Genomic DNA, 57,671 nt, shown 5'->3' with positions numbered 1-57,671 from the left:
GAATGGGCAAATGGATTGGTGGAGAGTATGCACCTCAGATCACTGAAGTAATAGCTGAACCTTTACGAACGGCCATAGTCTCTAGCGATCTTCCAACAAAAATGAAAGACTACATACTCATGAGGAAGACTGTGCAACCGGCCTATCACAGAACGGTATCCAGAACCCTGAATATCTTCTCCTCGCTCGTGCAGCTGGCTGTTGAAAAGCACGGGGGAGAGCTTGTATATTCCGGCGGAGACGATGTTCTTGCCTTCCTGCCAGCGGTATCTGTTCTCGAGTGTGCTGACGAAATAAGAAGGATGTACTCTGGAACCGGAGACGTTGAGCTTGATTCTCCCGCAGGCAAACTTCAGTTCAAAGATGAAATGCTCTGGATAAAAGGCAAACCCCACTCTCCTATGATGGGATGGAAAGCCACAATGAGCGCAGGAATAGCAGTCGTTAACAAGAAGTTCCCCTTGAGCCAGGCTCTAAGGATCGCCCGTGAATCTGAGCACATTGCAAAGGACGGGCTTGGACGAGACAGCTTTGTTGTGTCTATTGTAAGGCGTTCAGGTCAGATCAGTCGAAACGGAGCTAAGTGGTCAACCAAAGATGGAAGCTTTAACACAATTAAGAGCCTGCGAGAAATGATCAAGAAAATGGACTCGTCTGGTTTTGGCTCTAGAAGCCTAAGAAAGCTCTTCGGCGATGACCTGATTCTATCTAATGACGAATACGTGAACAAGTATATTCCGTATGTGCTAAAGAAAGCTGGATCGAGAAAAGAAGATGACGGGTCTTTTGAAAGAATGTTTAAAAACTACTTCCGTAAAATGATTGACCTGGAAAAAGGAATTGAAGCAATTACCGAGGAAAATAGTGATCTCTTTGAGGCGCGTAAAAGGGCGGTTGATCTGCTCCTTGTTCAAGACTTTCTTCTGAGAGGTGATGGCAGATGAAGCTAAATGCAGTTTATTTTACTCCGGAAGATTGGATTTGTTTCAGAGAAAGCACCGTCTTTCAATCTGGAGGCGATGCTAAGACAGGACTTCCAAAGATTGAGACCTTCCTTGGAGCTATCAAAACAGCTCTGATAAAGAAGGCCGGAGAGAATCCTTTGAATCTCTCTTCAGAACTCAAAGAGATTGTTGGGGATAGCGAAAACCCAGGCTCGTTAAGAATTTGGGGACCGTTTATATTCAATCAGGTGAACTCCGAAATTAGACATTACTTTCCTTCTCCAAATGGGATTTATCGAGTGGAAGAGGGTGGCGAATTCAAACTGATGATGCCACACTGCTCCGTTGAAACGGAGATCAATGGAAAAACCCTGAAGCTTACTTGGATCCCTTCTTCAGTCGAAGGTATTGAAACTTTCGACGGCAGCTTGATAGAAATGAACGAAGTTTCGAACTTGCAGAGAAAGCTTCCATTCTCGATTCTTCAAAGCAAAGAGATTTCTCAGAAGCTTTATCAGGTAGAAAGCAAAGTTGGCATTGCTCTGGAAAGAGAAAGAAAGAATGCCGAAGAGAGCATGCTCTATACTCTCTCTTACTACAGGTTCAAACCGGGTGCAGGCTTCTTTGTTTTTGCAGATGAATACACCGCAAAGACAATTTCCGGGTTATCAAATGTATTCATAGGAGGAAAGACCAGGGCAGCAGAAGTAGATGTGAACACCATCGAGACTGAAATCTTCAATGTTTCTCAGAGTTCAAAAACCGCAATATGTCTCGTTACCCCATCAGTCTTTTCAAACGGGTCTCTTCCTTCTGACATGAAAATTGCCGGCTGCGACATAAAGTCAGCGAACATTCAGAGAAAGATCGCTGTAAGCGGTTGGGATCTTGCAAAAAATCAACCTAAGCCAATAAAGCATTATGTCGCACCTGGAACAGTCTATTATCTTGAAGGAACACTTGATAACATCCAAAACATTAGCAGCGAATCGCAAGATTTTGGCTATGGTAAATACTTTACGGTAGATTGGGATTATATAGGGAGGGATTGAAGTTGAAAGCTTTCTGTTTGTACGCTGAATCTCAAATTCATGCGGGAACTGGTGCAGATGTTGGAATTGTAGATCTTCCAATACAAAGGGAGAGGACAACTGGTTTCCCTGTTATTCAAGGAATAAAAGGTGCATTAAGAGCTTCTGGACTGATCAAAGATGATACCGTCTTTGGAAGCAAGCCTTCAAAAGGTGGAGAAGAGAACACAGATGCAGGAAAGATCTCGTTTTCGGAGGCTAAGATCCTTCTCTTTCCTGTAAGATCTGCCGAAAAGATGTTCGTTTGGGTTACCTGCCCCATTGTTCTGAGGAGATTCGCAAGATCAACAGGCAAAAAGTTAGAGGTGCCCGACGTTCAAAATGGCAAAGTAATTCTAGCAGATCAGAATTTCAACGAAAAGTCTTTGATGCTGGAAGAGCTTGAGCTTCAATTCGAAAAGAATCCTGAAGTGGCTTCCATAGCCGCGTTTCTTTCTAGCTGTGCACCCGATAGTTATATGGCGACTAAATTGAAGAGGGATCTTGTATTAGTAAGTGACGATTTATTCGCCAAGATAGTAAAGACTATGACTGAAGTCCAACCTAGAATAAGAATTGATGAGAAAACGGGCATTGTTGTGAGCGGAGCACTTTGGTATGAGGAATATCTACCCCAAGATTCAGTTTTGTACTTCACCGCAAGAGAGACTGTCTATTCAAAGGGCAGTGAGTCGAAGCTCTCAGAACTCGACGAGAAGACCATGATAATTGGCGGAAAAGAGACCACGGGAAAGGGCTTTGTCTTCGTCAAGGAAGTGGTATGATGCCTTCCCTAAATGATTGGGCTAAGGAGCGAGTCTCCTCTATTCTCGGAAAATGCGAAAAGGTCCAGAAAAGCTACAAAAGCGAGATCAAAGGTCTGGGTAGTATGCTTCTTCAAAATGGTCTCTATGGAACGATTGCATATTACAAAGTCAGAGATAAAGATTCCAGTAAGGAAATACTGGCTGATTTAAGTAGTCTGCTTTCAGAAAGAATGGAAATCGCTGATGTCACAGAGATGAATCCGATTAATGATCTTGACTACATCAAGGCTCAGACGATTGTTCTTGAAGCCGTGAAATGGTTGAGACGATATGCTGACATTCTTATAGAAGGTGAGGACAATGGTTGATCCTAAGACCATTGCCAATAGAACTATTAAGAATTCATCACTAAATTACGATAAGCTTTTTCCGATAAGCAAACACAGTATGACTGATACCTCTCAACTGTCGAGTCTGCTTCAAATTCTCATGAATAGATTTTCATATTGTGATCGTGACTCGGTAAGAAGCCTTCTTGAGAGAAGGGACAGGATTGTTACATCGTTCCGGAAAGTACTTGATCGAGAACTCCAAACGAAGAAGTATCTGATGGTCGGATCCGGTTGTCCGTCGATATTTGACAACGGATTCACTTTGATGAGAAACTACGGGGTTCCGTACATTCCGGCAAGTGCATTTAAAGGAGCTTTCTCCCATTACGTAAGTCAAGAGCTTGAAGAGAATAGCCCTTTGAAGCAGAATTTCAAGTTTCTTTTTGGGACTGGTGAAGGTGATGACAATATCAAGGGAGCTCTGATTTTCATGGACGTAATCCCTAAGACCTACAGTCTGGGTATTGATATCATAAACAACCACTTCCAACCCTATTATAGTGACGATAAGAACGAAAAGGCACCCAACGACTACTATGACCCTGTCCCAGTACAGTACCTGGTAATTGCAAACGGGAGTATCTTCAGGTTTTCAGTGCTGGAAAAGGAGAAGATTGAAGATAATTTGAGAAAAGAGGTCTCTAGAGAACTGATCAATTTCCTGGGTGACTTTGGTCTTGGCGCTAAGACATCTTATGGGTATGGGCTTTTCAAAGAGGTCTAGCAAGATTGACAGCGGCATTCGCCGCTGTTTTTTCTTTGTACAGACGCTGCTGAATGATCCGTATGTTATTTTCGAATCACTTATGCTTGTTTCCACTTCTTCTGCTTGAGATAATACTCGGAAAACGAAGTAAGTAGCAAATGTCGATTCTCTTCTGAATGGGAAATCATATGATGCCAGAATTATCCTGTGGCAATCAACTCTGAGAAGAAACAATCATTCAACCTCCCAAAAAAAGTGTGATTATACACTTTGGGGTAGTCCACTGCTAATTCGTATTTCTATTTCGCTGTAAATTCTTTTGGAACGCTTTCTATATGCTTTTTATTCGATTTTATTTCCTGCTTAAAAAGAATTGCTCACGAAACCCTGCTTGAAAAAACTGGAGGTGATTATTTGAATGAACTCGAACCATTGAAAACGCTGTTGAGTTCAAGAGTGAAACACGCTACAACTCTCGGGGCGAAGACCATCGTCCTGAAAAATGCAAAGAAAGAAACGCTTAAGTGCATTTCTGAAGGTGAGTTCAAAACCATCTCAAATGACGTGAATCTAGATTTCAAATGGTATCAGACAATCAAATCTCTCAAAGGGCTTCTTTCAGTTGCAGATCATTTCAGCGACTCTCCGGTTGTAATCACTGAATGGCTATACGTCGTAATAAAAAAGTACGCTCCACTGTTTGAAAGCTACTTCGGAAAAGTGGTCGCCGTTGATTGTGGAGAGAGAGCTTCAATCGACACAGGGGAGAATATCTCAGATGAACTGATGCCTCTCTTCGATATCGACGGACAGTTCATTTCTGTCAAAGATTTCCCAGAGACCGAGACCATTCCGCTTTTCGAAAGAATCACTCCTATTGAAGTGAACACTCTCGATCAGCTTCTCAATCACACAGCGGGTAAAAAATGCACGGGCATCCACCTCGATAAGAATCTAGAATCATTCTTGATCGAAGCTGGCGTATCGCTTGTAAGCAGTAGCTCTAACCACGAAGTAATTATTGTGAGTTCTCCAGCCGAAAGTGTGCAGAGTGAAGTGGATAGAGAGGTCTCTATGCTTCGGGCTATCGGCAGAGAAGTTGAAGTAATAGACTTCACAGGATACTGCCCCGGCGAAGAAGCGAGAAGCATAGACCTCAAGAATGAATTGAAGGAGCATTTCGGATTCGATTCATTCAAAGAGTATGAAGTCTATGGAAAAACGGGCAATTATCTTGTCAGCCAGGAAGAGTTGATCAGATATCTGATCGATCAGAACTACAGGCAAGATCCCTCCGATCTATTCTTTGTTGCTTCGACCGGGTCTGGAAAGTCCCTTATCTATCAGCTTACTGCGAAGATTCTGAAGAGAGATCTGGATAGACTCACGGTAGTCATTACTCCTCTGAAGGCTCTAATGGAAGATCAGGTCAATGGGCTTATCGAGAGATACTTTGAGAACGGGGCTGCCTTTTTGAATTCAGACCTGAGTTTTGACGAGAAAAGTGAACTCACTCAAAGAGTAAGAAAGGGAGAGATCACCATTCTGTATGTTTCTCCTGAAACCTTCGTGGGAAACTCTCTATCTTCAATTATCGGCGAAAGGTCTATCGGTCTTCTTGTAGTAGATGAGGCTCATCTAGTTACAACTTGGGGCAAGACCTTCAGAGTGGACTATGGATATCTGGGAGAAGATCTTCGATTCCTTAGATCTAGGCTCAGCTTTCCGGTGATGGCCACTACCGCCACGGCCATCTCCGGAGGCGAACTGAATACAATATCTGAAATAAGCAAGCTTCTCTGTCTGAAAAATCCAAAGACTGTCATGACAAATGTTCGAAGGGACAATATCAAGTTTAAGATCGACAGTTTCGAATTGAATCAACATTCTAAAGACTGCAGAACTGCACAAAAGTTGTCAGACAGTATTGATTATGCAATCGACCTTGTCGAGTCGGGAAAGAAGAGCATTATCTACTGTCCCTTTGTCGGTCAGGCTCACAACATATACAATGCCATAGCCGATCTCGAAGAGTGCCGCAACAAAGTCGGCAGATATACGGGACCGACCGAGACCCAGGAACGTCGCCTCACCCAGGAGCTCTTCAGGAAGGGTATCTACAGAACGGTAATCGCGACCAAAGCTTTTGGGATGGGAGTAGATATTCCAGATATAGATGAAGTCTTTCACCACAGTGTTCCCTCTATCATGGCGGATTACGTCCAGGAAATCGGCAGAGCAGGAAGAGATGGAAGGCCTTCAGTGGCTTCAACTCACTTCCATACGAAAGACCTTTCAGATAGCCTGAAGCTCTCCAAAATATCCGTTCCGGAACAGTGGAAGATGAGACACATAATGGAGCACATCGGTACACTGATAAGGCAGAGCAAGAATGGAGAGATTGTTCTCTCCCTGGACGACATCAGATATCTCCTCATTACCGGAAAAGACAAGTACAATGAGGAAACAATAAGGGATAAGGCTAGAGTCGCCATCTTCCTCATTCAGAAAGACCTTGAAAACAAGACGGGGAAACAGATTCTAATTAGAAAGGGAGAAACCTATCAGTATCTTTACTTCACCGCCAGCAACGATGACGCCGAAGAGCTCATGAAATCCTTCCCGGAAATATCCAGAGAATCTGCCGGCTATTCGAGAAAAGGCTTTTTCCATAACGAGGAGATCAGATCCGTTGGAGCCGTTTACAAGATAGACATCTCTGCCCTCTGGGCTAGGCTATATAGGGACAGAAATCTTAGAAAGCTCGTCTGGCAGTTCATGAGATTTCCGTCGAAGATTCTAGGAAAACCGGTAATCCCGAAAATTGCTGTCGAGATGTCAGTTATCAAGGATATGGACAGTATAAAACAGCAACTCACAAGATTCATTGAGATTCTGGGCGAGTTCGCCCTAGATTCTGCAAGAAAACAGATGGATGAGAAGAGCCTCTTCGACGGGATCATTTCGAAGGTGAAGTCGGCATCTCTTCTCACAGGTGTGCAGGATCTGGATATAAAAATTAGAAATATCGTGAAGAACAACTTCGTTTCATATAATGGTGATAGATTTCAGACAGGCCTGTTCAAATGTCGGGGAGAAATTGGGAATTACATCTATACGGTCCAGAACATCCCCAACATAACAAAGGACAGATGGTTGAACAAGCTCGAAGAGTTACTCGAGCCCTGTGAAGAAGGAATTTGCAGACTCTATCTAAACGGTCAGGATGAACACACAGAAGTAATTACCAGTCTACTAAACATTTTGGACATCTTGGGAATGGCAAACGTCAAGTTCAGCGGTGGCGAAAGCTGTGCTGTTCACTTGAAATGCACAGACAGAAATTACATTCTGAATAACTTCAAGAACTACTACTGTGAAATAACGAGAGATATCCGAAGAAGAATCGATAGGGAAGAGCAGATTATGCGCGATTTCTTCACCATGAAGCTCGATGACAGCCAGAGATGGGATTTCATTGAGAATTACTTTCTTGGTAGAATTTATTAACGGGGCGGAAATCCCGCCCCGTTTCTTTCAGAAAATGGAGGCCGCTTGATGTCAGAAAAACTAGAAAAAGAAGAGAAGTTTCTGCTAGACAGAACTTCACACGAAAAGGCAATTGCTGCTTTTAAGGAAGAGGCAGAAAGAAAAACAGGCATTATTCAGTGGTATATCATGCGTGAAGAAAATGAAGAGGAACGGGTCCGTCTAGAGATTGTTCCGGAAAAGACCGGAATGCGCCATGTGTGGACTCAGACTTATAAGAAGCGTTCCTCGGATTCGAAAGACAGAATCGAAAGAGAGTATTCGCTCGACCCAACAGAAGTAGATCTCAAGAACCTGGAAACACTTCCCTTCGTGGTAAAGATAAGGCATTATCTCGAACCTAAGAACAAAGGGATCAAAGAAGTGATTCTGGATGAATTTCTCGAGAAATGGAAGTGCGATTGCCAGTATCTAGTTGAGATCGAAATGAACGATGGGAAAGAAGACAGGAGCATCATCTCTGAAGAGGCCTCCTCATGGAAATTTCTGAAAGATCTTACTGGTCTGACAGAGGAAGAATCAAAGAAATATGAGAACAAGACACTTGCCAAACATCACGAAGAGAGCAGCGCATTCAAAATCATTCAGTATGTCGAAAACAGGCTCAAACCAGAGCAAGTCGTTGTGGCGTTGCAGGGTAATTCTTTCTTCAACAAGCTTGGCAACCTTAGAAACGAATACGAACGCGAAGGATTCCGGAAAGAAAAAGAGTACAGCGTACTTAGGTACAAGAAAAAGTACAACGACGATGAAGAACTCAGTTGTGATCTGAACGAAGTACTGAAGAATCCGTGCTCTTACAACGACATTCGTTTCCTAGCCGCAGAGACCGATAGTATCCAGCACATATTGAATACAGGATATTCAATATCAGATGTAGAGTACATTGTATTTCCGGATAGGCCAGAAGGTTTTTCGAGAGAAGACGAACCGGCAATCTATGGCTTTCTTAAGGCGCTTACAGAAAATGCTTTCAGCAAGTATGGTATTGATGTCCACAAAAGGCCAATGTATTACACAGGTGATAACATAGAGAGTCTTTCAAGAGCCTTCACTGAGATCTGGAAAATCCTTGACAGAATCCGAGAAGAATACCCAAACAAGGAAATTCTGATTGACGTTACGGGTGGTCAAAAGTATCCGGGTATTATGGCTTCACTATACTGTATTTTTAACAATCTACCCTTCTTCTACATCTTCGAAGGAGAAGTCAGTCTTGCGAAATTCCCACCCGTTCCAGCAAGCTGGGATTTTGGAGCAATTGACGAAGCGCTGGCTGCATTCAATTCTATTCTTATTAGGAACACAACACATAGTTTCGAAAGAAATCATCTGAAATACTCAGAGTATTGCTCGCTCCCGGAGACTTTCAGAAATCTGTATACCGCAAGCAGCAATGAAGACTATCTTACGAGTTCTCTACCGCTAAACGTCATTGAAAGCAAATATAGAAAAGCTAGAGGCCTTCCCTTCGGGTACGGCGAAGACTTCTTGAAGCTTCTAGATAATGATTACAGTTGTACGGAAAACTACAAGAACTACCTCCGGAAAATGATTCGAGAAGTCTGGTCCCTGCAATGGATAGGCGATCAGATACCCGAGACCGTTGAACATTCTCAGCGCCATAGTAAAAGGCTTATGGAATTTACTGTCAATCTCATAAATACTATCGGCGAAGAAAACTTTCTCAACGGTATCCCAAAGCAACTGCGAAACGAGTTCTATTTCGTGTTGGCAATTGCGATGAATGTTCATGATCTGGGTCACACAAAACTAACCTACGAACTTGGAGACGGTCGCATATTGCCTCTAGATAGTCTTCCATGCGTAGTAAGAGATCTTCATCATGAGCTCTCATATCAGATGCTGGAAGATGATGATAGATTTAGGCTATTCGATGATAAGCAAAACTCATTTGACACAGACTCATGTAATAAAAACACTTGGGACAACATAAAGACTGCCGTGAAACTGGTGACAAGATACCACAGAGAGTACATGCCCATTACCGGAAAACCCGGAAAGCTGAAGGATATTGTGAGGATGCTTTCGATGGAACCAGAACCTCTCGATAAGGTGGTTGCGGCTAGTTTCGCCGACGAAAACTGGCAGAAATTAACGATAATGGCTGCGAGATGGCTAAAGTTTATTGACGGCACGGATGTTCAGTCAGACAGAACCGTAGAACCAAACTATTTCAAGACACGCGTCTTGAGAACAATAACCGAGATCGAAGCGCTTGCTGTGGAACTCGAAAGCAACACGGAGATTTCACCGTTCATTAGGAATGAAGTATCCGATCTCGTGAGTGAAGTGGGCAAGCTGCGAGCGTCCTTCGAAGCCTCTGAATACAAGTCAATGAACAGAGATCTCGCAATCTCAATCAGTAACAAAGCAAGTGAGCTAGAAAAGAATACACTCTACCCAATGATTCGGAAGAGAATCGATGAATGCAAGGGTACGATCACGATGCCAAACTGGCTGAAGCTCCTGTCAAAGATCTCTTTCAAGGCTGTCCAGTTTCCACACTTCGAAAAACACAATATGGTGAACTACGTTTACCCAAGGTTCTTCATGGAAAAGAGCCTATTTGGAAACACCGATGGCACTCTCCGCCTGAGTATCAATATAGAGAGAGAAAGCAAAAATGACATGAATTCATTGATCAGAATCATAGATAGCGTTAAGAAGGACATAGTCAAGGAGTTCGTCCGTGCCGGCCTGAATCAATTCGCAATAAAAACCATAAAAATGGAGGTCACACCATTGACAGAGAAAATACTGCTTACTCCTCTCGGCACATCCCCGGGAGTACTGTACACGCTCATTAAAAGGCTGAATCCTGACAGAGTAATAGTCATAACTTCGCAAGCAGGTAAAGATAACATTCCAGAGATATGCATGAAGGCCGGATTCGATATTGAGAAGATCAGCACTTATCTCTTCAATGATCCATTCACAGGATTTGAAGAGGTTCAAGACATCATGAGAAGAATGAGCTCGGACTTCCCGGTGGACATCAGATCCAGAATAACCGTAAATCTCGCCGGTGGAACATCCTTCCTGCAATACGTAACGGGTGAATTTGCAGAGGTTCTAGAATCTAAGATGCTCGATGTCACTAGAGTATTCGCGGTCGACAGAAGAGGAATTGACGCTCAGAAGAAAGAACCTTATGTCGTAGGTGACGTTGTCGAGCTTCCGGAGAGCAAATCATGGGCAGACAAAGAAGAGTAATAACAAACGTCGGTGGAACGATATGGTTCAACCTTAAGAAAATGTATGCTTCCCCAGACAGTGAACTCAGCAGTTCAGCAATCGTAAGCTATCTCAGAAAGATGAGCGAGGACGAGCTTAAGAAGATCTCTCCAGAAATCAACGGGCTCGGAACCTTCGGCGTAAACAAAGACGATTTGCTAATCTTCATAGCGACCAACACTGATGTATCTAAAGCATGCATGGAAGCTCTCACTGAGTTATACAGATCCAGGGGAATCAACGTCATCACAAGAGTTGTCGAAGGCTTGACCGACGATTCGAATACGGCCTTCAAAAAGGGAATCGCAGATTACGTGGATCTAATTATTGGCCTATTTGATAACGGCGAACAATGGTCATATGACAACTACTTCAATGCCACCTCAGGATACAGATCACTGATTCCGTACACCACAATCGTTGCGGCAGTTTTCGATTCCAGGGTGTTCTACCTTTACGAGAACTCCCCTCACTTGCTGGAGCTTCCTCCCTTCCCGATAAACTTTGACTTCGAGATAATGGAGAAACATTCTTCTTTCTTCGAAAAAGTCGATAACGACTGCGTTCCTGTCGAGGAAGCAAGGAAGGAATTTGGAAATGAGCTTTTCACCAAAATTGTCCCACAAATACTTCTTGAAGAAGATGGGCTTGTCTATCTCTCGAACTTTGGAAAAATTCTCTGGGGGAGATACACTGTCTCGAACCCTGAAATCTACTTAAGCGACTCAGCACAGAAAGTAATCGACAAAGATCCAGTCTATCTGGAATATATCAAAAAGATGCTCAGGAATGAGGCAGAAGCAGAGCATCAGCTTCATGAGTATGTTGGTGATGCCCAGTGCTACAAGTTTCCGGCCAAGGGTGTGAGAGTATTCTATATAAGACACGGGGAAGAGCCCCTCAAAATAGCCACGATACTTAGAAATCACGACGAATACGAAAGGTACATCAGAACAGAGCAACACGAAGCAGGTTTAAACTATACAAAAACAAGAATAAGTATCTGAACAATTCGTACATTGGCTTTTCCTTGAAGACTTTTTCTGGGCACACCTTGGGCAACAAAGCCGGTGTGCCTTTTTGCTTTTGAGGGTATTGAAGATCCGCTGTTCAGCGGCAGTCACCTTCTCGATCTTGGTTCATATCTTCGCAATATTATCATTTCAAATAACCACTTTCAAACACACGACCAACTATTTTATCAAACGGCTACAAGTCTTTTGAATTCGAAGATATATAACTTAGTTTGTTATCCTTATTGTCGGATCGCATTACGTAAAGTCGATTTCGATGAACCCCAAATTAAGGAGTGTATTTATCCGATTTTGTTGATCGCATTGAGTTGTCCTTGCATAGAGCTTTTTCCGAGTTAATAATTCCGTTACCAATCCTCGTCGGATCGATCGTATACCATCTTCCTATGAAATCATTTCCTAATAACACTTCTAGGCCTATTTAGAATGATTATTATGCAGTTTACACAGATTCGACTGAGGATAGGTCATTTGATTGAAAGCGAAATCGGGAGCGCTTTTCTTCTGTAAGCTTCTGCTGGGGAGTGTCGCGTTGGTATTCTTCACGGTCGTTCTTCCTTAGAGAATACCGGCGCCTTCTCCCTCCACATCACACTGCGTCCATCAAGAATCAAATCCAAGCGAATCGCCGAAATGTAAATTCGATGTCGCTTACGAGATCTTCCCAGTTGGTTGATTCTGCCTCCCCAAAACCTGTATAATATCTTTGTAATAAAAGCGGTTGCGTAAGAACCATAGTGGTATGGAAACAGTTGGGAAAATGGAGTTGTCCGGGTGGTAGGTGAGTTGCGTAAGAACCATAGTGGTATGGAAACAGCTGTGACCTGATTCTACTACTCCTATACACTTCATAGTTGCGTAAGAACCATAGTGGTATGGAAACTACCAACCTCCTTTTAGGTTTGTCAATCATTTGTTTTTGTTGCGTAAGAACCATAGTGGTATGGAAACAACCAATACTTTCTGTTTTCCACTTTCCGCTATATTCCGTTGCGTAAGAACCATAGTGGTATGGAAACTTGAGAATACCTATCACCGTGTTGGCCGTGTCTGCATGTTGCGTAAGAACCATAGTGGTATGGAAACGATCGAGAGAGCGTCGAGAATCCCGTCTTTGACCTTGTTGCGTAAGAACCATAGTGGTATGGAAACGAATCGAGAAGGCCACTACCGGGGACGCGTACTCTTCGTTGCGTAAGAACCATAGTGGTATGGAAACGTTCTTGAAGTTGGGTACGGATGAGCTCTCGAAGTGAGTTGCGTAAGAACCATAGTGGTATGGAAACTTTGAGCATATGAACCCTTGTTCTCTGTGAACATTGGGTTGCGTAAGAACCATAGTGGTATGGAAACAACAGTCCTTCGAGTTTGAGGCCGTACTCCCGGGCGAGTTGCGTAAGAACCATAGTGGTATGGAAACTTTCACGCCGACGATGTGACCATTCTCGTCTCTCAGTTGCGTAAGAACCATAGTGGTATGGAAACTTGCTCCACATTCTTGGCAAGTGTGTTCTTTTCTTGCCGTTGCGTAAGAACCATAGTGGTATGGAAACGGGGAGTGTCATTTCTTCGTCTGAACCATTGATTAGGTTGCGTAAGAACCATAGTGGTATGGAAACCCGAGACCTCGCCACGAATCGTATTGCTTCTCGATCATGTTGCGTAAGAACCATAGTGGTATGGAAACGACTCATTCCCTTCCCGATCTCTTTCGCGATAGTCTGGTTGCGTAAGAACCATAGTGGTATGGAAACCCGTTTGATCTTACATTATCCATTAGCCATTCATAGACGTTGCGTAAGAACCATAGTGGTATGGAAACTCACGCACCCCCTATTGTTACGAAATTCTAAACCGCGTTGCGTAAGAACCATAGTGGTATGGAAACAATTCAATCCACTAAGATATATCCGACAAATAAAGTGTTGCGTAAGAACCATAGTGGTATGGAAACAAACTTAAGGAATTCCTTTCTCCCATCATTGGACGACCGTTGCGTAAGAACCATAGTGGTATGGAAACACAGAATACAGCTGATAGCTTTCGAAAAGTATCGCTGTGTTGCGTAAGAACCATAGTGGTATGGAAACGCGGGTTCATAGCGAGCGTTTATACTCTCCCCGCAGTTAGTTGCGTAAGAACCATAGTGGTATGGAAACATTAACTTGGCCCTTACTACCTTAGCAGAGCAATTGGTTGCGTAAGAACCATAGTGGTATGGAAACTGTAAAAGCAGGGCAAAGTAGTGCCTTTGAGTGTACTTTGTTGCGTAAGAACCATAGTGGTATGGAAACTTTCTATTCTTAGCCACGATTATCTCGAAGTCCTTCTCGTTGCGTAAGAACCATAGTGGTATGGAAACTTCGTTTCGCCAATTCCAGCCGTGAGACTTCCTTTTTGTTGCGTGAGAACCATAGTGGTATGGAAACGTTTTACGTGTTGGCGCACAAATTTTTGTGATGCATGGTTGCGTAAGAACCATAGTGGTATGGAAACATTTTCCATTCATCGTTTTTTATACTTATGATTTATGTTGCGTAAGAACCATAGTGGTATGGAAACGTGTATCAATGGCTTCTGCGATGGCCAACAGGTATGTAGTTGCGTAAGAACCATAGTGGTATGGAAACATCCCGCGGCGTATGATACCGCAAACGCCAACATGAATGGTTGCGTAAGAACCATAGTGGTATGGAAACGTTTTACGTGTTGGCGCACAAATTTTTGTGATGCATGGTTGCGTAAGAACCATAGTGGTATGGAAACATTTTCCATTCATCGTTTTTTATACTTATGATTTATGTTGCGTAAGAACCATAGTGGTATGGAAACATCCCGCGGCGTATGATACCGCAAACGCCAACATGAATGGTTGCGTAAGAACCATAGTGGTATGGAAACGTTTTACGTGTTGGCGCACAAATTTTTGTGATGCATGGTTGCGTAAGAACCATAGTGGTATGGAAACGCGTGCATACTGTACATATACGCTAGAGCCAACCTTCCTTGTTGCGTAAGAACCATAGTGGTATGGAAACTTCTTTTTCCCAATTGAATTTCAGGGAAGCAGGGCGTTGCGTAAGAACCATAGTGGTATGGAAACACTTTAAGACTTCACGGCATCGAAAAATTCATTACGTTGCGTAAGAACCATAGTGGTATGGAAACATTTCTGTAACCTTTCCATCAGAAGTCGATACTTAGGATACGTTGCGTAAGAACCATAGTGGTATGGAAACTGTATATGCATATATATGAATAAGAAAGCGCCCTGCAGGTTGCGTAAGAACCATAGTGGTATGGAAACTGCTTGATCTGTTGTGACTTTACAATTACGTTCCAGTTGCGTAAGAACCATAGTGGTATGGAAACAAACTGGCTCTGTTTTTCCACTTATCGAAACGAAAACTCGTTGCGTAAGAACCATAGTGGTATGGAAACTTGCAATGCTCTTGCTATAATGGCACTAAACAAGTTTTGTTGCGTAAGAACCATAGTGGTATGGAAACTGCAATTTTTTAATAGTCATAGTTGTCTCTTCCATCTGGTTGCGTAAGAACCATAGTGGTATGGAAACTTCTTCAGGCCCAAATAATTCAGATGGAGCAACGCCAGTTGCGTAAGAACCATAGTGGTATGGAAACCCACAATTTAAGATTTGCCGTCTCGATCAGTAAATCCTGTTGCGTGAGAACCATAGTGGTATGGAAACACAAGGCCATAAGTTGCGCCTTGAACTCTTCAACGGGTTGCGTGAGAACCATAGTGGTATGAATTGCTGCCTTCGGCAGGACGCTGTGCCGGGAAGATCATCCCGGGAAGTGATGCGCCGAGGATCATCGGCGGACGCAATGCCCGGAGAACCATCCGGGGACGCAAGGCTGGCTTCGCCAGGAGGGAGAACCCTTCAAGGGGCATCATGTTAGGCTGTGAGAACCAACTATTTTGTCATCCTGAAAAGCTCCTGTTCAGGATCTGGGCTTTTGGAGACCGTGGTTGGGGTTAGCAGGCAGCGGGTTCGTAAGAGCAAGAGAAACAGGTTTACCTCTGGCGGCTCCGTTCGTCGAGGAGCGCCGTGAAGCAATAACATCAAGATTCCGACCAGGAGCTTTGTCGGAATGACGACATTTGACGCCTTTTCCTCAGGACTTCAGCTTGCAACTTGGAACATTCAACTCGTAACTGCTCTTTCGAAGGACGGGTCCGTGATCTCGGGACGGTCAACGGAAGACTTTTCTCAAAGACGTTCAGAGTTCAGCGGATCCTTGACTTTAAGCCTACAGCGGTTATTTGATGCGAGATCCCGTGCAGACCCATCACGGGATGACAGTTTTTTCTTGTTCTAGTTATCTGACAATCCTCTGGTCAGAATGTTGTTTTTTAGCACGTGCAAGTTTCTCGCCTTCTCGTGAGTGCAGCGAACGTCTCTAAATGATCTTTCTCGATTGATCTTTTTGAAAGGGTTTTGCGGCCTCGGCGGGGGACGGAGGACTGTTGACGGACAACGTGGTTTCATTAGCTTCAGCGTGCAACGTTTTCTGGCCAAGCGGATCTTCTTTTTTGCCCGACGAAGTCGGAACTGGCCTTTACGAAGCAAAGACTGGCCACCGAAGGTGAATGAACCATAGTGGTATGAATTGCTGCCTTCGGCAGGACGCTGTGCCGGGAAGATCATCCCGGGAAGTGATGCGCCGAAGAACATCGGCGGATGCAATGCCCGGAGAACCATCCGGGGACGCATGGCTGGCTTCGCCAGGAGGAAAGATCCTTCAAGGGGCACCATGTTAGGCTGTGAGAACCAACTATTTTGTCATCCTGAAAAGCTCCTGTTCAGGATCTGGTCTTTGATCTTAACGAAGGACGGGTCCATGCTCTTGGACGGTCAACGGAGGACGGCTCTTGTATGAACCATAGTGGTATGGAAACTTGTAAACGACTGCGGAATGGTGACAGAACTTGCATGCGTGTTGCGTAAGAACCATAGTGGTATGGAAACACGGGCCTATCAATGTGGTACCGCACACATGGGTATCGTTGCGTAAGAACCATAGTGGTATGGAAACGCTAAGTGGCAGCAATCCGTCTATCATTTCATCTTGTTGCGTAAGAACCATAGTGGTATGGAAACATGTAATTAGCATGATGTCAAGGTATGAGGGGGGGTTGTTGCGTAAGAACCATAGTGGTATGGAAACATTTCAAAGACGAATCGATAGAAATGGAGAACAACATGGTTGCGTAATAACCATAGTGGTATGAATTGCTGCCTTCGGCAGGACGCTGTGCCGGGAAGATCATCCCGGGAAGTGATGCGCCGAAGAACATCGGCGGATGCAATGCCCGGAGAACCATCCGGGGACGCATGGCTGGCTTCGCCAGGAGGAAAGATCCTTCAAGGGGCACCATGTTAGGCTGTGAGAACCAACTATTTTGTCATCCTGAAAAGCTCCTGTTCAGGATCTGGTCTTTGATCTTAACGAAGGACGGGTTCATGTTCTTGGACGGTCAACAGAGGACGGCTCTTCCCAGCGTTCAGCGGGTCCTTGGTTTTAAGCGTAGAGCGTTTTCTAATGCGAGATCCCGTACAGAAGCACTACGGGATGACGCTCGGGGATATTACGGAATGATACAACATGTTTTCGGGGCGTGATACTCTCTTCTTAGGTCATCCTGAAAAGCTCCTGTTCAGGATTCGGGCTATTGAAACACCGGGGTTGAGGGTTGCAGTGTGCCAAGAAGGCGAAGAAGGAAACTTCAAGCCATGCTTAATTGAAGATGAGGGAGGGCCCCTCGAAGCCGCCATGCAGGTGGAGGCTTCAAACCACCGTAAGCTGCTGTGGTAAAGAGCCATGGTAGTGAACGTTACGGGAAAAGGCGGGACAGTGATCCCGTCAGGTGAGTACCAGAGGAGACGAATACAAGTGAACCACCGTGAACGTGTCGTAACAACTACTAGTGTCATCTAAACCGGGAGGTGCAACTATCCCGGGATAAGTCTGGAGGAAACCTGCTTACTGTCCAGATGGTGACCGGCATATAGGTGGCGTGACCCTGGTACAGGCTTTGATTAGGAACTTGGGAACCTGGATCTGGATGTTAAGGGAAAAGCCGCAAGTGGAAGAACCCACGAGGGTGAAAGTACCGATGCCAGATTCAGGGGCGGAACAGTCCGTAGTAGTGATGAAGCTCCTGTAATGGGAGTGGAGCGAAGGGACTGTGTTATCCAGTTTTGTTGGTTAGTCAACCAACTCTGTGCAGACAACCGAAAGGGAGGAACTGTGAACAGAGACAAGGAAGGAGCCAGCAGACAAGATGAGGTCGTATGAAATCCCCAAGAAAGTAGTACTGGAAGCATTCAAGAAAGTGAAAGAGAACAGAGGGGCAGAAGGAATAGACGAGGTAAGCCTGGAAGAGTTCGAAGCCGATCTTGACAACAATCTCTACAAGATTTGGAATCGAATGACCTCGGGCAGTTACTTTCCACCTCCAGTAAAAGCTATAGAGATAGAAAAGAAGAGTGGAGGAAAGAGAGTACTGGGAATCCCCACAGTGGGGGACAGAGTAGCCCAGATGGTAGCCAAAATCTATCTAAATCCCCTGGTAGATCCATACTTCCATAAGGACTCCTACGGATACAGGGAGGGAAAGTCAGCGATAGATGCCCTTGAAGTAACGAGGCAGAGATGCTGGCGGTATGACTGGGTACTGGAATTCGACATTAAAGGACTGTTCGACAACATAGACCATGAACTACTAATGAGGGCAGTCAAGAAACATGTGAAGATTCCATGGCTAATACTCTACATAGAGAGATGGCTGAAAGCACCCTTTATACAAGCGAATGGAAGAGTCGAAGAGAGGAGCAAGGGAACGCCACAGGGAGGAGTAATAAGCCCTGTACTGGCTAACCTCTTCATGCATTACGCCTTCGACAAGTGGATGGAGAGAACTCATCCGGATAAGCCCTTTGCCAGATACGCAGATGATGGAGTGATACACTGTAGAACTCTGGAGGAAGCCCGGCTTCTTCTTGAAAGTCTCAAAGAAAGAATGGAAGAATGCAAACTAAAGCTTCATCCAGAGAAGACCCGTATTGTCTACTGCAAAGACGATAAAAGGAAGGGCGAGTATCCAAATACAAGCTTTGACTTTCTAGGATACACCTTCAGAGTCCGTAGCTGCAAAGCCAGAAACGGGAGGATCTTCTACAGCTTCACCCCTGCAGTGAGTGAACAGGCAAAGAAGGCGATGAGACAGAAGATCCGGAGAATGAGACTTCAAACCAAGTCATACCTGAGTATTGAAGAACTCTCAGAAAGAATCAACCCGGTAATAAGAGGTTGGATAAACTACTATGGACACTTTCGCAGATTTGAGATGTATACAGTACTGAGTCAACTTAACAAAGCCTTAGTTCAGTGGGTAAGAAACAAGTACAAGAAAAGGAGAGGTCGTACAAAAGCGGGTAAATGGCTAGAAACTCTTGCTCGCAGGGAGCCTCGTCTATTTGTACACTGGACAATGGGGATATTCTATACGGCTGGATAATGGGAGCCGGATGAATCGAGAGGTTCAAGTCCGGTTCTGAGAGAGCCTGGGGGTGAAATCCCCCTGGGCTACTCACCGGTCCGTGGTTTGAAAGAGCAAAAGAAAGTGGTCCTCAGTTAAACGGTTTTCTGTCCATCGGGGAGAACCATGAAGCAATAGCATCGAGACTCCGACCAGGAGCTTTGCCGGAATGACGGAATTGGGTGTTTTCGGAATAACCGTTCTTGCCAAACCATTATTCAGAGAGTAGAGAGAAGGGAAAAGCGAAGAGAGCAAGTAAAGTTCTGGGATCTTGAAAAACCTTGAAGAGCTCTACAATCCATCTCGAGAACTCATCATTACACATGAGTCAGGGAGTTAAATTCCACTAATACGATGGTTCTTGCGCGAATTTGTATTTGGCTCCTAATGATCCTGATATTAAGTCCTCCCTTGAGGGAGGAGGACCACGTAGTGGCGGAGGGTGTTGGTCTTTGTATGCGAAAAAACCGATGCTCTGAAATAGTCCGATGTGAGTGGTTGCTCGATGTTAGTTCTTGGTTTCTGGTAGGAGCATACATATGGATCACAGACCAAATAACGTTAAGAGCGAATTTGTCGTTCAATTGCGAACAGGCCAATCTATTCTAAACGTTATTCAAAGAGCACACACCCGATCGCAAGCGGTTCCCCCCGCTCAAACGGGGATTTAAGATCAAGAACGGCCCTCATTTTCATGACGGAATTCTTTACCAAGAACGAACAACCTGGACGCGTAGCGTCGGAAAGAAGAACCGGTATTCTTGGCGGGGTACGCAGGACCGCTGACGGGCAACGTTGTCTCATAGGCTAGTCTCACTATTTGACCGGATACTGAAGGCAGGGTTCGGCCGTGACAAATCCGTATTCTTCTGCACATCTATTATTTATCCTCTGATTATAGTTATGACAGACGACTGAGATAAACTTTTGGAATTTCCGAAAGTATGATTGTTCTTCTCTGTCACTCTTTCCTTAAGATACGAGCCGTTTGCGTTACATTTATGCAAGAGGAAGGAATAAGCCGGTAAGACACGGAGAACTCTTGCGAACAGTGGCACAATATTATTAAGAGACTTCGATGAGGTATCAATCATTTTGCTTTTCAGCCGTTTGACTCAAAATGCAGGATTTTCATGTTGTTAGATTGCTCTCCGATCAAGTCCATCTGGCGCATTGTTTGGGGAAGCCAGAATAGTATATTGGTATAGAATTTCTCGTTCAGACGCATTTTCTCACGTCAATAGAAGTTGCTAATCTCTAAGAAAACTAGGAGGCCACAAATGAAAAGATTCATGTATGTTGTGTCCATTGTTCTTACGATCATTATCTCTCTATCTAGTTGTGTGAAACCAGTGCCACCCGTCGACACCACAGATCTGAAAGGTGTTGTAATGACAGACGGTGAGCATGATGGCTTTGTCAGGCTGTTATCCACCTCTGATACTCTCATCGGCGAAGAAAGTGTTTATAGACTTGGAGGCTTCTTCTACAAATCAGATGTTCTCCTTCCTAAAAGCTTCCTAATTGAAGCCAGCATTACCTTTGGCGAGATGGAACTAGATTATTACTACGAAGTATCGGATCTCGGGCCGGACGAGATAATCTACATAGGGCCAATTTCGACCTTGATTCACAAATACCATCTAAAGCATCCCGAAAAGTCCTTGAACGACGTAAGAGGAGAGGTGTTGATCTTCCTGTCGATCGATCCTGGCCATTCTGATTACACTATCGCAATGAACCGCGGAAAGTTTTCGATTACCAACTTCATGAACAGCGCGCTTGCTCACGGAGGCTTTGACTCTTTCATCGATTTTCTGGTCGATGATCTTTCAGTTGGAGGCGGGCCACACGATTTTGGAGACTATGAAGAGGACCCTGAAGCCTCCATCTTCGAAAGCCTTATTGGAGAGCTGAACGAAAACCTTGAAAGCTCAGCGATCGACTACGCCACGGGCTGGGTCTTTGACATGATAGGGGGAGGAAACGGAGACAATCCAGAAGCGGATATCGAGAAGCTGCTTGAGTTGCAGCTTGAGATGCTTAAGGACATAAAGACGGAACTGGACCAGATCGAAGAAGAACTCAAAGAAGCGGTGAACGAAATAATAAGTGCTGTCGACAAATCAACATATAACACTGCAGTGACCGTGATAGCGGATGAAGTGGGAACTATAGAGGCCAAGTATCAGAATATCGTTTATTATGCGGCTCTCGACCCCGATAAAAAGTATGAATCAGACATAGAGCTGCTTAGCCGTCAAATTAAAGACGAAATACCGAACTCTTTCATGACTATCCGGGATGTGCTTGAAGGAAGGGCCGGGGCTGAGAGCCTCTTCTCCCTGTGGTCGAGAATCGCCTTCAAGGACGCTTCAGACATTTCCGAATACGTAGCCATGATTTCCAGTCAGTTTTCTTATTACTTCGCTCTGCAGTTGAAGGCAATTAATCTAATGGTAGAGGTCTATCATGCCGAAGATCCGGCAAACGTAGGGATGGCAGCCAGCTGCTTCAACGATTGGTTGAATAATCTCAGAGATGAGCTCGATTTATTCAATACCTTCAATCCCATAAGCGAACTTGCAACATCTACGACTTTCCCGACAATCAATACGGTGGATGACTGGTTCGCATGGCCTGATATATCTAGCATGTTTCTCGTTGGAGACCGAATAGTTGTAACCGATGGCGGTTGGGTGCAAGCGCCGACTGAGGATCCAAACATAGAAATCTACTCAGTTGATTCAATGACGCTTCAAGACAGACACAAGTACTCTCAGATAAGTCTTTCATACCGAGCGACTGCGGTTGACGACACAAATCTGTACCTTCTCTATCATCTGCAGAACAACAATTACAGGCTGTATAAATCGGAAGTGGATGCCAGCGAAGAGGACTGGACATACAGCGATTTCACCCTGGAACACGGTTGTCTTCAGATGGCGGCCAACAGTCAATGGATATTCATTCTGGGAGGAGACAGGGACGGTTTCTATTTGAATATCAGAGACAAGGCAACACTAGCTCATCACAAGACAGTGCAGCTTACGGGATCATCGGGATACAGTTCCCAATCAGTAGCCATGACTTCAGATGGAGATTACGCCTACTTTCTTTTCAGCAATGGAAACAAGTTGTTGAGTGTTGACCTGAAGACCCTGGAGATACTTGACACAATCAACTTCGGCAGCACTATTAGCGATTTTCCAAACATGATTGTACGGGATGATATCCTCTGCGTTTCTACCGCCTATCATGATGTTTTCTTTGTCGACACGAGTGACAAGGCCGATCTGAATCTATTTAAGACCATTGAATTCGATCCAAATCAAGCCGATCAATGTTCTCCATTAAATGTGAACTTTGCCGGCAATTTCACCTATGCGGCGGGCGCCATGCCCTGGGTAATCTATGTCGTTTACGATAACCCTAGGAACTTAACCGGACCTATGTTCAAGGAAAACATGTCGGCCCAGTCACTGCTGAACTGGCAGCCGTTGCTCATGAACGGCGAAGACGAGCTCTATATTCTGGGGAATTCTAATACATTGCAGCTATGGAAAAAGTACGTTGTTGTAGATATACCTTTGTACTGATTCCCCAGAAGCGCAAATAAACAATTCTGGGTCGTCAAAGAAGTTCATTCATCGCACGTCTTGAAGGGCTCATTGCTCACATCTCGAAAATGTGAGCAATGATCTTTTTTTCCGCGAAACTGTCATTCTGGATTCTCTTTGTGATTTCGTTTGAGAAGATCTGAATCAGCGTACTTTGCCCATAAATCCATGTTGTTCAGGAGAAAATTGGGACGCTAATTTTTTCTTAGCTACATTGATCATGTATGGAAGAGCAATAATGTAGGACAAGATCCCGTTCAGAAGCACTACGGGATGACTGAAGAAAAGCATCAAACAGGAGACCTGAACAAGAGACCCCAAACAGAATCACTTTGGGGCAGGCTCTATGATATGACGGAACAAGGGTTTTCTGAAAAGCGGGAGAGCTCATTTATTTTCGCGAGTTCGACATCATATAGATAGTCAAACCGCATGAGCTCATTTTCCTGAAAGGGTAATGGAGTTTGTAGAGATTGTGAGCGCGCCACTAGTTTTTTTGGCCAACTGTCGAAAAAGGGCGGAGTCGCTTCAGCCTTGAGTGCGAGCTCATCTGCAGAATAACATTATGTGTCCACGTCGATCTTCTTTTTACTGCCATGAAACGCTGGAGGGTTTGTCTGAGAGATGAATAGAAGTCTCCTAATGGAGACTATTCCCAATCAAATGCCATTTGTCTTCACTGCATAAAAGTTGTGAATAATCACGCTGATGAGCGACGCCCCTGAATTGCACTTTTGGGTACCGGATTTCTTGGACCTTCTTAATCCGAATTCAGCTTACAGGATTACACTAGAATCCGTTTCAAAGATTGCAGGTTAGTTTGCCATTCCAGACTTCATTACCGGAGGCGGGCAGTATAAAGGATTCAGCGCTACCTCTGATGGAAGGTAGATTCTCATGCTGATCGAAAAGATTCCATCTGGTGCGGGTAGCCAATTTGATTCTTTATCGGCGCCTGGCGATTCGTGCTGAATGTAGATCACAAGCGAGCCGTCTTCTCCATATTTCATGTTGGTTCGATCGCCTATCGAATAGCGATTTATCTCATTGGCTACAAGGAACTGATCTTCGCCGTACATAGTGATAGACCAGAATCCCTTTGGCTCAACAGGAGGAAGCTCATCACTATCGAACGAGAGAACGTATTTGAATTTCGATCCATCGTACACATCCCCGTCTCCATCCACTAGTCCGTTCGGGCAATATGCCTCTTCAAGGCTGTTCCCGTACAAGCCAAGATAAGCCGCGGCGGCTCGCACTTCATACTTTCCCTGCATTTCTTCGCGACTCCCAAAGATCCGCTTTGTCAGATTCCAGCCATTCTTCGAGATTCCAACCATTTCTCCCGGGTTCCTGATTGTCTCCAGAGCTCCCTTGATTCCTTCCTCCACAGCCTCTCTTATGCCCAGCGGCATTGAATTGAAATCAAATGGGAGGTTTGGACCGATGCCTATCTTTCCGAACTGTTCTATCAGCTCCTTCTCGCTCGGATGTACTTCAAGCTGACCCAGAAGGAAATTGAAATACGAGATGAATTCCACGGATTCTGCCTTCGTCGTGTCATAGGTCGGGAAGATAGTGGGATCTGCGGCCGGCGGAGCCTCTTCTCCAAGATATGAACTGAGGGGTTGAATCTCATGTCCCTTCTGGATTTCGAGAACCTTATCAAGATCGCCTTCGACTTCCATGTCAACCGCGATCCGAACTAGACAGAGGACAAAGTTACCCTCGCTGCGAAAGACGTCATCTACCCCGGTAGGAACGCTACCCTGCCAAAAAGCACCGGATATCACGAAGGTTCGCGCGCCAGTTCCGGTGGCTCTCGTGCCAACATAAGCGAAGTTATGAGTATACATGTCGATCATCTGGAAGGAGTAATAACGGTCCTCGACTGCCGGTACGCTCACCACAACAGGCTCCGATCTCAGATCAAGCCAGAGCGCAGAATAGATGTTGTCGTTATTTGGCCGGACGACTTCTTTGTAATCGGGGCCGCGAAGTTTCCTGCTGTTATAGAACTTGTTGAAAAGCCCGGGTCCGATCGCCTGGATGGTCATCGTCTTGAAATCCTCAAGCATCGGATAAGCAAAGATGTAAGCTTGCTTAGCGATTTCCCTTGCTTCGTCGCAATCGGTTGTGAACTCATTTTCACTGGAGAGCAAAAGCGAAAGAAACGAGAGAGTAATAATTAGAAGCGCAATATGTTTCCTGCAAAGCACGGTGGGTTCCTCCCTTGTGCCGGCTTTTGAACAGAAGATCGGTGGGAGATTGAGTGGTAACCTTCTGCTTCTTAGAAGCACACGTCCGATTATACTTCAGAGAAGTCTTACGAAAGAAGCTGAGGCGGGACTGCCCAGCAAATAGACTTATTGAGGATTAAAAAGAGTTTTGCGAAATCAGAAAGGGTACTTCGTCTTTTGGCGGAAAGAGCGAAAGATCAGTTCCAAGTTGCAAGCTGTGGTGTGCCAAGAAGGCGAAGAAGGAAACTTCAAGCCATGCTTAATTGAAGATGAGGGAGGGCCCCTCGAAGCCGCCATGCAGGTGGAGGCTTCAAACCACCGTAAGCTGCTGTGGTAAAGAGCCATGGTAGTGAACGTTACGGGAAAAGGCGGGACAGTGATCCCGTCAGGTGAGTACCAGAGGAGACGAATACAAGTGAACCACCGTGAACGTGTCGTAACAACTACTAGTGTCATCTAAACCGGGGGGGACAACTATCCCGGGGTAAGTCTGGAGGATACCTGCTTACTGTCCAGATGGTGACCGGCATATAGGTGGCGTGACCCTGGTACAGGCTTCGATTAGGAACTTGGGAACCTGGATCTGGATGTTAAGGGAAAAGCCGCAAGTGGAAGAACCCACGAGGGTGAAAGTACCGATGCCAGATTCAGGGGCGGAACAGTCCGTAGTAGTGATGAAGCTCCTGTAATGGGAGTGGAGCGAAGGGACTGTGTTATCCAGTTTTGTAGGTTAGTCAACCAACTCTGTGCAGACAACCGAAAGGGAGGAACTGTGAACAGAGGGAAGGGAAGTGCTAACAGACAAAATGAGGTCGTATGAAATCCCCAAGAAAGTAGTACTGGAAGCATTCAAGAAAGTGAAAGAGAACAGAGGGGCAGAAGGAATAGACGAGGTAAGCCTGAAAGAGTTCGAAGCCGATCTTGACAACAATCTCTACAAGATTTGGAATCGAATGTCCTCGGGCAGTTACTTTCCACCTCCAGTAAAAGCGATAGAGATAGAAAAGAAGAGTGGAGGCAAGAGAGTACTGGGAATCCCCACAGTGGGGGACAGAGTAGCCCAGATGGTAGCCAAAATCTATCTAAATCCCCTGGTAGATCCATACTTCCATAAGGACTCCTACGGATACAGGGAGGGAAAGTCAGCGATAGATGCCCTTGAAGTAACGAGGCAGAGATGCTGGCAGTATGACTGGGTACTGGAATTCGACATTAAAGGACTGTTCGACAACATAGACCATGAACTACTAATGAGGGCAGTCAAGAAACATGTGAAGATTCCATGGCTAATACTCTACATAGAGAGATGGCTGAAAGCACCCTTTATGCAAGCGAATGGAAGAGTCGAAGAGAGGAGCAAGGGAACGCCACAGGGAGGAGTAATAAGCCCTGTACTGGCTAACCTCTTCATGCATTACGCCTTCGACAAGTGGATGGAGAGAACTCATCCGGATAAGCCCTTTGCCAGATACGCAGATGATGGAGTGATACACTGTAGAACTCTGGAGGAAGCCAGGCTTCTTCTTGAAAGTCTCAAAGAAAGACTGGAAGAATGCAAACTAGAGCTTCATCCAGAGAAGACCCGTATTGTCTACTGCAAAGACGATAAAAGGAAGGACGAGTATCCAAATACAAGCTTTGACTTTCTAGGATACACCTTCAGAGTCCGTAGCTGCAAAGCCAGAAACGGGAGGATCTTCTACAGCTTCACCCCTGCAGTGAGTGAACAGGCAAAGAAGGCGATGAGACAGAAGATCCGGAGAATGAGACTTCAAACCAAGTCATACCTGAGTATTGAAGAACTCTCAGAAAGAATCAACCCGGTAATAAGAGGTTGGATAAACTACTATGGACACTTTCGCAGATTTGAGATGTATACAGTACTGAGTCGGCTAAACAAAGCCTTAGTTCAGTGGGTAAGAAACAAGTACAAGAAAAGGAGAGGTCGTACAAAAGCGGGTAAATGGCTAGAAACTCTTGCTCGCAGGGAGCCTCGTCTATTTGTACACTGGACAATGGGGATATTCTATACGGCTGGATAATGGGAGCCGGATGAATCGAGAGATTCAAGTCCGGTTCTGAGAGAGCCTGGGGGTGAAATCCCCCTGGGCTACTCACCAGTTGTAAGACCGTGGTTGGGGGTAGCAGGTAGCAGGTTCGTAAGAGCAAGAGAACCTGGTTAACCGTTGAGCGGTTCTCCGTTCGCCGAGGAGAGCCATGAAGCAATACTATAGAGATTCCGACCAGTAGCTTTGTCGGAATGACGGAATTAGGCGTTTTCGGAATAACGGTCAGTTGTCATCCCACTGAGCCTGCCCTGAAATGCCTCTGTTCAGGGTCATCCCGGACTTGATCCGGGATCTGTTCCAAGAACGAACAACCTGGACGCGCAGCGTCGGAACGAAGAACCAGTCTTTCCGAAGGACGGGTTCATGCTCTTGGACGGTCAGCGAAGGACGGCTCTTCCCGGCGTTCAGCGGGCTCTTGATTTTAGCGTGCAGCAGCTCTTTGATCATCGAGATTCTGAATCAAGTTCAGATGACGTGATGTGATGTTTTCGTGATCGCCTAACATTGTCATCCCGAACTTGTTTTGCAGTCTCGGCGGGGAACGGAGGACTGTTCACTGATAACGTGGTTTCATCAGCTTCAGCGTGCAACGTTTTCTGGCCAAGCGGAGCCTGACTGGCCTGCGCCAGCAGACTGGCTTTTCTATTTCTCGCCTTCTCGTGAGCACAGCGAACGTCTCTACATTGCTCTTTCTCGCCTCGTCTTGAAAAAGGCCTCTCTGCGCATGAACGAGAAGCCGTTCCTATTGAACAAAATTGCTTTTAAAAAAACTTCGTAGATCTTATAACTGATCGCTTCAGCAGTATAGTTGATGAAAAAACATCATTCATAAGAAATATGAATTCATGATATCATATTACTTGCTGGAGGTGATGGTATGTCGACCAGATTACTCAGACCAACTGAGAGAGGACAGATAACAATACCAAAGGAAGCGAGAGATAAACTTAAGATCACTCCCGACAGCAGGTTTAAGGTCTCTGTGGAAGGAGATAAGATAATCTATCAGCTGGTGTCGCCTTTCGACATGATAGTAAAGGAGTTTCAGAAAGAGGCGGAGGCGAGAGGCTATACAAAGGAAGAATTAGAAAACGAGCTCGAAAAGGTCAGAAAGAAACTCTTTAAAGAGATTTACGATGAGAGTGATGATTGATTCGAACACATTCCTCTCGGGCATTGTTTTCGACGGAATGGAAACAAAGACTCTTGTTGCGTACCCTCATCCATTCTGATCATGTGCTTCTGCTTGCGAAGTTCAGTGCTTCAGAGGTCGAGAGAGTATTGAGAAGGAAGTTCCCAAGTATGATCCAAGATTACGAGGATGTTCTCCAATCACTTGATGCAGAAATACTGCCCTTTCCAGACAAAAGCTAAGTGGAGCGATGTATTGATCTAATCAGAGATGATCATGATGCTCCGATTCTTGCTTCCGCCATTAAGGCTAGACCAGATGTGTTTGTCACAGGCGACAAAGACTTCTTTAAAGAGCGAGTTAGAGTATTAATCAGAGTCGCAACTACAAGAGAGACTCTCGAGCTCATACTCAACTTTGACAGCAAGAAATCTGAAAACAGCTAAACAAGGGGACAAATGAAAAGGAAAACAGACGTACCACCACAGTGGTCTATTATGCAATCTCTTTGAGTAGATCCGGCGGTCTTATCTTGAGTGCTTTGAAAGCGTCGTAAGCATTGCCCATCATTTCAGTCCTTGCAAGAAAGCGTTTGTTTTCTACCGTTATCTCAACTGCTCTTATCTCTGTCAAGTCTTCAAGTATTTCTGCGTAAGAGAAAGTACTTCCAATCTCTTTCAGCTTTCTGCATAAGGCAGTCTCCATTACAAGCGCAAGGAAACAGATCATTATGTGTCCCTTTACCCTCGTGTCTGTGTAATGGTATATGGGGCGAAGATCGAGTCTGCTCTTCAGTTCCCGGAATGTGAGATTTTGAGTTTTCTTCAGCCGACTTTGCGTAACTTCTTTCTCTCAGTCGATTAGTGTCGTTTAAGGAAGCAGTAGGTCAAATAAATGCCCAGGTTGGTTGTAATTCGTCTAATCTGTGAATAGTCGGCTGTAATCGGAGTTCGTAGAATCAGTGGCTTTCTGTTATAATAATTTCGTAAACGTTTACGTACTATCTAGAAAGCATTAGCGACTATTTATTGGCACTAAATCCCCAAACGTTTACTAAGAATATTTCCGAACCGAAAAGGAGGGGTAAAAGTGAAAAAGCTCTTGTTACTGTTTCTTGTTTCTGCCTTTCTTGTTGTTACAGCGTTGTCTGCCGAGATCACGTTCTGGAAGTTCACCGACACATACGCAGATCCGACAATTCAGAGGTTCGTTGATCTTTGGAATGAAGAAAATCCGGACAAGAAAGTGGTATTTGAGACTTTCCCCTGGGGAGACTATACTGGGACTAAACTTACAACTGCCTTTGCGACTGGCGAAGGGCCTGATGTTTTCTTCATAAGTCCCGGTGATTTCCTGAGATACGTTAATACTGGGATTGCTCTGCCGCTCAGTAAATACTTGACCGAAGATATTATTGCAGACTTCTTACCCGAGACGATTGAAGCTGTAACTGTTGGAGGAGAAATATACGCTCTTCCGCTTGAAATGGAACCAGTAGCAATATTCTACAACAAGGCTGCTTTCGAAGAAAAGGGAATCAGTCAGCCTCAAGACTGGGCCGAGTTGAAGGAAGCGGCAGCAAAATTGAAAACTGCCGACCGATACGGAATAATCGTTGAAGTTGCGCCTGGTTACTACCAAAACTTCACATGGTATCCGTTCCTGTGGACCGCGGGTGGAGACGTCGTAGACGAAAACTGGGAGAAATCTGCTTTCGAATCAGAGGGAGCGATAGCTGCTCTTGATCTTTGGGGATCGTTTGTCAAAGAAGGTTTAGCTCCTTCATCGCTTCCAGCAGGAGCGAATGATATTGGTATGTTCGGAAACGGTCTTGCAGACATGATTGTTTGTGGATTCTGGGGCGTCAAGCAGTTACAAACTCAGTTTCCTGAATTCGATTTTGGAGTATTTCCAATCCCCCCTTATGAAAAGGGAGGAGAAAGCATCAGTGTTTATGGCGGTTGGAAGATGATGCTGAATGCCAAAGGAAAGAACACAGACATAGCTGCCGAGTTTGCCAGATGGCTCGTAGCAGAGCAGATAGATTTCCCGCTTGATTGGTGCACAGTGACCAATAGTAAGTTCTCACCCAGATACTCCGTTCTCGAAGCAGGAAATGAGTTCTACAATACTCCGCCAAATGATGTATTCCTTGAGATTCTAAAGACGTCTAAGTCGGAGCCCACATTCACTCCGGAAATGGTTAAGGCTGTGTCTGATGCTATACAAGCAGTCATGTTCGCAGGTATGGATCCCAAGGCTGCTGCAAAAGGGGCTTCTGCAGCTATCAATGCTTATCTTAGTAGATACACAGGTGGAGTTCCCGGAAAGTAAGTGAATTTCCTTAGCCCGGGATTCAGTCCCGGGCTGGTTTTTCGGGAGGATTGCCGTGAATAGAAAAACTCGGGAAAGACTGGTTGGATACTCTTTTATTGCTCCAGACATAACTGGACTGATTATTTTCGCAATGGTCCCCGCAATTGTGGCTCTTGTAATAAGTTTCTTTTCCTGGAATGGCTTAAGTGATATGCTCTTTGTCGGCCTAGACAATTACAGGACAATGTTTCAAGACCCACAGTGGCGAAACAGTATCTTTGTTACTCTTAAGTACTCGGTCTTCTTTGTTCCGATGAACTTCTTATTTGCACTTCTCCTGGCAATGCTTGTTCAAAAGCCAGGACCTGGAATAGGGCTTTTCAGGGCTATTTTCTTTGCGCCTACCGCTATGTCTATGGTTGCGGTTTCCTTCGTTTGGAAATACATGTTTCAACCGTACGGTTTCGTCAATTACTTTCTGTCGTTCTTTGGAATAACTAGGCAACCACTCCTTGGCTCTATGTCTCAAGCTCTTTACTGCATTACTGTGGTTAGTCTATACATGAGTGTTGGATACTATATGGTGATCTTTCTCGCAGGTCTCAACGAGATTTCGAATGAATACTATGAAGCTGCTGAAATAGATGGTGCGTCCGGTTTTCAGAAATTCCTATACATCACTCTTCCACTCCTGAAACCCACTACCGCATTTGTTCTTGTAATGACCTTTCTGCAGAGCTTCCAGGTTTTTGACCAGATATACATACTAACAGGAGGAGGACCTTTTTATAGTACATCAACCGCAGCGTTTTACATCTATTACAATGCTTTTCAAATGTACCAGTTCGGTTACTCATCGGCTCAAGCTTTCACACTATTTGCGATTCTTCTTGTAGTATCTTATTTCATGCTAAGAGCACTAAGAGGCGGTAACGTCTCCACCGGATCGTGAGGGGGGTAAATATGAAGACCAGAATAGTGAAGGGAATACTGAGGTACGTTTTGCTAGTGGCTCTTGCGATGTTCTTTCTCTTTCCAATCTATTGGATGTTCGTGAGTTCTCTGAAGTCACCTAGCGAGATCTTCGCATTCCCGCCGAAGCTAATCCCCGAAAACCCAGTATGGTCAAATTACTCAAAAGTATTCTCGCAAGTGCCTTTCGCCAGATATATGTTGAACACCTTCTTTGTTGCCTCCGTTGTTACTATTGTCGCTCTTCTTCTTCACTCTATGGCCGCTTATTCGCTGGCAAGACTCAGATATCCTGGCAGAAATGTACTGTTCATTCTCGTCATTAGCACTCTAATGATTCCGTTTTCTGCAATCCTGATCCCGCTGTTTCTAATTGTAAAAAACTTTGGCTGGATTGACTCTTATAGAGGGCTTATAATACCGGCTATTCCCCACGCTTTTGGGATTTTCTTTTTGAGGCAGTTCTATCTCGGATTCCCTAGAGAATTGGAAGAAGCGGCAATAATTGACGGAAGCGGATTGGTGAGGGTTTTTTTCAAGATCGTGCTGCCACTTTCAAAGCCCGTACTCTCAGCACTCGCCGTCTTCTTTTTCTTGGCGAACTGGAATTCATTTATGTGGCCGCTGGTGATAATTAATTCGCCGGAGATGCGGACAGTACAGCTGGGAATAGCCCAGTATGGTGGAGAGTATAATAATCCATGGGCTATTCAGCTAGCTGCCTGCACGGTAGCTCTCATTCCAACTTTGATTGTATTTGTGATATTGCAGAAACAGTTAATGCAGAGCATAAAAATGACCGGTATGAAACTCTGACTGGAGGAGGAATCGTTGGCGCAAAGGGTTACCATAAAATCAATTGCCGAAGAACTCGGGGTCTCGGTTGCTTCTGTTTCCAGAGCTCTTAACGGGAAGGGTGAAGTTGGTCCTGCTCTGGAGAAGAGAATATTGCAGAAGGCAGATGAACTTGGTTATATAGCCAACTATTCTGCCAGGAGCCTCAAGCATCAGAAGACAAATCTTATAGGCGTGCTGGTTCCGGACACATTCAACCCATTCTTTGCCCATTTTGTGACAAAGATAGAAGAGCTTCTGTACGATTCCGGATATGAGATACTGCTTTCTACAACAAGGGAGTCTCTTGAGAAGGAACGTGAGTATCTTGAGATAATGGTTTCCAAGAATGTTACAGGTATCCTTGCAGCGCCCGTGGATAGAACTGGTAATATTTCGATCTACAAGAGGGTTAAAGCGATGGATATCCCTATAGTCTTCTTTGATCGAAACGTTGAAGGCCTTGATCTTAGTCGGGTGAATGTGGACAACAGAAGCGCGGTCTACAAGATAGTTAGATACCTGTACCGTAAAGGCCACAGAAGAATAGCTTTTGTAGAGAGTGTTCCCAATACGTCTATGGGAGAAGAGAGATTAGCTGGCTACAGAGAGGCGATTAAGGATTTCGGTCTCAGTGAAGAGTTCAGCCTTGAAAGATTTGGATTATTCATAGAAAATGATGTTAAGTCCCAAGCTGCTGAAATCCTCTCTCACAGACCAACGGCACTCATAACCGGAAACCTTGTCATAACAAAGGCTTTTCTTCAGGCACTGAAGACTCTTCGGATAAAGATTCCACAAGAACTTTCGCTTGTTTCCTTTGACGATATTGAATGGCTTGAAGTGACATCTCCACCCATTACTGCATTCCGGCAGCCGATCGAGTCTTTGGCGATGAATGCCGTGGCACTTCTGAAAAGAGAGATGAAGAACAACGAATCAAACTCTCAAATAGTGGTCGTCGAAGGTGAACTGATAATTCGTGATTCAGTTTATGATCTCTCTTCCGAAAAACAAGGAGGTTGATTTCATGATAAGAGTAGCTTTACTCCTATTAAGCGTGGTATTGATTTCTTCGTTTCTCCTTGCCACATCTCTTAAGGATGTTACAGAACTGGAAATGGTAGCAAAGCTTACAGGCCCCAACGCAATCAACAACACTCTTAAGTATGACGTCTTCGGAACCGATCTTGGTCACAGTTTCAATGATGGTGAAATCACATACTTTGTTTTTGGTGACACTTTTGGAATCAACAAAACAAATTGGCGCAAGAATGTTATGGCATTCACCACCGACCAAGATCCGAGTGACGGCATCATTTTTGAAGGGTTCATAACAGGGGATGGAGCTTCTACATACGCGTTTTCTGATAATACAGTCAGGCTCAATGTGGTAAAAGGAGCTGATTTGTGGTCAAGTGTTGATCTCGCGCCGAAACTTCTAAAATCTCAGCTACCTGGAGAATGGTCAATAGAGACAAGAATCGAAAGCAACTCTGCTCCTGTTGGAGCAACGAATTTGTGTGGATTACTTTTCTTCAGCGGAGTGCAGAACTGGATTATGTGGGGCCATCTTGGCAACAGGACAATGGAAGCTAGCGGAATTATCGGAGGCAAATTCGTTAAAATTGCTGAAGTGGCATCTCTTTATCCATATCTGAGAATTGAAAACAGGTTATTCTCTAATACATATGTATTCAGTTACAGCCAGGATGGAGAGAACTGGATTGAAGCCGGCACTTTTGATGACAAAGAGGGCTTTCTAAACTCAGCAAGGTACGGCATTGGCGCAAAAGAGTGGGGCACCTCTGACTATGAAGTTATCTTTACCGATATTGCTGAAAACTCAGTGAACTTTTCAGCTCGGGAGCTTCGAGAAGCCTTCTACTGGGGAGGACCTGGAGAGTCTTCCGGAGCTGCGAAAGAACTGATTCATTCAACTCCTGGAGATATTACGGCTATTCCAACCAACGGAGTAGCTGTCAACTCAAGACTTTACTTGCACTACATGATGGTCAACTACTGGGGAGAACCGGGGAGGTGGAACACGAGCTATTCTGGCTTGGCGGTTTCAAAGAACGGCGGAAGGACCTGGGATGTACTTGACTCTGTAAAATGGGGTTCGGAGAGTAACTTTGCCCAGGTAGGTATTGCGAAGGCTTCCCAGTGGCCAAAGATTCCTGATGGTTGTGACGTGAACAGCGATACCCTCTTCTTCTTCGGAATCCCCAGCGGAAGGTTCGGTGGAGTCAAATTAATGAAAGTGGATGGCGAAGAAATAGAGAAAATTGATGCATACAGATACTTCTCAGGCCTAGATAATTCCGGAATTCCTCAGTGGTCGAGCAAAGAAGAAGACGCAGAGATAATTATTGAGGCTCCTGTTGGCGAATGTTCTGCAATGTACAATCACTTCCTCGGAAAGTGGATAATAACTTATTTGAACGAGCAAAGTCACGATCTTGAGATAAGAGAATCTCCCAATCCATGGGGCCCATGGAGTAAACCACATCAGCTTGTTTCTTCAAGGGAGTATTCAGGCTTGTACGGGGCTTTTTTGAATCCTCTGTTCGTTGAAAATGACGGAGAGTACATTTATTTCACTATGTCATTATGGACGCCATACAATGTTTATCTAATGAAAGTCAGATTAATCAAACAGGAGGTTTAGAATGGACTTTTCCAGTGGAACTCTTAGAAACCTGATGACACTAAAAAATGCTAGAAGAGGAAGAATATCATCTTACGATGAAAGCGGTGGTAATAAAGACTGGAAAGCAATAGCAGCAGGAGAGACATTAGTTCTGGGTGAAATTGAAGGACCGGGAGTTGTTAGCCATATATGGATGACATTCAGATCTACCGAGAAGCACTTTTTGCGCAAGGGTATATTGCGGATCTTCTGGGATGACGAAAGTGCACCAAGTGTTGAGAGTCCAATAGGGGATTTCTTTGGTGCCGGACATGGGAAAACAGTCAACTTCTCTTCTCTGCCCATACAAATGTCACCTGAAGATGGTCGAGGCTTTAACTGCTTCTTTCCTATGCCATTTAGAAAAAAGGCACGAATAGAAATCGCTAACGAGAATTCTTCCCAAGATCTTGTTGCCTACTACTATATTGATTACGAGCTCTGGCCAGAATTACCGGAGAACATAGCTTACTTCCATGCGCAATGGCGAAGAGAGCAGGGCGTTTCGAGAGATGAAAGTAATCTAGTGAAGTCACTTGCTCCCAATAATCTTAAAGACTTTGCTCTGGAGCCGTTCGTAGCGAACAACATTTTCGAGTTTCAAGGCCAGAACAAGACCGGCAGGGACAACTACGTCATTCTTGATGCTCAAGGCAAAGGTCATTATGTTGGTTGCTTCTTCTATGTCCATAACATGCGTGAGACAGATCAGTGGGATTGGTACGGAGAAGGCGACGACATGATTTTCATCGATGGCGATTCATGGCCGCCTTCTCTCCACGGTACGGGCACCGAGGATTACTTCAGTATGGCCTGGTGTCCTTCTCAAAGTTATGCCTCGGAGTACTTTGGGCTGATACTTCCCGGAAACAACAACTGGAAAGGATACATGAGTATGTACAGATTCCATATAGAGGATCCGATCTATTTCAGTAAGTCGTTGAAAGTAACCATAGAAAAGGGTCACAACAACAACCGTTTTGACGATTATTCGTCTGTTGCTTTCTGGTACCAGGCAGAACCCCACAAAAGGTTCGAATCACTTCTGCCATCTGAAGATAGGCTGCCTTATGCTGACTAGCAGGGAAATCATTCAAAGAACAATAGTTCTTTGAATGATTTTTGGTAAGGCTCTGAAAAAGATTCATTGACTAAACTCCCTAAAGCCTGCAGAAGAATCACGTTACTACTTCTGCCTTTTTTCTACTGGAAATTCAATAATCTTGTTCTTTTGTAATGACTACTGCTAGAACTGATAGCTGAAAACAGTCTTTCTTGAACTCATTAAGATTGCTTCTTGGAGTCATGACTTTTTCGTGACTCCTTTTTTCCATTAAGTGCACAAACTCAACTTTGACAGCAAGAAATCTGAAAACAGCTAAACAAGGGAAAAAATGAAAAGAAAAACAGACGTACCACCACAGTGGTCTATTATGCAATCTCTTTGAGCAGATCCGGCGGTCTTATCTTGAGTGCTTTGAAAGCGTCGTAAGCATTGCCCATCATTTCAGTCCTTGCAAGAAAGCGTTTGTTTTCTATCGTTAGCTCAACTGCCCTTATCTCTTTCAAGTCTTCAAGTATTTCTGCGTAAGAGAAAGTACTCCCAATCTCTTTCAGCTTTCTGCATAAGGCAGTCTCCATTACTAGTGCAAGGAAACAGATCATTATGTGTCCCTTCACCCTCGTGTCTGTGTAATGGTATATGGGGCGAAGATCGAGTCCGCTCTTCAGTTCCCTGAAGGCCCTCTCTACTTTCCACAGTAACTTGTATGATTGAGCAACCTCTCTATTGGTTAGTTTTGCGTTCGTTCTTAGAACGTATTTGCCATCGTATTTGATTTCCGAGAGTATGTAAAGAAGATTGTGTAAACCCTCTAGAATGGAAGAGAAGATTGGAGGGAAAAGAAGATGAAATTTGACAGAGAAAAGATCAAGTCGTTAATCGAGAAGAATGGATTTGAAGATGTCGGAGATGTTCAAGAGGCAATGAAGGAATTGTTTGGTGACGTAATCAAAGAAATGCTTGAAGGAGAACTGGAAGATGAGCTTGGATATTCGAAGCATGACTACAAGAACAAAGAGACTGACAATTCCAGGAATGGACATAGCAAGAAGACAGTTAGGAGCGATTACGGAGAAATAGAACTTGAGATACCAAGAGACAGAAAAGGTGAATTTGAACCGGTTGTTGTGAAGAAACACCAGAGGGACATTTCTGGTATAGAGGATCAGATAATCTCCATGTATGCAAGGGGAATGACAGTAAGAGATATTCAGAGTCATATAGAGGATATCTACGGTTCCAGATTGTCTGCAGAGAGCGTAAGCAGGATAACGGACAAGATACTGCCACTGGTCTCCGAATGGAGAAACAGACCATTAGAATCTGCGTATGCGATAGTCTACATGGATGCCGTATTCTTCAGGGTCGTTGAAAGCAACCAGGTAAGGAAGAAAGCACTCTATATAGCCTTAGGAGTATCCCTAAATGGCCACAAAGACATTCTAGGCATGTGGATAAGTGAAACAGAAGGAGCAAGCTACTGGCTAAGCATTCTCAACGAATTGAAGAATCGCGGGGTTGAAGACGTGGCAATCTTCTCAATAGATGCATTAAGCGGAATGGAAGAAGCCATAGAGGCTGTATATCCATTCTCAGAGGTTCAGAAGTGCATAGTTCACCAGATAAGAAACACCATGAGATATGTTACCTGGAGGGATCGTAGACCTCTAGCACGCGATCTCAAGACAATTTATCAGGCACCTACAAGAGAGGCAGGATGGAATGCATTGCTTGCACTAGAAGAGAAGTGGGGCGACAAATACCACTTGTCAATAAAAAGCTGGAAAGATAACTGGGAAACTCTCTCAACCTTCTTTCAATATCCAGAGGAACTGAGAAGATTGGTTTATACAACTAATCCCATTGAATCAGTTAATAGACAACTCAGGAAGGTGACGAAGAACAAAGGAGTCTTTCCAACAGACAATTCTCTCTTAAAGATGGCTTATCTAGCAATAATGAACATAACAAAGAAATGGACAGTAAGAACTCTTGATTGGTCCAGGATCCTTACTCAACTTGTGATAAAGTATGAAAGATTAGCTAAGTACATAAGCTGATTCTTAAACCCATTACAAAAAAGGGGTTTACACAAAAAAGAGACAGAACCATTTCCGAGGCCATCTTTTCCTGGTCTATCTTCACATCTGTTTTCTGCATACTCAGATATCTTCTGTATCCTCTGTTTCCAACAAGACTCTTTGGCCCCTGTTTAAGTTTCTTCGTAAGGTTCTTCACTATCTCTTCTCTCTTGATTCTGTCTCTTTCTGCCTGAAATGGATTGAAACAGATTACGTATCTCTCCCCCTCATGCAGAACTTCCTTTACCTTCAGATTCTCTTCCACTTCTTCGTAATCACCGGGCTGATTCAATACCGCTTCAACTCTCTTGCTTCTTCTCATCTTCACTCCGAATATGTATGAAAGCCCGGTCTTATCTATCTCCTCAATGAGTCCGTTGCTTATCATTCCTCTATCGGCTACCACTATAACCCTGTCTATGTTGAATCTCCTTCGTATATCCTCAAGAGCTATCCTGAAAGTATCTATGTCTGCTGTGTTTCCGGGAAAGATTTGGTGAGCAACGGGGAAACCATCCTTCGTCATTAGTACCCCTATCATCACTTGCTTGCAATCAGACCTGTGATCCTTAGAACGACCATACATTGAAAGTTCGGGTCCTTCTCCCTGGAAGTACGTACTCGTTGTGTCCCAGAAGACTAGATCGAGATTCAAGTTGAAGAGAGTCTTCACATTACTGAATAGCTCTTCCTCCACTTCTTCCTTGAACTTCTCGAGATAATCCAGTCCACGGTAGTAATGCTGAAGACTCAACTGTTCGAACTCAGGTCTGTAAACCTTGCTTACCCACCTGTCTACTCCCCTCTTCGATCTCGGTTCGACAAGTCTGTTAAGTACCATAGCGAATATAGCCTCAACGTAATCGCTAACTGCATCCGTATCTCCCAGAAGTCTCTTCAATACTCTTTCGATACCCAGTTCCTTCCATAACTGCTCGAAGATAATTACAGGTCCCCACAGATAGGTTTGATTCACATTAAGGGCTTCTTTCCTAATCCATTCTTTCGTCGAGAAGTTCCTCAGGCTTTCAATAAGCCTATCTATCTGGCCACTGTTCTGAAGATCATCTACTCTCCCCAGATTAACCAGAACTTTCTGTCTAGTCTTATTCCCCACTCGTATATTCTCTACGAGCTGCAGGTAACTCCTGGTGGAACCGTCCTTGTTTTTGAAGTGCTTCAGTCTAAGAAACATGGCACCTATATTATATCACTATAACTAAATACAAGTCAAGTACTAACAAAATGACAAGCAAATACACATGGCACCGCATTTCAAAAACGATTCAAATATCTACTACGAACTTATGCACCTTTCAGAACTTATTCCCACCATTTATTCTCTTTTGCTGTCAAAGTTGAGACATAGCCATAGAAGGTAAATCCGGTCCTCGATTTCTTGTGTACGGAGATAGAAGAACTGATCCTCTGGATCAGGGAATACCCGATCCAGAAATCTTCAAGCATGCACAATCCGATTTCACTCTTGAAGATGGAGCAGAGGCGAGAAATCTGAACAGGCAGTATCCGGGAGTAGCAGATGGCAATCCCACGCAGCAGCTTGCTTACGCAATTATCCAGCTGATAGACACTGAGAATGTAGACTTCAATCTAGATATGCATGAAAGCGGGACACCTGACAGTTATATAGACAGCGAGGGGAATGAACGATCCGGTAGCAGTTTGGCCTATACGCTGGTCTGTCATCCCGATGCTCTGGAAATAGGTGCAGTGGCGATCATGGAAATCGAGGCTTATTATGGAGTATCTATGAAACTCGAAGAATCGAACAGAGCCTTTAGAGGCCTAAGTCACCTTGAGATCCGTGACGCAACAGGTTCGCTTTCATTCCTTTCAGAGACTCCAAATCCCGGGCAGGATAACTGGAGAGACAAGTACGATGTTATTGATGATCCCGATTACCCATTGACTCACAGGGCCGGTCTTCAGCTTCAGATAATCAGATCCTTGTTCAGTGCATATGAAATGATGATTGGCGAGACGGTTGAGGTCGAAAACTTACCTACCTATGAAGAAGTAATGCAGAACGGAATATTCTCATTTTTGAACTGAATGACCGGGGGTGACAGCCATTTATACACCTGAAGTCTGGTATTTTTTGGTAATGCTTGCAACTTTCGTAGGTCTGGCAATAATAAAAATCCCAATATCAGTTTCATTGATGTTTTCAGCCCTTGCGGGTTCAATTGCTTTCGGCGAGTTCTTCCCTCTGAGGCATCTCGTTGAAGGAGGATTCGGTTACATCGACACGATACTTGTGATTGGTTCAGCAATGATTTTTATGGAATCAATCAAGGTATCGGGTCTTCTGGACACGATTGCAGGCAACATGACGATTGCCTTTCACAAGAAACCGACTTTTCTTCTCGTGCTAATGACTTTCTTCATAATGATAGCCGGTATGATTACTGGATCATCAACGGCTACGGTTCTTACAACGGGTGCTATCGCCTTCCCGGTTCTGAAGACCCTGGGGCTTAGCAAAAGGAGAGCGGGATCGATAATCGCAATGAGCGGTATATATGGAATGATCGCCCCGCCAATAAATCTACCCGCAATGATAATCGGTCAGGGTGTCGACATGCCATATATCGGTTTCACTAACCCTCTTCTGCTGATGACATTTCCGCTGGCAATTGTCACTTCTCTGATTATTGGAGTTAGACAGGTTAAACCGGTCGATCTCCAGGAGTTCGTGAGAACAAGAGAAAGGGAGCCAATAAAGGGCTTTGCGGTGTATCTTCCGTTAATAATAATGGTGATACTCATGGTGCTTGAAAACGTGAGTTGGGGCTTTTCGCTTGGTCTTCCCTTGATCTTCATGATATCGGCAATTGTTGCATCATTGACTGGAGCAAGGGGAAATCTTTTCAAGATCTCACTTTCAGCGGTTCAGAACTCTCTTGGTATACTCTCGATTCTCATTGGAGTCGGGATGTTTATTCAGATTATGACTCTGAACGGCGTGAGGGGTTTAATTGTGGGATTTCTCAACGGTCTTCCTCAAGGCGCGCTCTTGGTTGGTATTGCACTTGGCATCCCTGCTTTCGGTGCAGTGTCTTCCTATGGTTCTGCCTCAGTGCTGGGAGTTCCGTTCTTGCTTGCATTTCTCGGGAATAACGACATCGTTGTCTGTTCGGCGCTCTCCCTCCTCGCGGGGCTCGGTGACATGGTACCCCCAACTGCGCTTGCCGGGATATTTGCGGCCCATGTCGTCGGAGAGAAGAATTACTTCAAAATCTGGCTCAGTTCAATGCCTGCCTTTTTCATTACAATGATTTTCGCCACATTAACCATAATATTCTCAAACGAAATAGGTAGGTTCGCCAACAGCTGGCTCTTCTATCCCCTCTTCATTGCTGGACTTGTAGTCGTTTCTGTTGCTCTTCTCTTAGTAGACAAGAGAAAGGAGATGTCAGTAACTTGACCTACTTGTATATTGCGATAGCAGTCTATTTATCTTCTGTGCTTATTTATAACGCGTACAAGAGTGCAAAGAAGTGGGAGTGGGTCATGAGCGCAATGATACTGATCCCTCAAATCTTAAGAATTTTCCTGATAAAGTGAAATCACCGGACCCGGAGAGTTTTCTTAGAGTATAATTTCTCTATTGAACTCTTCGGGAGGGGTTTCAAATGGAAATAAAACGGGACGGGCAGTTCTATAGATTCGCAGCTTACGGGTTCCTTAAGAATCTTCGCTTTTTCGACCCTTTTCTTATCTTGTTCTTCAGAGAAATGGGACTTTCCTTCCTTCAGATCGGTACTCTTGTCTCCGTGCGAGAAGTAGCGACTAACTTCCTGGAACTCCCGACCGGCATATTCGCTGACCTGTTTGGAAGAAGATTGTCCATGGTTTTTTCGATGATCTCCTATCTTTCTTCTTTTTTAGTCTTTTACTTCTTTCCGAACTTCTACATATATATGGTTGCAATGATAGCTTTCGCCTTTGGGGAAGCCTTCCGTACCGGAACTCACAAAGCAATGATACTTGAGTACCTGAGAATTAATGATATGACCGATATTAAGGTTCACTACTATGGCGCAACGCGAGCCGCATCACAACTAGGTTCAGCAATAAACGCCTTGATAGCTGCCTTCCTTGTATTTTACACGGGTAGCTACAAGATAGTCTTTCTCGCCTCAGTATTGCCTTATGCCGTAAACCTCGTGAATTTGATGATGTACCCCAAGGAACTTGATGGTGAACTGAAATCCGGGGAGAAAAGAGAAACATTGAAAGCCTTCCTGGGGATTTTCAGAAGTGCCAATGCACTCAAAGGTGTTCTCAACTCGTCACTGTATGATGCTTTCTTCAAAGTCATCAAGGAGTATCTGCAGCCAATTCTAAAGGCTCTCGCCCTTGGTCTTCCGATAATGCTTGCCTTCAGCCCGGAGCAGAGAACCTCCGTAATCGTAGGAGTCGTATATTTCGTGATCTTCATCGCCACAAGCTATGCTTCTAAGAATGCCGGAAGGTTGAGCAAAAAACTGGGAAACGAGGCGAGATCGCTGAATTACTCTTATATATTCGGGGCGATATTAGTCATACTGAGCGGGTTATTTCAAATAGTATCTCTTCAAGTAATCGCAGTGATAGTATTCTTCCTGCTCTACATTCTGGAGAATTTCAGAAGACCAATCAATATAAGCTACATAAGCGATAACATAGACCACAAAACTATGGCATCAGGTCTATCTGTCGAATCTCAGTTGAAGACTCTGCTGGTGGCAATAATAGCGCCCATAGTTGGATTCCTTGCGGACAAGTTGGGAGTAGGTATGGCATTGACTGTTGCTGGAATGACGATGCTCGTACTCTTTTTTATCGTCAAACTGAATCCCCCAGAAAATACCAAAAACATCGAAGAGAAGAATTCACGGACGGCTGATTGACTACTACAGATGTAATATTCATGGACTCCTCGCATTTGCACTATGTCTAGCAATACGTTCTTTTTCTCTGATTCGCGAGGGGAGAATCTAGAAGTGACAGAAGTGTTAAGAGTTGGCCGCATTGATCAGGGAAAGAAATCGGTATCTAAACACCTTCCTTAAGAGTTGATCTAGTATTCTAGGATGACTTATAACGAAAGACAATTGCTTCACTAAACAGAGATCTGTAAAAAGGAACTCTGATGAACGAGATCAAAGCAGTCTTTCGTTGATAATGATTAGGAACCTGTAAATCCCATACTCTTAATTGGAAGGATACCCAAGAAATCAAGTGATTGCGTACTATGAAAAAGCCAGAGTTGCGGGGGAGAGCGTCGTCTATATTCCATCTCTAGCGGCTATTTCAACCGCGGCGATTTTTGGATCTCGAAACCTCTTCCTACAGAGGTCAGTCGAGAGGTCTCTTCTTCCATTTGAGGCCTTTGGGGATTAAAAGAGGAGTTTGTTTTTCTGACGAACTTTGCCTTAATGACTTGTTCTACTTCGCCTTCGATGACAGTTTATTTGAGATTTGATTCAAAGAGGCTAAAAGATCTGCGCGCACTCTCAAAATCAACTATCTTTACAACGAAAGAATTCGTGGATTTCCTCCGGGCTTCGTGGGTGCCTAGGTTTACGTGTTTCTATAGAAATCCTCAGCGATTTTCCACAACACTCAGCGGATGATAGAATCGAATTTGTGGGAGGAGTAAGATGAAGATTACGCTATTCATAGGTCCTTTAGCCTCAGCAAAGACTGAGCGGTTGCTTCGAGAACTCGAGACCGTCCATTGGAGAGATCCGTTCTCCTACTTCTTCGTGGGACCTTCCGGCGACCACGTAAGATACTTTAGAGAGAATTTCATATCGCGAGTGGGTACTATCCCGGCTTCGAGATTCCTCGCAATGGACCAATTTGCCGTAGAGGTTTTCCGTAGACTGAATCCGAATTCTATTCACGTTGGGAATCATTTGATGAGGTTGGAGATCGGTGACATTCTGGATCAAATGGGAAAGGGCGAACTCGCCGACTCGCCCGTATTCGTCGAATACCTTCTTGAAATGATTCATGATGTAAAAGAGAATAGAGGGTTCGACCGGATATTCTCTACGGAAGACGAGGCAGTCTCCGTTCTAGAGTCAATTTACAACGAGCTTGACAGTAGATTCTCCAGAAGAAACATCTTTGACACATTCGACGCATATACGAGGATTGAAGAGCACAAGGATGAGTTGATTAACGAGGAATTCGGGGACACTCTTTTCCTCGACGGGTTTCATGATTTCAGTCCGGCCCTGAAGATCTTTTTCAAGACCATCATTCCAACATACAGGGAAGTTTTCATTACCATTACTCAAGAACCTGACAAGGAAAGTCTCTTTTCAAACATAGATTCGATACTTGAGACGATCGATGAGATAGCCGAAAACAGCACAGATCTCGAAATCAAAAGGATATTCTTCGAGAAAAGTCCTTCTTCAAGCGGTCTGAACGGGTTCAAAGAAGCCCTGTTCTCTCCAGGTAAAGTAGAGCAGAACTGTGATTCGGTGAGTGTTGTGGTCTATCCTGACATCTTCGCCGAGGTCGAAGGCGTATCGAGATTTGTGAAGGAATCTATTATTTCCGCCTGCGAACCAGGTGACATTTCGATTGTCTCATCCGACTTCAATCTTTACAGCAAATTGCTTTCCGATAAGCTGAATGAATACGGTGTTCCACACAGAATAGAAGGCGACGAAGAGCTTCACTCATCTCTCTCGATAAGACGGTTAATCTTGCCACTTGAAACCGCGGTTCTGGGATTCCCACCGGAGAAGATAATCGCTATGGCTGACAGCGGCTATGGGGGAGAAGTTGATTCAAGTTTTATTGAATCCGCCGCTGCTATGTCAAGAATTATCTACGAGAGACCAAATATGTGGCTCTCCTTGGAAAAGAGACGGAGTTCCTGGGATGAGAGGCTTTCAAGACTCGTTGACCTCATGAAAGAAAGAAGAAATGCAATAATTTCCCTTGCCGACGATGAGCTCGAAATGAGCGCGGCTGAGGAGCTTGATGAGGCGATCGAAAGAATTGACAGCGAAGTAGTTCCGGCTGTTCAAAGAATCTTCAGACTCCTCGACTCTTTTCGAAGTCTGCGCAAGCGAGATGTCGGTAATTATCGGAAAATGTTCATTACTTGGGAAAAAGAACTTTCTCTGATCCAAAGTCTAACCGGGTATGAGAGTGAAGTTAAAGACAGAGAGATGGATGCAATAGTGAGGTTTTTCGAATATACCCTACCTTACCTGGAGAGACTTCTGTATTTCATGGGGAAGTCCTCTGTTTCCCCAAAAGAATACTACAGATATCTAATGCTTCTACTTAAGCATGACAAGTTTCCTCTTTCGAGGAACAAGGCAAACAGGGTTGAGATACAGTCACTCATCAATTCGCGCTTCTCGAAGAAAAGAATGAAGGTCTTCGTTGGGTTTGTTGACGGTGCTTATCCGCACGTAGAAATGAATCCTTTGTACAGTTTCACGCAGTTTGGAGATTCAAGACCCAGAGACCTTCTTCTTGATGAGGAAACACACGAAAGGCTCAACCTGTATCTGTCGATTTCTACTGCTGAAGAATCAGTGAGGTTCTCTCTGCCTGAATCGACGATCGACGGTGAACCAATTCTACCTTCTCCATACCTGAAGAATGTGGCGGAGAGTTCGGGATGTGAGACCACTAGAGAAGGAAGAAAGGTGGGAAGAAGATCTGGATACATTCCGGAACTCCGGGCATCTATGAGCCAATCCGAGTTGAAGATCTCCGCTGCGAAGTTCTTCTTGAATGAAAAATGGGATCTTCTGAAGAGCTTTCCCCCTCTGAGCAATTTAGATACCGTCCTCTCGAACTTCAGAAGAGATTTCAGTTGGTCAGTCCAGAACAGAAGGCGTTTAGAGGAAGTTGTCGGTAACGTCTTCTCCTTCTCAAGACTGAAGTCTTACCATGACTGTCCGTTTTCCTTCTTTCTTTCTTATGTTGTTGGTCTGGATGTTTCCCCTGAACACGTCTTTGAATTAACGCCTCTTGATGAGGGCAACATCTTTCATTCAGTGTTGAAGGACTTCTTTTCGGGCAAGAATAGAGACTGGCAGGATTCGCTTGCCGAGAACATCAAGAGACACCTGATGCATGATAGCAATATCGTGTTCAGATTCGAATTTGAACGCCTGAGCGAAGTACTTCACGAGTACATAACAGTCAGGGAAGGAAAGAGACCGAATTTCATGGGAGACAATTTCATTCCATACGCCTTCGAGAAGGCCTTCGGAATAGGTGAAACTGAGCCAGTGAAGCTACTCGAAAACCTTTACTTGAGGGGAAAGATCGACAGAGTCGATATCGACAGATCCAGTTCCTCTGTCTATCTAATAGACTACAAGCGCGGTGATAGCGGCGATGAAAGACAGCTGCTCCTCTATTCGCTTGTTGCAGAAAAACTTCTCGAAGATGAAAGCCTTGATGTTGCGGGAGGAGTATTCAAGACTTTGACCGGAAAAACCGTGAACAAAGCTGCCTTCAGAACCATTTCTTCAGAAGGAGGCAAGGTCTGGGAATTCGCGGGTAAGAAAAAGGACAACAGGATTGTGAAGGAGTCTGATCTTCTCAAATGGTTAAAGGAAGTACACGAGGGAATCTATTCTGGCGAGTTCACTCCCTCATTCACAGTGTCTGCAAGTAAGTGCTACAGCTGCAGATTCTCCGAGATAAAGAGGTCCATAACCTGGAGAGAAGGCAGAAAAGAATATGAATAAAGACATTTTTGTCACCGCTTCTGCCGGCACTGGAAAGACGTTTTCACTGGTTAAGGAGTACGTCGGGGTCTTCGACAGGTCATTCAGAATCGGAGAACGGCTTGATGTTCATAATGTTGTAGCGATTACTTTTACTAATAAGGCGGCACGGGAAATGAAGGATCGAGTAATAACGGAAATCGATCATAGAATAGCCTCCGGGCATCCCGGAAGCTGGAAACCCTTAAGAAACAAAATGTCGTACGCGTGGATTTCCACCATCCATTCCTTCTGCGAAAGGATATTGAGGGAGTCTGCCCTTTTTGCTGGAATAGATCCGGGCTTCCAGATTCTAAGCGGAATGAGGAGAGCGACGCTTGAAGAAAAGGTTGTACGAACATATTTCGAAGATAACCTCGAAAGCCTGGAACCTTTGATTCAGCTTACGGGCTTAGACAAGGCTTTTAGAATTGTGAAAGAAGCCATATCAAGTAAACGACATTCTTTGGCACTGAATCCATCTCCTGTCGGAAGTCTCTTAGGTGACTCAATCATAAGTGACGATGAAATCATCGAGGGTTCGAAGTCCTTTGCGGCAGCCTATAGCGAAATCCTTTCCGATTACAGAGACAGGACTGTAAGATCGGGGTTCCTTGATTTCGATCAGTTGCTCACAGAAACGAGGGATCTGCTTCTCAAGATGCCCGAAGTCCAGGAGAAATATAGAGACCGCTTCAAATTTATATTCGTAGATGAATTCCAGGACACCGATGAGCTTCAGAGCGAGATCATTCGACTCCTTCGGGAAGAGAGTAAGAATAGAGTCTTTTTTGTTGGAGATTCGAAGCAGTCTATCTATCGTTTCCGCGGTGCGGACGTATCGGTATTCAACAAGACAATGAAAAGCTTTCAAAATAACGGGGGCGAATTAAGAAACCTACGAATCAACAGGCGTTCACATCCCGATCTTGTTACCTTTCAGAATAAGCTTTTTGGGAAGATAATGAAGAGGGATTTCGAAAACGAGTTTTTTCGTTCGATTTACGATGAAGACATAGAGTCTCTACCATATCAAAGAGATATTGAGTCTTCGAGAGTGAGGATAATTCGAACGGAATCATCTGACGATTCGAGAGAGGTCGCAAGATCCGTAAGGGCCCTAATTGAAGAGGAGCTTGTTTTCAAAACAAAGACCGGTGAATACGAGAAACGGCGAATAGTCCCCGGTGATATTGCTATTCTTCTTAGGACCTTTTCAAAGATCTCTAGCTACGAGAATGCACTGGAAAAATTGAATATTCCCTTCTACACCGTTGGAAGCAGAAACTTCTACGAACAGCCCGAGGTCTCCGGACTTCTGTCATGGCTCGATCTCCTAGTAGATCCCTTAGACAACAACAATCTTGTGTCGTTCTTGCTTTCGCCGGCTTTCGGGGCTTCTCTTGATGAAGTCCTAACGCTAAGGTCGAAAAGAGATCTCAGACGTTTGCCACTGTACTTTGCCCTCATGGAAAGCAAAGAGGACAGATTTGCGCACTTAATTGATCTGCTCAAGAAATTCGGAAAACTTAAGTACATTCTGTCACCGAGCGAAATCCTCGAGAAGTTCGTTCAAGAAACAGATTACTTGCCTAAGCTGGCCACACTCAAATCCGGAGAGAGAATGATCGCCAATGTCAAAAAGCTTCTTGAGCTTGCGAAGGATCTGGATAGAATGGGTAGCTCGCTTCGCGAGCTCTCCTCGAACATCAAGGCTTTTATAGATTCCAGCGATGAATCGGAAGCCGCTCTTGAAACAGAGGAATCAGACAGTGTGAAGATTCTCACCGTTCACAAATCAAAGGGACTGGAGTTTCCAATCGTGATTGTAGGTGACACTTTCTGGAAAAAGAAGAACTCTGACAGGCGACTTTTCTTCCATGATGGAGGCTTTCTCATAAGTAAAAGTAAACCTGACAGAGAAGAAGGCCTTATCGGAAGTTTGGCATCGCTAGAAGAGGAGAAGGAGTTTGAAGAAGAAAAGCGCACTCTTTATGTCGCTCTTTCAAGAGCACGTGAGATGATAATTATCAGTCTAAATGGTAGGAGTGATTCCTCCCGACCATGGTCGAAGATGATATGCAGTTCTTTGCTTCAATCGGAAAGCGATAAGGTTGAAGCTTCCTTTGAAGGGATAGTAAAACACTTCTATCCAATCGATCTTCCATCCATTCAAGAGACTGTTTACATTGAAGAACCTTTGTTACCTGAAGTCACTTCGGTACTGCCTCTGACAGATTCTTCGTACATAAAGTACCTCTCTCCAACTTCGATAACTGCAGACGACGAATTTGAACTGCAATCGGAATCATACGCTGGAAGCCCCGGTCTTGTAAAGAATGCCGCAGGTATCGGCCTCCTTGCTCATTACTTGCTTGAACCGGTGGGAGTCATCAGTAAGCGCGGCTCGGTCACGACTCTCGAATCAATTCTTAACGGGGGTAGGCCAGTCTCAGTTGACAGGATTAACTTCAACGAATATGATCTGTCTGAAGTGAAAAAAGTTCTTTCCACTCTGGTAGCTCATCCGCTGATAAAAGAAATAGAGGGGGCGGAAAGAGTCTTCAGCGAATTTCACTTCCAGCATGGATTCGGAAAGTACGTTTTAATGGGAATTGTTGATAAACTATATTTGAAGGATGGAAAATGGAGGATAGTAGATTTCAAGTTTGCCAGTCTGAACAAGAGATTCATAAATAAGTATCGTTTTCAAATGAACCTGTACCTGTATATTCTTAAAGATCTCTTGTCACCCATTGAAGCTACTCTTCTCTTTCTCAGAGATGGGAAAACCGAAAAGATAATGCTGGAAGACTCTGACAGCTTCGAGAAAGAGCTCCTTCAAATGATCTCAAAAGCCGGAGGCGGTAAAAATGGATCTTAAACCAACGCGTCGCTCTTTCATGATCAGATACTTCATTTACCCTTACTACTTCGTATTGGGAATCGTTTTCTATCTCAATTTTGATCTCTCTGGAATTGATGGAAACAACTGGCTGTTCTTAATAGTGAGCTGGATTGCCTTGACCGTGATTCCAGGCATTTTGCTTGCGTTTTCGCGAAAAAAATTCGGTTGGTTCTTCTGGCCGGCAATCTTGAACGCTTCTGGATGGCTCGTTAGGTACTTATTCCCGGAAGAAACTTACAATGATTTGAAGCCCCTATTTGATAACGGTCCGGTTCTGCTCTTCATCGTAGCAGGGCTTCTTGGCATAGTATTTGTGGAGATCTATAGAACTACCTTCAAGTACAATCTTAGCGATGCGGGAGTAGAGGTAACTTATGGAATGTTCAGAGCGAATTCCCATATGATCGTAGCCAGACACATCACAAACGTGATGCTTAAAAGGAATTTCTTCGAACTTATATTGGGAGTAGGTCATGTGATACCTGTAACATCGTCTGGAATGGGTTCGGGAGACAGGGGCGTATTGGGAGGCTTTAGTGCCGACACTGGTACTCAGAACGTTCGAGGTGGAGCGTTTATCGGAAGTGTGAGTACCGAAAAAGAATTCGTCGCCAACCCAAAGAACTGCATTTACGGCATTTCAAAGCCCAAGGAAATTATGGAGAGACTGAAAGAAATGGTTCTATAGAAAGGATTAATGGCGTGCCCGGGGCGATTTGAACGCCCGGCCTCCAGATCCGCAGTCTAGCGCTCTATCCAGCTGAGCTACGGGCACCCATAAACAATATAATGGCGGAGAGAGAGGGATTCGAACCCTCGGAGGGTATAAACCCTCACGTGCTTAGCAGGCACGCGCCTTCGGCCTCTCGGCCATCTCTCCACCCTACAGAGTTCATTCTATCATGGTGCGCTGGTCGTGTCAATACAAGCTAGATGGCTCAAGTCTTTTCAAATAAGGCTGATTAAGCCTTTTACGATCATTTGGATTTGTTCTTACTTCACAAAAGATCTCGACCCTGGATAAGATTTCGTTCAGGTTTTTTGGCTAGAGAGAAGGCCCGATTAGTGGGCAGTGAAGAAATGAGTATCCGTAAGAAATCTCTTTTTCAAGATATTTGATTCAGAATCATCGGAAAGAAGTTTGCTGGAAAAGAATCCCGAATTCTCCGCTCTTCAAGATCTTCACAGTACTAGCTCTTGACTTTAGATGATGAAATGGATTCTCCGCACAAGGATTAACTGAATGTTTGTGCAGTATCGTCTATGGAATAATGGGCTTGAAATTGAATATGAAAGGGCGTGATCAGAATGATCATAAGAGAGATTAGAGACACAGATGCTCCCGGTCTACACGAGGTATTAGTTGATATCGGATGGTTCAAAATGAAGAATGTTGAAGAAGAGATTTATCTGAAAAGTGTGAAGGAAATGATCAGATGGAGTATCGAGAGAGATGATCACCTGATTCTCATTTCGGAAGAAGGTGGCGAGTTAACCGGGTACACGAGCGTCCATTTCTTGCCCTACCTTTTCATGGGTAAGCCGGAAGGGTACGTTGGCGAGCTTTTTGTGAAGACTGTCTGGCGAGGAAAGGGATTTGGCAGTGAACTTCTAAGAAGAGCCATAAATGAAGCGAGAGAAAGAGGTTGCTGTCGTATCAGACTGATAAACATTAGAGACAGAGAATCATATAGACGTGGCTTTTATGCGAAGCAGGGGTGGCAAGAGAGAACCGATGCAGCCGACTTCATGATGAAACTTGATTGAAATAACCCGCAGATTCGAAATGAAACGAAGCAGTGACAATATTCATTGTCAAGCAGGGAAACTTGAACTACCGAAGCTGAAAGGACAATAACGTTGACTCTACCAGGAAGAAAACGGGGGAAACCCATGGGCGATGAAATAAAGTGGTTGACTTTCTCTGATTGTTTCTTGATCCCACCCCAACAATCAATCTATCCTGCGCTCTTCTCTAGAGCGATTCCTTCGGCAAAACGCTTTCATTTTGCCTCAAAGAAATAGTTTATAATTTATGAGGAAGGTGATCGTGTGATAAGTCCGGAGGCTTTTGAGAAACTCCTGGTGAAAGTGGGCTTGTTGTGCCTGGCGATTGCTTTGCTCCTATTTATTTTCCGGAAGGCAGGTCTCAGTCTGGGAAGGCTTCCGGGAGATATTCATGTAAGCCGGGATGGTTTTGAGTTCTGGTTCCCAATCACTTCGGGGTTTGTTGTCAGTGTATGCATTACGGGAATACTGTGGCTCTGGAAGTTCATCAGCAAGTTCTTTTGAATCACGGAGGATGAATGAATACAGTTTATTTGAGAGTAAATTCAGAGGAACCGGATGAGTTCAGACTGAAAAAAGCAGCGAGATTTATCAGGGACGGTGAGTTGGTTGTCTTCCCAACGGAGACGGTATACGGGTTGGGCGCCAACGCCCTAGATGAATCTGCAATTTCGAAAATCTATCATGCAAAGGGAAGACCGCAGGACAATCCGCTGATTGTTCATGTTTCCAGTCGTGAAATGGTCGCCGATCTTGTTTCGCAGAATCTCAGTGAGTATTCAGCTTTGATGGACACTGTTTGGCCAGGCCCCGTAACTCTCATTTTCAGGAAGAGAAAAAGAATCCCTGACTCGGTAACGGCTGGGCTTGACACGGTCGCCATCAGGTTTCCGTCTCATCCGGTAGCTTCTAAGCTTATCGAGCTTTCTTGTGTCCCAGTTGCTGCTCCCAGCGCCAACTTGTCGGGAAAGCCCAGTCCAACCAGGGAAGAACATGTAGTAGAAGACATGGATGGGAGAGTCAGCTGTATTATCCTTTCGGGGTCGACAGTCTTCGGTCTAGAATCGACTATCATAGATCTTTCGAGGGAAAGACCTGTTCTTTTGAGACCCGGGCCGATAGATCCAGATCAGCTCAAAGGTGTGCTTCCAGATCTACAAATACCGGGCTTTGCGTCTGGCCGGGAGCAGTATCTCGGTGATCCTTTGTCTCCTGGCTTGAAGTATCGTCACTACTCACCTGACATTCCTTTGATACTTGTGGAAGGCGAGTTGGGCTTGGTTGTCAGCAAAGTGGGGATCATCGCCGGAAGGAAGAGCTCACTTGTGCTCTGTTCCGAAGAGCTCCGGGACTATTATCCCGTTCAAGTAAAGAAGGTGGTTCTCGGTTCGAGAAGTAACCTTCTCGAAGTCGCATCAAATCTCTTCAAAGAGCTCAGAGATAAGGAGAACATGAGCTTCTCTCAAATTATAGCGGAGCCTTTCCCGGAAACGGGAGTCGGTCTCGCAATAATGAATAGACTCAGGAAAGCAGCCTGGAAAATCGAAAGAGTTTAGACGTAGCAAGTTGGAGAGTGATTCGTTTGAAAGGAAGACTCAAAGATATTTCTGGAGAGGTCTTTGTAGTACTCGGTACAATACTGGTGGCGCTTGCCTTCTTTATGGTCTTTACCTGGGGTGACAAAGCGGTAATGATGACTGAGATTACCGTCATAAAAAAGATAGACAATTCAAGCGCGGGAAATTCCGACTACAGAATAATCTCCGAGTCAGGTGAGGAATTCACTGTGAGAAACGCAGAAAGCCAGGGCTTTTATGCTGCGTCTAAGGTCTTCAGGATGCTGGAAGTGGGAAGGACGTATCAGGTTCTCGTCACAGGGAGAAGGATTCCCCTGTTTTCTATAAAGAGAAACATCATAGAGGCTATCCCCTCCCAGTAATCTACTAGAAGGAAAAACCATTTTTCAGAAGATCAACACAAGCCCTTGTAACGGAAGGATCGTAAAGAGTTCTTGCTCCGGATGTGATTTCCTCTATTGCGACGTTCAGTCCAAGAGCAGGCCTGTATGGTCTATGTGATGAAATTGCTTCCACAACATCTGAAACGGCAATTATTCTTGCCGGTAGAGATATTTCTTCACCTTTCAATCGGTTTGGATAACCGGAACCGTCCATTCTTTCGTGGTGTTGGATAACATATTCTGCAATCGGGAAACCGAACTCGATCTCCTTTAATACTTCACTACCAAGCCGTGGATGCTCCTTGATCATTTCCATTTCTATCTTATTGAGTTTACCTGGCTTACTTAGAATCTCTGAAGGGATCCAAAGCTTACCAATGTCATGGAGGAGCCCGCTTATTCTGATGTTTTCGCAAAGCTTTCTCTCAAGTCCCATTTTTCTAGATACGGCTTCAGCGAGGAGTCCGACTCTTCTTTGATGACCAGAGGTATAAGGATCTCTGATTTCAGTGATCTTCGAAAGAGCATTTACAGTACTCTTGAAAGTGTTTTCGAGTCTTTCTTTGCTTTCTTCGATCTCGATCTTTGCAGCCTTAAGATCCGTTATATCGGAGATGAAACCCTCTACGAACGACTGATCTTCACCTGGGTTTTTGATTACTTTTCCCCTTTCCAGTACGTGTTTGACAATGCCTGACTTGGTTACTATTCTATACTCAATCTCATAATGATCGTCTCTGGTAAAAGACTCCTGTACGCTTTTCCAGACTTTCTCCCTGTCTTCCGAAAAGATGAGATCCGCATACGACAGTTTTTTGTTTCCAATTATTTCTTCCGGTCTATAGCCTGCAAGATCAACCAATCCCCCACTGAGAACTTCCATAGTCCAGTCTTTGTCGTTCTTGCATCGGAAGGCAATCCCGGGAAGGTTTGAAAACAGCCTATCTAGCTCTAATTTGCTCTTCTTCAGGTCCTTCCTCGCTTCAGATGATTCGTCAAAGTCATTGTAGACAATGGCGATAACATTTGAAGAAAGTCTGGAAATCGATACATCTCTCCAAATCTCGCTTCTTGTTTCTGGATTATGTTTCGATCCAATGTGAAGTGGAATGCCCGTTTCGCTTACTCTACGAACGCCGTCCATTACACTGAATTCCCGGGCCGGAGGAAACAAGTGTTCAAGGTCCATTCCAATGGCAGCTTCTCTCGTAAGACCTTCAGTTTCAAGCGCAGCTGGATTTGCATCGATCACTTTGCAGCGTCCCTCGAATGTCAACTCGCACAGAATAATTCCGTTCCTTAAAAGCGATAAGAAATCACGGTAGCCATCGATATTCATTAAACTAATCTTGCCGAACGCTTCTCCAGAACTTCATTCGACTTTAGGTCTCGAGTTTTAAACATTCATTTTCATCTCCCGATAAATGAATATTCAATCTTAGCATCAATAGGTTACCGCGCAAAGTGTTCGACAGACTTCAACTAGATTAATTTCAAGGTTTGCGAATCACTGCGCTCTTCAAAGATTTGACCGATCCTTTGAAGCCAGTCATACTGTCGGAAGAAAGCATCGAATCAACTATGGCCTCAACGCAGGCCCATGCGGATGCCCTGAATATCTCGCTAATCGTATTCTCATTTTTCATCAATCGCTGATCCCTCAAAGAGTACTCCCTCGCAGTACTGAAAGCAAGAGAGATATCACCGCTTCCGTGATGTCCGGGAGCCCCAAGCAAGCCTATGGCAAGACTCATATGTCGCGAGACCCGCTTCAACTGATGGGGCATCAAGGGAAGGTCGGTGCCAAGAATCATGATCAGGGATCCGGCACCTTGAGCTGAACTACCACTGTCGTTAGACAACTCTAGCGAAGGTATTCTAAGATCGGAAGACCTCCCGAAATTCGAAAGAACAATCGCCCCGACGGTGTACTTCCTCCCATCGAATTCAATAATCCTGGATGAAGATCCTATTCCCCCTTTATACCCGAAACAGATCATTCCAGTTCCTGCTCCGCAACTACCAAGAGCAAAGTCTTTTCTTGCATCCATTACAGCTTTAGATACCATCTCTTCTCTGATAGATAATGAGCGAATATCACTGAGGTACCCATCGTTGCACTCCATTACAACAACATTTAAAGATGTCATTTCAGGATTGTCTTCAAGTGCTAGTTTCGCTGCTCCCTGCTGAACAGCCCCTATCGACAGAGTATTTGTGAGAAAGATGTCACTCTCTACAGTCCCGAGCTCCTCTATCTGCACAAGGCCCATCGATTTCCCATAACCGTTGAAAACGCTGCACGCCGCTGGAATCGGAGATCCATATACCCCAGAAATCCTTACGATGCTTATGCCGGTACGCAAACATCTTGGCGCGTCTTCAATCAAAGTGAAATGTCCTACCTCTATTCCCTCAAGATCAGTAATCTTGTTCAACGGACCTGTCTCATAAGCATCGGGTGGGCTAACCAGTTCTCTAAACCTCATTTCTACACCTATCTTTCGATAATCGACAAAGGATCCTGCTTGGATATCAGATACCTTTCCATCGCAAGACCAGAAAACAAGACAATTAGTATCATTATAAAGATTTTAAGAAAAACCTTAGCTGCCACGAATGATGAAATGTACACTCCAGACAGGAAAAATGCCTTAAATATACTCCAGCTCATTGTTCCCAGGATAAACCCGATTGTGGCTCCTGAAAATAGCACTAAAATCAACTCCCCAAAAAGCAGCAGAGCTATTTCACCCCTTCCCTGACCAATAATGTTTCTAATAGCGAGCTCTCTTCGTCTTCCCAGAACTATCCTTGTGACGGTGACAACAGCAATAATGACAACTACGAAGAATTGAAGATATATGATAATCGAGGTTATGAGATTCATGAACTGACTCTCCTTGAGAATCTTAGTTTCGAATGAGCGACGATCTACAACCTCAGCTACACCGGCTTCAGAGGCAAATAACCTGATTTCCTCAACCAGATCATCTCCAGCGTGAAAAATCAATAGCCCCTCGGCAGCGACTTCTTGTTCCACAACGATGCCGGAGAGACCGTAAAGGGACGGAAGCACAACCGGTGAAGAATTGCCATAGCCGTTAACCTCTCCGCTATTTATTAGATCGAACAGGCCCTTGCTGACATAGAATGCGTTTTCTGAAGTATCTCCCACAAGTGTCTGCACAAGCTCTGAATCCTTCGATGAAACAACGGGTATGAAGATCTCTGTGGTTCCAAAGATAAGCTTCACATCTAGGTTTAAAAGTGAAGCGGGAAGTACAGCCCTGGATCGGGAAACAATCTCTTCTGGCAGTTCAATATCACCACTTTCCATAGTTTGGACATAAGAACAACTATCGAAGAACCGACCACTATCGCGGATAGTATCGGTAAGCGAGGAAAGCAATGATCCGAAGAGCGTAACGAGAAGGGCAAAAACTATTATGTTTACAAATAGGGATCTATAGCCGTCGCTTCTCAGCGGAAATCGAAGCCATGGCAAACTTATGTTCTTAAATCTATTCTTTAGTATCCCTTTCTTCTTTTCCGAGCTCTTTAGAAGTCCCACAAGATCCCGGCTCAGGTGACTCCCGATCAAAACTTGAGTGAATACAACAGTTACTGCTGGAATAACTAGCGTCCATATCGTAGAGACAAAGATATCGCCGACAAACAGACCGTTGGGTTCGAAAAATCGAGTCTCTAGATATGAAACAAGAATCCTTCCCGCAAAGAGACCAATAATCCAACCGGCGGCACACTGGTATACGGATTCAAAGAAAAGTCTCGCACCGAGGCTCGCTGGTGAATGGCCAATTGCCGCTAGAATACCGTATTCCTTTCTTCTTTCACGAATGCTGACCGAGTTAAGCATTGTAAGTCCAATTATAAACACAAGAGCAACGCAGAGATTGCACAGGAGGACTCCCAGGTAAT

General features: G+C 44.5%; 33 protein-coding genes, 2 tRNA genes, 3 pseudogenes and 1 CRISPR repeat array (2 of these 39 only partly in view). Of the genes and pseudogenes, 29 read left to right on the top strand and 9 right to left on the bottom strand.

Annotation, left to right across the window (positions count from 1 at the left end):
• From cas10 to THEBA_RS08085, 10 genes are all read left to right on the top strand, one after another.
• On the top strand, nt 1-944 hold the final stretch of the coding sequence (cas10, locus tag THEBA_RS08145) for a type III-B CRISPR-associated protein Cas10/Cmr2 (RefSeq protein WP_014731175.1). The gene continues 1,429 nt to the left of window position 1, outside the view; 944 of the gene's 2,373 nt are visible here — the last part of the coding sequence; the start codon falls outside the window, past its left edge; the stop codon is at nt 942-944.
• Nucleotides 941-1,996: a type III-B CRISPR module-associated protein Cmr3 gene (gene cmr3 / locus THEBA_RS08140; protein WP_014731174.1), complete on the top strand. Its 1,056-nt coding sequence runs from the start codon at nt 941-943 to the stop codon at nt 1,994-1,996. Before cas10 ends, cmr3 begins: the two co-directional genes overlap by 4 nt.
• Nucleotides 1,997-1,998: 2 nt before the next feature.
• Nucleotides 1,999-2,799, top strand: a complete 801-nt coding sequence (gene cmr4 / locus THEBA_RS08135; RefSeq protein ID WP_014731173.1) for a type III-B CRISPR module RAMP protein Cmr4 — start codon at nt 1,999-2,001, stop codon at nt 2,797-2,799.
• Nucleotides 2,799-3,149 (top strand): type III-B CRISPR module-associated protein Cmr5, encoded by a 351-nt coding sequence (gene cmr5 / locus THEBA_RS08130; RefSeq protein WP_049794053.1) that lies wholly within the window; start codon nt 2,799-2,801, stop codon nt 3,147-3,149. Before cmr4 ends, cmr5 begins: the two co-directional genes overlap by 1 nt.
• Complete coding sequence (cmr6, locus tag THEBA_RS08125) at nt 3,142-3,897, top strand: type III-B CRISPR module RAMP protein Cmr6 (RefSeq protein WP_014731171.1); 756 nt, start codon at nt 3,142-3,144, stop codon at nt 3,895-3,897. Before cmr5 ends, cmr6 begins: the two co-directional genes overlap by 8 nt.
• 396 nt (nt 3,898-4,293) lie before the next feature.
• On the top strand, nt 4,294-7,389 hold the full coding sequence (locus THEBA_RS08120; RefSeq protein WP_014731170.1) for a helicase-related protein: 3,096 nt from the start codon (nt 4,294-4,296) through the stop codon (nt 7,387-7,389).
• 48 nt (nt 7,390-7,437) lie between these two features.
• Complete coding sequence (locus tag THEBA_RS08115) at nt 7,438-10,665, top strand: hypothetical protein (protein ID WP_014731169.1); 3,228 nt, start codon at nt 7,438-7,440, stop codon at nt 10,663-10,665.
• Entirely contained in the window at nt 10,644-11,693 is a 1,050-nt protein-coding gene (locus THEBA_RS08110; protein WP_014731168.1) for a CRISPR-associated protein, read from the top strand. The genes THEBA_RS08115 and THEBA_RS08110 overlap by 22 nt, the downstream gene beginning before the upstream one ends.
• Nucleotides 11,694-12,440: 747 nt before the next feature.
• A CRISPR array of direct repeats spans nt 12,441-15,498; the repeat unit is 30 nt; unit sequence GTTGCGTAAGAACCATAGTGGTATGGAAAC.
• Between the two features lie 2,534 nt (nt 15,499-18,032).
• Nucleotides 18,033-19,268: a group II intron reverse transcriptase/maturase gene (gene ltrA, locus THEBA_RS08090; RefSeq protein ID WP_014731166.1), complete on the top strand. Its 1,236-nt coding sequence runs from the start codon at nt 18,033-18,035 to the stop codon at nt 19,266-19,268.
• A 1,301-nt stretch (nt 19,269-20,569) separates the two neighbouring features.
• Nucleotides 20,570-22,888, top strand: coding sequence for a hypothetical protein (locus THEBA_RS08085; protein WP_014731165.1), 2,319 nt, complete (start codon nt 20,570-20,572; stop codon nt 22,886-22,888).
• A gap of 836 nt (nt 22,889-23,724) precedes the next feature.
• Here the strand turns inward: THEBA_RS08085 and THEBA_RS08080 are convergent.
• Entirely contained in the window at nt 23,725-25,128 is a 1,404-nt protein-coding gene (locus tag THEBA_RS08080) for a DUF1254 domain-containing protein (protein ID WP_006489366.1), read from the bottom strand.
• 827 nt (nt 25,129-25,955) lie between these two features.
• On the opposite strand from THEBA_RS08080, the gene ltrA (THEBA_RS08070) reads away from it, so the two are divergent.
• Entirely contained in the window at nt 25,956-27,191 is a 1,236-nt protein-coding gene (gene ltrA / locus THEBA_RS08070) for a group II intron reverse transcriptase/maturase (protein WP_041928449.1), read from the top strand.
• A 904-nt stretch (nt 27,192-28,095) separates the two neighbouring features.
• Nucleotides 28,096-28,371 carry an AbrB/MazE/SpoVT family DNA-binding domain-containing protein gene (locus tag THEBA_RS08065; protein ID WP_006489367.1) on the top strand — a complete coding sequence of 92 codons (276 nt, stop codon included), beginning with the start codon at nt 28,096-28,098 and terminating at the stop codon, nt 28,369-28,371.
• Between the two features lie 474 nt (nt 28,372-28,845).
• Here THEBA_RS08065 and THEBA_RS08055 read toward each other — a convergent pair.
• Nucleotides 28,846-29,157 (bottom strand): annotated as a pseudogene (locus THEBA_RS08055) (IS1634 family transposase); the annotation flags it as partial.
• Between the two features lie 282 nt (nt 29,158-29,439).
• Here THEBA_RS08055 and THEBA_RS08050 point away from each other — a divergent pair.
• Genes THEBA_RS08050 through THEBA_RS08025 form a run of 6 tightly spaced genes read left to right on the top strand, consistent with a single transcriptional unit; the run spans nt 29,440 to nt 36,245 of the window.
• Nucleotides 29,440-30,684: an ABC transporter substrate-binding protein gene (locus THEBA_RS08050; RefSeq protein ID WP_006489371.1), complete on the top strand. Its 1,245-nt coding sequence runs from the start codon at nt 29,440-29,442 to the stop codon at nt 30,682-30,684.
• A 55-nt stretch (nt 30,685-30,739) separates the two neighbouring features.
• Complete coding sequence (locus tag THEBA_RS08045; RefSeq protein ID WP_006489374.1) at nt 30,740-31,618, top strand: carbohydrate ABC transporter permease; 879 nt, start codon at nt 30,740-30,742, stop codon at nt 31,616-31,618.
• A gap of 11 nt (nt 31,619-31,629) precedes the next feature.
• On the top strand, nt 31,630-32,454 hold the full coding sequence (locus tag THEBA_RS08040; protein WP_006489375.1) for a carbohydrate ABC transporter permease: 825 nt from the start codon (nt 31,630-31,632) through the stop codon (nt 32,452-32,454).
• 15 nt (nt 32,455-32,469) lie between these two features.
• Nucleotides 32,470-33,498, top strand: coding sequence for a LacI family DNA-binding transcriptional regulator (locus THEBA_RS08035; protein ID WP_006489376.1), 1,029 nt, complete (start codon nt 32,470-32,472; stop codon nt 33,496-33,498).
• Between the two features lie 4 nt (nt 33,499-33,502).
• Nucleotides 33,503-35,143 (top strand): DUF4185 domain-containing protein, encoded by a 1,641-nt coding sequence (locus THEBA_RS08030; RefSeq protein WP_014731163.1) that lies wholly within the window; start codon nt 33,503-33,505, stop codon nt 35,141-35,143.
• A gap of 1 nt (nt 35,144) precedes the next feature.
• On the top strand, nt 35,145-36,245 hold the full coding sequence (locus THEBA_RS08025) for a glycoside hydrolase family 172 protein (protein WP_006489378.1): 1,101 nt from the start codon (nt 35,145-35,147) through the stop codon (nt 36,243-36,245).
• Between the two features lie 350 nt (nt 36,246-36,595).
• Here the strand turns inward: THEBA_RS08025 and THEBA_RS14810 are convergent.
• Nucleotides 36,596-37,009, bottom strand: a pseudogene (locus THEBA_RS14810) (IS1634 family transposase); the annotation flags it as partial.
• A gap of 63 nt (nt 37,010-37,072) precedes the next feature.
• Between THEBA_RS14810 and THEBA_RS08015 the strand changes: the two are divergent.
• Entirely contained in the window at nt 37,073-38,287 is a 1,215-nt protein-coding gene (locus THEBA_RS08015; RefSeq protein WP_014731162.1) for an IS256 family transposase, read from the top strand.
• A 49-nt stretch (nt 38,288-38,336) separates the two neighbouring features.
• Here the strand turns inward: THEBA_RS08015 and THEBA_RS08010 are convergent.
• Nucleotides 38,337-39,503: pseudogene (locus THEBA_RS08010) on the bottom strand (IS1634 family transposase); the annotation flags it as partial.
• 206 nt (nt 39,504-39,709) lie between these two features.
• Between THEBA_RS08010 and THEBA_RS08005 the strand changes: the two are divergent.
• The 6 genes from THEBA_RS08005 to THEBA_RS07980 all read left to right on the top strand — a co-directional run bounded on the left by THEBA_RS08005 (nt 39,710) and on the right by THEBA_RS07980 (nt 50,669).
• Nucleotides 39,710-40,381: a M14 family metallopeptidase gene (locus tag THEBA_RS08005; protein WP_049794052.1), complete on the top strand. Its 672-nt coding sequence runs from the start codon at nt 39,710-39,712 to the stop codon at nt 40,379-40,381.
• 10 nt (nt 40,382-40,391) lie between these two features.
• Nucleotides 40,392-41,756, top strand: a complete 1,365-nt coding sequence (locus THEBA_RS08000; protein WP_014731161.1) for a TRAP transporter large permease subunit — start codon at nt 40,392-40,394, stop codon at nt 41,754-41,756.
• A gap of 208 nt (nt 41,757-41,964) precedes the next feature.
• Entirely contained in the window at nt 41,965-43,224 is a 1,260-nt protein-coding gene (locus THEBA_RS07995) for an MFS transporter (RefSeq protein ID WP_014731159.1), read from the top strand.
• 753 nt (nt 43,225-43,977) lie between these two features.
• The gene (locus THEBA_RS07990; RefSeq protein ID WP_014731158.1) at nt 43,978-47,055 is read left to right on the top strand and encodes a PD-(D/E)XK nuclease family protein; all 3,078 of its coding nucleotides are present in this window, start codon (nt 43,978-43,980) and stop codon (nt 47,053-47,055) included.
• Entirely contained in the window at nt 47,048-49,957 is a 2,910-nt protein-coding gene (locus tag THEBA_RS07985) for a UvrD-helicase domain-containing protein (protein ID WP_014731157.1), read from the top strand. Before THEBA_RS07990 ends, THEBA_RS07985 begins: the two co-directional genes overlap by 8 nt.
• On the top strand, nt 49,947-50,669 hold the full coding sequence (locus THEBA_RS07980) for a PH domain-containing protein (protein WP_006487214.1): 723 nt from the start codon (nt 49,947-49,949) through the stop codon (nt 50,667-50,669). The genes THEBA_RS07985 and THEBA_RS07980 overlap by 11 nt, the downstream gene beginning before the upstream one ends.
• A 10-nt stretch (nt 50,670-50,679) precedes the next feature.
• Here the strand turns inward: THEBA_RS07980 and THEBA_RS07975 are convergent.
• Both THEBA_RS07975 and THEBA_RS07970 read right to left on the bottom strand, forming a co-directional pair.
• Nucleotides 50,680-50,756: transfer RNA gene (locus THEBA_RS07975), tRNA-Arg, on the bottom strand.
• 15 nt (nt 50,757-50,771) lie between these two features.
• Nucleotides 50,772-50,861 (bottom strand) — tRNA-Ser (locus tag THEBA_RS07970).
• A 503-nt stretch (nt 50,862-51,364) separates the two neighbouring features.
• Here THEBA_RS07970 and THEBA_RS07965 point away from each other — a divergent pair.
• From THEBA_RS07965 to THEBA_RS07950, 4 genes are all read left to right on the top strand, one after another.
• A complete protein-coding gene (locus THEBA_RS07965; RefSeq protein WP_236609126.1) occupies nt 51,365-51,748 on the top strand; it encodes a GNAT family N-acetyltransferase in 384 nt (127 codons plus the stop codon).
• A gap of 285 nt (nt 51,749-52,033) precedes the next feature.
• Nucleotides 52,034-52,273, top strand: a complete 240-nt coding sequence (locus tag THEBA_RS07960; RefSeq protein ID WP_014731155.1) for a DUF2905 domain-containing protein — start codon at nt 52,034-52,036, stop codon at nt 52,271-52,273.
• 14 nt (nt 52,274-52,287) lie between these two features.
• The gene (locus THEBA_RS07955) at nt 52,288-53,325 is read left to right on the top strand and encodes an L-threonylcarbamoyladenylate synthase (protein ID WP_014731154.1); all 1,038 of its coding nucleotides are present in this window, start codon (nt 52,288-52,290) and stop codon (nt 53,323-53,325) included.
• Between the two features lie 26 nt (nt 53,326-53,351).
• Nucleotides 53,352-53,708 carry a hypothetical protein gene (locus tag THEBA_RS07950; RefSeq protein ID WP_014731153.1) on the top strand — a complete coding sequence of 119 codons (357 nt, stop codon included), beginning with the start codon at nt 53,352-53,354 and terminating at the stop codon, nt 53,706-53,708.
• 4 nt (nt 53,709-53,712) lie between these two features.
• Here the strand turns inward: THEBA_RS07950 and THEBA_RS07945 are convergent, their stop codons facing one another.
• From THEBA_RS07945 to THEBA_RS07935, 3 genes are all read right to left on the bottom strand, one after another.
• Nucleotides 53,713-54,981 carry an HD domain-containing phosphohydrolase gene (locus THEBA_RS07945; RefSeq protein ID WP_236609125.1) on the bottom strand — a complete coding sequence of 423 codons (1,269 nt, stop codon included), beginning with the start codon at nt 54,979-54,981 and terminating at the stop codon, nt 53,713-53,715.
• A 241-nt stretch (nt 54,982-55,222) separates the two neighbouring features.
• The gene (locus THEBA_RS07940) at nt 55,223-56,218 is read right to left on the bottom strand and encodes a P1 family peptidase (protein ID WP_014731151.1); all 996 of its coding nucleotides are present in this window, start codon (nt 56,216-56,218) and stop codon (nt 55,223-55,225) included.
• Nucleotides 56,219-56,226: 8 nt separating this feature from the next.
• Nucleotides 56,227-57,671, bottom strand: partial view of an ABC transporter permease gene (locus THEBA_RS07935; protein WP_014731150.1) — the 3' portion only. It continues 730 nt past the right edge of the window; 1,445 of the gene's 2,175 nt are visible here — the last part of the coding sequence; its start codon lies beyond the right edge, outside the window; its stop codon occupies nt 56,227-56,229.

Source organism: Mesotoga prima MesG1.Ag.4.2, assembly GCF_000147715.2.
In the GTDB taxonomy this organism is placed as follows: domain Bacteria; phylum Thermotogota; class Thermotogae; order Petrotogales; family Kosmotogaceae; genus Mesotoga; species Mesotoga prima.
The sequence above is the reverse complement of the archived record's forward strand: the minus strand, read 5'-3'. Positions and strand labels throughout refer to the sequence as shown.

What these genes read in the sequence shown, in the direction of transcription:
- cmr5 (WP_049794053.1), top strand. Translation starts at nt 2,799, where the DNA reads ATGCCTTCCCTAAATGATTGGGCTAAGGAGCGAGTCTCCTCTATTCTC.
- THEBA_RS08065 (WP_006489367.1), top strand. Translation starts at nt 28,096, where the DNA reads ATGTCGACCAGATTACTCAGACCAACTGAGAGAGGACAGATAACAATA.
- THEBA_RS07965 (WP_236609126.1), top strand. Translation starts at nt 51,365, where the DNA reads ATGAAGAATGTTGAAGAAGAGATTTATCTGAAAAGTGTGAAGGAAATG.
- THEBA_RS07990 (WP_014731158.1), top strand. Translation starts at nt 43,978, where the DNA reads ATGAAGATTACGCTATTCATAGGTCCTTTAGCCTCAGCAAAGACTGAG.
- THEBA_RS07955 (WP_014731154.1), top strand. Translation starts at nt 52,288, where the DNA reads ATGAATACAGTTTATTTGAGAGTAAATTCAGAGGAACCGGATGAGTTC.
- THEBA_RS08085 (WP_014731165.1), top strand. Translation starts at nt 20,570, where the DNA reads ATGAAAAGATTCATGTATGTTGTGTCCATTGTTCTTACGATCATTATC.
- ltrA (WP_041928449.1), top strand. Translation starts at nt 25,956, where the DNA reads ATGAGGTCGTATGAAATCCCCAAGAAAGTAGTACTGGAAGCATTCAAG.
- THEBA_RS07985 (WP_014731157.1), top strand. Translation starts at nt 47,048, where the DNA reads ATGAATAAAGACATTTTTGTCACCGCTTCTGCCGGCACTGGAAAGACG.
- cmr6 (WP_014731171.1), top strand. Translation starts at nt 3,142, where the DNA reads ATGGTTGATCCTAAGACCATTGCCAATAGAACTATTAAGAATTCATCA.
- ltrA (WP_014731166.1), top strand. Translation starts at nt 18,033, where the DNA reads ATGAGGTCGTATGAAATCCCCAAGAAAGTAGTACTGGAAGCATTCAAG.
- THEBA_RS08015 (WP_014731162.1), top strand. Translation starts at nt 37,073, where the DNA reads ATGAAATTTGACAGAGAAAAGATCAAGTCGTTAATCGAGAAGAATGGA.
- THEBA_RS08025 (WP_006489378.1), top strand. Translation starts at nt 35,145, where the DNA reads ATGGACTTTTCCAGTGGAACTCTTAGAAACCTGATGACACTAAAAAAT.
- THEBA_RS07980 (WP_006487214.1), top strand. Translation starts at nt 49,947, where the DNA reads ATGGATCTTAAACCAACGCGTCGCTCTTTCATGATCAGATACTTCATT.
- THEBA_RS08115 (WP_014731169.1), top strand. Translation starts at nt 7,438, where the DNA reads ATGTCAGAAAAACTAGAAAAAGAAGAGAAGTTTCTGCTAGACAGAACT.
- THEBA_RS08030 (WP_014731163.1), top strand. Translation starts at nt 33,503, where the DNA reads ATGATAAGAGTAGCTTTACTCCTATTAAGCGTGGTATTGATTTCTTCG.
- THEBA_RS08110 (WP_014731168.1), top strand. Translation starts at nt 10,644, where the DNA reads ATGGGCAGACAAAGAAGAGTAATAACAAACGTCGGTGGAACGATATGG.
- THEBA_RS08040 (WP_006489375.1), top strand. Translation starts at nt 31,630, where the DNA reads ATGAAGACCAGAATAGTGAAGGGAATACTGAGGTACGTTTTGCTAGTG.
- THEBA_RS07940 (WP_014731151.1), bottom strand. Translation starts at nt 56,218, where the DNA reads ATGAGGTTTAGAGAACTGGTTAGCCCACCCGATGCTTATGAGACAGGT.
- cmr3 (WP_014731174.1), top strand. Translation starts at nt 941, where the DNA reads ATGAAGCTAAATGCAGTTTATTTTACTCCGGAAGATTGGATTTGTTTC.
- THEBA_RS07995 (WP_014731159.1), top strand. Translation starts at nt 41,965, where the DNA reads ATGGAAATAAAACGGGACGGGCAGTTCTATAGATTCGCAGCTTACGGG.